This window comes from Sphingopyxis sp. LC81 (genome assembly GCF_000756375.1).
Classification (GTDB): Bacteria; Pseudomonadota; Alphaproteobacteria; order Sphingomonadales; family Sphingomonadaceae; genus Sphingopyxis.
In genome coordinates this window covers 115343-171718 of the sequence record NZ_JNFD01000030.1, presented here as the reverse complement: position 1 = coordinate 171718, position 56376 = coordinate 115343, and the positions used below count along the sequence as shown (strand labels likewise).

56 protein-coding genes (2 of these 56 only partly in view) are annotated in these 56376 nt (G+C 65.8%); 29 read left to right on the top strand and 27 right to left on the bottom strand.

From position 1 onward, the window contains the following. Both FG91_RS15400 and FG91_RS15395 read left to right on the top strand, forming a co-directional pair. On the top strand, positions 1-895 hold the 3' portion of the coding sequence (locus FG91_RS15400; protein ID WP_037516475.1) for an endo-1,4-beta-xylanase. It extends 236 nt beyond the left edge of the window; 895 of the gene's 1131 nt are visible here — the last part of the coding sequence; the start codon falls outside the window, past its left edge; the stop codon is at positions 893-895. Between the two features lie 115 nt (positions 896-1010). Next, positions 1011-3725, top strand: coding sequence for a TonB-dependent receptor (locus FG91_RS15395; RefSeq protein WP_235212060.1), 2715 nt, complete (start codon positions 1011-1013; stop codon positions 3723-3725). Positions 3726-3770: 45 nt separating this feature from the next. Here the strand turns inward: FG91_RS15395 and FG91_RS15390 are convergent, their stop codons facing one another. Continuing rightward, complete coding sequence (locus FG91_RS15390) at positions 3771-4502, bottom strand: FadR/GntR family transcriptional regulator (protein ID WP_037516471.1); 732 nt, start codon at positions 4500-4502, stop codon at positions 3771-3773. A 213-nt stretch (positions 4503-4715) separates the two neighbouring features. On the opposite strand from FG91_RS15390, the gene FG91_RS15385 reads away from it, so the two are divergent. From FG91_RS15385 to FG91_RS15365, 5 genes are all read left to right on the top strand, one after another. After that, complete coding sequence (locus FG91_RS15385; protein ID WP_037516545.1) at positions 4716-6299, top strand: sodium/sugar symporter; 1584 nt, start codon at positions 4716-4718, stop codon at positions 6297-6299. A gap of 13 nt (positions 6300-6312) precedes the next feature. Next, positions 6313-7185: a 2-dehydro-3-deoxygalactonokinase gene (locus tag FG91_RS15380; RefSeq protein WP_037516468.1), complete on the top strand. Its 873-nt coding sequence runs from the start codon at positions 6313-6315 to the stop codon at positions 7183-7185. After that, positions 7185-7799, top strand: a complete 615-nt coding sequence (locus FG91_RS15375; protein ID WP_037516466.1) for a 2-dehydro-3-deoxy-6-phosphogalactonate aldolase — start codon at positions 7185-7187, stop codon at positions 7797-7799. The genes FG91_RS15380 and FG91_RS15375 overlap by 1 nt, the downstream gene beginning before the upstream one ends. Positions 7800-8048: 249 nt before the next feature. After that, positions 8049-10394 (top strand): glycosyltransferase family 4 protein, encoded by a 2346-nt coding sequence (locus tag FG91_RS15370; RefSeq protein ID WP_052187706.1) that lies wholly within the window; start codon positions 8049-8051, stop codon positions 10392-10394. After that, positions 10348-11655 (top strand): glycoside hydrolase family 130 protein, encoded by a 1308-nt coding sequence (locus tag FG91_RS15365; protein ID WP_052187705.1) that lies wholly within the window; start codon positions 10348-10350, stop codon positions 11653-11655. The genes FG91_RS15370 and FG91_RS15365 overlap by 47 nt, the downstream gene beginning before the upstream one ends. Here FG91_RS15365 and FG91_RS22135 read toward each other — a convergent pair. From FG91_RS22135 to FG91_RS15350, 3 genes are all read right to left on the bottom strand, one after another. After that, entirely contained in the window at positions 11635-11973 is a 339-nt protein-coding gene (locus FG91_RS22135; RefSeq protein WP_152568129.1) for a hypothetical protein, read from the bottom strand. The genes FG91_RS15365 and FG91_RS22135 overlap by 21 nt on opposite strands. Before the next feature lie 99 nt (positions 11974-12072). After that, positions 12073-13191, bottom strand: coding sequence for a glycosidase (locus tag FG91_RS15355; RefSeq protein WP_037516464.1), 1119 nt, complete (start codon positions 13189-13191; stop codon positions 12073-12075). Between the two features lie 19 nt (positions 13192-13210). Further along, positions 13211-13480, bottom strand: coding sequence for a hypothetical protein (locus tag FG91_RS15350; protein ID WP_152568128.1), 270 nt, complete (start codon positions 13478-13480; stop codon positions 13211-13213). Between the two features lie 218 nt (positions 13481-13698). Here FG91_RS15350 and FG91_RS15345 point away from each other — a divergent pair, with 218 nt between their 5' ends. Then, complete coding sequence (locus tag FG91_RS15345) at positions 13699-13974, top strand: hypothetical protein (protein ID WP_037516460.1); 276 nt, start codon at positions 13699-13701, stop codon at positions 13972-13974. Between the two features lie 86 nt (positions 13975-14060). Further along, a complete protein-coding gene (locus FG91_RS15340) occupies positions 14061-14666 on the top strand; it encodes a cytochrome b (protein WP_052187703.1) in 606 nt (201 codons plus the stop codon). 253 nt (positions 14667-14919) lie between these two features. On the opposite strand, the gene FG91_RS15335 is transcribed toward FG91_RS15340, so the two are convergent. Then, complete coding sequence (locus tag FG91_RS15335) at positions 14920-15186, bottom strand: response regulator transcription factor (protein WP_052187702.1); 267 nt, start codon at positions 15184-15186, stop codon at positions 14920-14922. Between the two features lie 358 nt (positions 15187-15544). On the opposite strand from FG91_RS15335, the gene FG91_RS15330 reads away from it, so the two are divergent. Next, positions 15545-16225 (top strand): helix-turn-helix domain-containing protein, encoded by a 681-nt coding sequence (locus FG91_RS15330; protein WP_052187695.1) that lies wholly within the window; start codon positions 15545-15547, stop codon positions 16223-16225. After that, on the top strand, positions 16222-17658 hold the full coding sequence (locus tag FG91_RS15325) for a hypothetical protein (RefSeq protein ID WP_200878472.1): 1437 nt from the start codon (positions 16222-16224) through the stop codon (positions 17656-17658). The genes FG91_RS15330 and FG91_RS15325 overlap by 4 nt, the downstream gene beginning before the upstream one ends. 108 nt (positions 17659-17766) lie before the next feature. Here the strand turns inward: FG91_RS15325 and FG91_RS15320 are convergent, their stop codons facing one another. From FG91_RS15320 to hutI, 10 genes are all read right to left on the bottom strand, one after another. Beyond that, a complete protein-coding gene (locus tag FG91_RS15320; RefSeq protein WP_037516458.1) occupies positions 17767-18333 on the bottom strand; it encodes a hypothetical protein in 567 nt (188 codons plus the stop codon). Positions 18334-18341: 8 nt separating this feature from the next. Beyond that, on the bottom strand, positions 18342-19076 hold the full coding sequence (locus FG91_RS15315; protein ID WP_081940625.1) for a C39 family peptidase: 735 nt from the start codon (positions 19074-19076) through the stop codon (positions 18342-18344). Positions 19077-19082: 6 nt separating this feature from the next. Further along, the gene (locus FG91_RS15310; protein WP_037516457.1) at positions 19083-19490 is read right to left on the bottom strand and encodes a hypothetical protein; all 408 of its coding nucleotides are present in this window, start codon (positions 19488-19490) and stop codon (positions 19083-19085) included. Positions 19491-19571: 81 nt separating this feature from the next. Then, on the bottom strand, positions 19572-20102 hold the full coding sequence (locus FG91_RS15305; protein ID WP_037516455.1) for a hypothetical protein: 531 nt from the start codon (positions 20100-20102) through the stop codon (positions 19572-19574). A 201-nt stretch (positions 20103-20303) separates the two neighbouring features. Beyond that, positions 20304-21140: an FAS1-like dehydratase domain-containing protein gene (locus FG91_RS15300; protein ID WP_037516453.1), complete on the bottom strand. Its 837-nt coding sequence runs from the start codon at positions 21138-21140 to the stop codon at positions 20304-20306. Beyond that, positions 21140-22303 (bottom strand): acyl-CoA dehydrogenase family protein, encoded by a 1164-nt coding sequence (locus FG91_RS15295; RefSeq protein WP_037516451.1) that lies wholly within the window; start codon positions 22301-22303, stop codon positions 21140-21142. Before FG91_RS15295 ends, FG91_RS15300 begins: the two co-directional genes overlap by 1 nt. Positions 22304-22377: 74 nt before the next feature. Next, a complete protein-coding gene (gene hutU, locus FG91_RS15290; RefSeq protein WP_037516449.1) occupies positions 22378-24039 on the bottom strand; it encodes a urocanate hydratase in 1662 nt (553 codons plus the stop codon). 2 nt (positions 24040-24041) lie between these two features. Beyond that, positions 24042-24839 carry an N-formylglutamate deformylase gene (hutG, locus tag FG91_RS15285; protein ID WP_037516447.1) on the bottom strand — a complete coding sequence of 266 codons (798 nt, stop codon included), beginning with the start codon at positions 24837-24839 and terminating at the stop codon, positions 24042-24044. Beyond that, positions 24839-26359, bottom strand: coding sequence for a histidine ammonia-lyase (gene hutH, locus FG91_RS15280; RefSeq protein ID WP_037516446.1), 1521 nt, complete (start codon positions 26357-26359; stop codon positions 24839-24841). The genes hutG and hutH overlap by 1 nt, the downstream gene beginning before the upstream one ends. Further along, the gene (gene hutI, locus FG91_RS15275; RefSeq protein ID WP_037516444.1) at positions 26356-27567 is read right to left on the bottom strand and encodes an imidazolonepropionase; all 1212 of its coding nucleotides are present in this window, start codon (positions 27565-27567) and stop codon (positions 26356-26358) included. The genes hutH and hutI overlap by 4 nt, the downstream gene beginning before the upstream one ends. A gap of 33 nt (positions 27568-27600) precedes the next feature. On the opposite strand from hutI, the gene FG91_RS15270 reads away from it, so the two are divergent. Together FG91_RS15270 and FG91_RS15265 are read left to right on the top strand one after the other, a co-directional pair. Next, complete coding sequence (locus tag FG91_RS15270; protein WP_037516442.1) at positions 27601-28947, top strand: formimidoylglutamate deiminase; 1347 nt, start codon at positions 27601-27603, stop codon at positions 28945-28947. Further along, positions 28944-29624 carry a UTRA domain-containing protein gene (locus tag FG91_RS15265; RefSeq protein ID WP_037516439.1) on the top strand — a complete coding sequence of 227 codons (681 nt, stop codon included), beginning with the start codon at positions 28944-28946 and terminating at the stop codon, positions 29622-29624. The genes FG91_RS15270 and FG91_RS15265 overlap by 4 nt, the downstream gene beginning before the upstream one ends. A gap of 6 nt (positions 29625-29630) precedes the next feature. On the opposite strand, the gene lysA is transcribed toward FG91_RS15265, so the two are convergent. From lysA to FG91_RS22070, 5 genes are all read right to left on the bottom strand, one after another. Next, the gene (lysA, locus tag FG91_RS15260) at positions 29631-30914 is read right to left on the bottom strand and encodes a diaminopimelate decarboxylase (RefSeq protein ID WP_037516437.1); all 1284 of its coding nucleotides are present in this window, start codon (positions 30912-30914) and stop codon (positions 29631-29633) included. 26 nt (positions 30915-30940) lie between these two features. Then, complete coding sequence (locus FG91_RS15255) at positions 30941-31195, bottom strand: hypothetical protein (RefSeq protein WP_037516435.1); 255 nt, start codon at positions 31193-31195, stop codon at positions 30941-30943. Continuing rightward, positions 31192-31704 carry a hypothetical protein gene (locus FG91_RS15250; protein WP_052187693.1) on the bottom strand — a complete coding sequence of 171 codons (513 nt, stop codon included), beginning with the start codon at positions 31702-31704 and terminating at the stop codon, positions 31192-31194. Before FG91_RS15250 ends, FG91_RS15255 begins: the two co-directional genes overlap by 4 nt. 11 nt (positions 31705-31715) lie before the next feature. Beyond that, positions 31716-31982, bottom strand: coding sequence for a hypothetical protein (locus FG91_RS15245; RefSeq protein WP_037516434.1), 267 nt, complete (start codon positions 31980-31982; stop codon positions 31716-31718). A gap of 258 nt (positions 31983-32240) precedes the next feature. Further along, a complete protein-coding gene (locus tag FG91_RS22070) occupies positions 32241-32405 on the bottom strand; it encodes a hypothetical protein (RefSeq protein WP_161785668.1) in 165 nt (54 codons plus the stop codon). 425 nt (positions 32406-32830) lie between these two features. On the opposite strand from FG91_RS22070, the gene kdpF reads away from it, so the two are divergent. The 10 genes from kdpF to FG91_RS15200 all read left to right on the top strand — a co-directional run bounded on the left by kdpF (position 32831) and on the right by FG91_RS15200 (position 43884). Continuing rightward, positions 32831-32920 (top strand): K(+)-transporting ATPase subunit F, encoded by a 90-nt coding sequence (gene kdpF / locus FG91_RS15240; RefSeq protein ID WP_037516526.1) that lies wholly within the window; start codon positions 32831-32833, stop codon positions 32918-32920. A 13-nt stretch (positions 32921-32933) separates the two neighbouring features. Continuing rightward, positions 32934-34637 carry a potassium-transporting ATPase subunit KdpA gene (gene kdpA / locus FG91_RS15235; RefSeq protein ID WP_037516433.1) on the top strand — a complete coding sequence of 568 codons (1704 nt, stop codon included), beginning with the start codon at positions 32934-32936 and terminating at the stop codon, positions 34635-34637. A gap of 12 nt (positions 34638-34649) precedes the next feature. Continuing rightward, on the top strand, positions 34650-36686 hold the full coding sequence (gene kdpB / locus FG91_RS15230; protein ID WP_037516431.1) for a potassium-transporting ATPase subunit KdpB: 2037 nt from the start codon (positions 34650-34652) through the stop codon (positions 36684-36686). 10 nt (positions 36687-36696) lie between these two features. Continuing rightward, positions 36697-37287, top strand: coding sequence for a potassium-transporting ATPase subunit KdpC (kdpC, locus tag FG91_RS15225; protein ID WP_037516429.1), 591 nt, complete (start codon positions 36697-36699; stop codon positions 37285-37287). Next, the gene (locus FG91_RS15220) at positions 37284-39953 is read left to right on the top strand and encodes a sensor histidine kinase (protein WP_037516427.1); all 2670 of its coding nucleotides are present in this window, start codon (positions 37284-37286) and stop codon (positions 39951-39953) included. The genes kdpC and FG91_RS15220 overlap by 4 nt, the downstream gene beginning before the upstream one ends. Then, positions 39950-40675 carry a response regulator gene (locus FG91_RS15215; protein ID WP_037516425.1) on the top strand — a complete coding sequence of 242 codons (726 nt, stop codon included), beginning with the start codon at positions 39950-39952 and terminating at the stop codon, positions 40673-40675. Before FG91_RS15220 ends, FG91_RS15215 begins: the two co-directional genes overlap by 4 nt. An 84-nt stretch (positions 40676-40759) precedes the next feature. After that, positions 40760-40918, top strand: a complete 159-nt coding sequence (locus FG91_RS22065; protein WP_161785667.1) for a hypothetical protein — start codon at positions 40760-40762, stop codon at positions 40916-40918. A gap of 122 nt (positions 40919-41040) precedes the next feature. After that, positions 41041-41385, top strand: coding sequence for a hypothetical protein (locus tag FG91_RS15210; RefSeq protein ID WP_052187689.1), 345 nt, complete (start codon positions 41041-41043; stop codon positions 41383-41385). Positions 41386-41501: 116 nt separating this feature from the next. Then, positions 41502-42320: a TorF family putative porin gene (locus tag FG91_RS15205; RefSeq protein WP_052187687.1), complete on the top strand. Its 819-nt coding sequence runs from the start codon at positions 41502-41504 to the stop codon at positions 42318-42320. Positions 42321-42495: 175 nt separating this feature from the next. Continuing rightward, positions 42496-43884, top strand: coding sequence for an exopolysaccharide biosynthesis polyprenyl glycosylphosphotransferase (locus tag FG91_RS15200; protein ID WP_037516423.1), 1389 nt, complete (start codon positions 42496-42498; stop codon positions 43882-43884). Between the two features lie 21 nt (positions 43885-43905). Here FG91_RS15200 and FG91_RS15195 read toward each other — a convergent pair whose 3' ends face one another. From FG91_RS15195 to FG91_RS15185, 3 genes are read right to left on the bottom strand one after another with little or no spacing between them, the layout of a single operon-like run. Next, the gene (locus tag FG91_RS15195; protein ID WP_052187685.1) at positions 43906-44904 is read right to left on the bottom strand and encodes a polysaccharide pyruvyl transferase family protein; all 999 of its coding nucleotides are present in this window, start codon (positions 44902-44904) and stop codon (positions 43906-43908) included. Further along, a complete protein-coding gene (locus FG91_RS15190; protein ID WP_037516421.1) occupies positions 44901-46382 on the bottom strand; it encodes a lipopolysaccharide biosynthesis protein in 1482 nt (493 codons plus the stop codon). The genes FG91_RS15195 and FG91_RS15190 overlap by 4 nt, the downstream gene beginning before the upstream one ends. After that, positions 46372-47133 carry a glycosyltransferase family 25 protein gene (locus FG91_RS15185; protein WP_081940624.1) on the bottom strand — a complete coding sequence of 254 codons (762 nt, stop codon included), beginning with the start codon at positions 47131-47133 and terminating at the stop codon, positions 46372-46374. The genes FG91_RS15190 and FG91_RS15185 overlap by 11 nt, the downstream gene beginning before the upstream one ends. A gap of 223 nt (positions 47134-47356) precedes the next feature. Here FG91_RS15185 and FG91_RS15180 point away from each other — a divergent pair, with 223 nt between their 5' ends. The 4 genes from FG91_RS15180 to FG91_RS15165 are packed head-to-tail and all read left to right on the top strand — an operon-like array spanning position 47357 to position 51400. Beyond that, the gene (locus FG91_RS15180; RefSeq protein ID WP_037516419.1) at positions 47357-48226 is read left to right on the top strand and encodes a glycosyltransferase; all 870 of its coding nucleotides are present in this window, start codon (positions 47357-47359) and stop codon (positions 48224-48226) included. Beyond that, positions 48226-49191, top strand: a complete 966-nt coding sequence (locus FG91_RS15175) for a glycosyltransferase family 2 protein (RefSeq protein WP_037516417.1) — start codon at positions 48226-48228, stop codon at positions 49189-49191. The genes FG91_RS15180 and FG91_RS15175 overlap by 1 nt, the downstream gene beginning before the upstream one ends. Beyond that, the gene (locus tag FG91_RS15170) at positions 49188-50105 is read left to right on the top strand and encodes an endonuclease/exonuclease/phosphatase family protein (protein WP_052187684.1); all 918 of its coding nucleotides are present in this window, start codon (positions 49188-49190) and stop codon (positions 50103-50105) included. Before FG91_RS15175 ends, FG91_RS15170 begins: the two co-directional genes overlap by 4 nt. Continuing rightward, a complete protein-coding gene (locus tag FG91_RS15165; RefSeq protein WP_037516415.1) occupies positions 50102-51400 on the top strand; it encodes an outer membrane beta-barrel protein in 1299 nt (432 codons plus the stop codon). Before FG91_RS15170 ends, FG91_RS15165 begins: the two co-directional genes overlap by 4 nt. A 116-nt stretch (positions 51401-51516) precedes the next feature. Here the strand turns inward: FG91_RS15165 and FG91_RS15160 are convergent, their stop codons facing one another. The 3 genes from FG91_RS15160 to FG91_RS15150 are packed head-to-tail and all read right to left on the bottom strand — an operon-like array spanning position 51517 to position 54013. Continuing rightward, positions 51517-52272 (bottom strand): serine acetyltransferase, encoded by a 756-nt coding sequence (locus FG91_RS15160; protein ID WP_081940623.1) that lies wholly within the window; start codon positions 52270-52272, stop codon positions 51517-51519. Further along, on the bottom strand, positions 52272-52835 hold the full coding sequence (locus FG91_RS15155; RefSeq protein ID WP_037516413.1) for a polysaccharide biosynthesis/export family protein: 564 nt from the start codon (positions 52833-52835) through the stop codon (positions 52272-52274). The genes FG91_RS15160 and FG91_RS15155 overlap by 1 nt, the downstream gene beginning before the upstream one ends. After that, positions 52832-54013 carry a glycosyltransferase gene (locus FG91_RS15150; protein ID WP_037516411.1) on the bottom strand — a complete coding sequence of 394 codons (1182 nt, stop codon included), beginning with the start codon at positions 54011-54013 and terminating at the stop codon, positions 52832-52834. Before FG91_RS15150 ends, FG91_RS15155 begins: the two co-directional genes overlap by 4 nt. A 186-nt stretch (positions 54014-54199) precedes the next feature. Between FG91_RS15150 and FG91_RS15145 the strand changes: the two genes are divergently transcribed. Then, positions 54200-55360, top strand: coding sequence for an acyltransferase family protein (locus tag FG91_RS15145; RefSeq protein ID WP_037516409.1), 1161 nt, complete (start codon positions 54200-54202; stop codon positions 55358-55360). Positions 55361-55375: 15 nt separating this feature from the next. Beyond that, positions 55376-55654: a hypothetical protein gene (locus FG91_RS15140; RefSeq protein WP_152568127.1), complete on the top strand. Its 279-nt coding sequence runs from the start codon at positions 55376-55378 to the stop codon at positions 55652-55654. On the opposite strand, the gene FG91_RS15135 is transcribed toward FG91_RS15140, so the two are convergent. Then, on the bottom strand, positions 55651-56376 hold the 3' portion of the coding sequence (locus tag FG91_RS15135; RefSeq protein ID WP_052187682.1) for a glycosyltransferase family 4 protein. Its footprint extends 465 nt past the window's final position; only the last 726 of its 1191 coding nucleotides appear in the window; its start codon lies off the right edge, out of view — the gene reads right to left on this strand; it ends in the stop codon at positions 55651-55653. The two genes, FG91_RS15140 and FG91_RS15135, sit on opposite strands and share 4 nt — an antisense overlap.

Genomic DNA, 56376 nt, shown 5'->3' with positions numbered 1-56376 from the left:
GAACACGATGCGCGTCTATCTGCACAATCTGCTCTGGGAGAACGACCCCGAGGGGCTGAAGCAGCGGATGGACCAGTTCCTCGCCATCGCGGCGAAGCACAAGATCAAACCGATGTTCGTGCTGTTCGACAGCTGCTGGGACCCGAATCCCGTTGCGGGCCCGCAGCATCCTCCGATCCCCGGCGTTCACAACAGCGGCTGGATGCAGGCGCCGGGCGCCGCGCGGCTTGCCGACAAATCGCAGCATGGCAAGCTGGAAGCCTATGTGAAGGATATCGTCGGCCATTTCGCGAACGACGACCGCGTCCTTGTCTGGGACGTCTGGAACGAGCCGAACAATGACGGCGGCGGCAATTACAAACCGACGCCGAACAAGAAGGCGATGGTTGCCGGCCTGCTCGGCCAGGTCTTCGACTGGGCGCGGAGCGCGAAGCCGAAACAGCCGCTGACCAGCGGGCTGTGGATCGGCGACGAATGGTCGGACGTGAACAAGCTCGATGCGGTCGAGAAGATTCAGGTCGCGCAGTCGGACGTCATTTCCTTCCACGACTATAATTGGCCCGAGACGTTCGAAGGCCGCGTCAAGCAGCTCCAGGTTTATGGGCGGCCGCTGCTGTGCACCGAATATATGGCGCGCGGCAATGGATCGACCTTCGACGGCTCGCTGCCGCTGGGCAAGAAATATGGCGTCGCGATGATCAACTGGGGCTTTGTCGACGGCAAGTCGCAGACGCGGCTGCCGTGGGACAGCTGGAAAAAGCCCTACACCGGCGATGAGCCGACGATCTGGTTCCACGAGGTTCTGCGCAGCGACGGCACGCCGTATCGGCAGGCGGAAGTCGACCTGATCAAGCGTCTGACCGCCGCGCCGAAGGGTGTCGTGCCCACAAAATAGCGCGCGTCCGATCTTTCAATTTTTTGTGCCTGAATAATTTATATTACAAATAAGATATTTAAAATCAACAAGATCGGGTGAAACATCACCTGGCAGCTCTATGGGGAGACGACCGATGAAGACCAGATTGTTCATGTTTACGAGTGCGTCGATGGCGGCCTTGCTCGCATCGGCGTCCGCCGCGGCGCAGACGTCGGACGAGCAAGTCGAGACCGGCAGCGTGGCCAGCGAAGGCACCGCCGCGACCGATCGCGAAATCGTCGTGACCGGCCAGCGGGCCAGCCTGCAGGCCGCACGCAACATCAAGCGCAATTCGGACCAGGTGGTCGAGGCCATCGTCGCCGACGACATCGGCAAATTCCCCGACTCCACCGTGGCGGCCGCGCTGCAACGCGTTCCCGGCATCCAGACCGTCAACGGCTTCAACAACGAGGTCGTCAGCCCGCTCGTGCGCGGCATCGGCGATATTTTGACGACGCTCGACGGGCGCGAGATCTTCACCGGTGTCGGCCGCGGCTTCGCCTTTCAGGATCTGCCCGCCGAAGCCCTGGCGGGGGCCGAAATTTACAAATCCAACTCGGCCAACCTACTCGAAGGCGGCGTCGCGGGGGTGATCAACCTCAAGCTGCAAAAGCCGTTCAATTTCAAGGAAGGCGTCAGCGTCGCGCTCAACGCGCGCGGCAGCTATGGCAAGGAAGTCGACAAGTTCAGCTATACGGTCGGCGGGCTGATCAGCGGCCACTGGAACGTCGGCGACGGCGAGTTCGGTGCGCTCCTCAACATTTCCTACTCGGATCAGAATTTCAACCGGCCGATCTCGTTCAACTGCGATCCGCGCTCAGGCTCCAACGGCCCTCCGGGCGCCGCGGGGATCGTGCTGCCGACGTGTGTCGGCGGGCTGACTGACACCGGCAGCTATAGCCGCCCGCAGGCGAATCTCGCGCTCCAGTGGAAACCGACCCCCGAACTCGAGCTTTATGTCGACGGACTCTACAGCGGCTATCGCTCGCGTTTCGCCACCAATTTCATCTTCTCCGACATTTTCGCGGCGCAGAGCATCACTAACGCCGTGGCGGGCGACGAATGTTTCACGGCGCAGGTCGACGGCGGGGGCTTCCCGACGCGCAACGGCGGCACAACGCAGAATCTGTGCCTCGGCGAAAGCGCGACCTTCAACAACGTCCCCGGCCTCACCAGCACGCAGGCCAAGCGCGACAAGACCGACCAATGGCTGATCGCGGGCGGCATGCGGTACGACAACGACCGCATCCATTTCGAAACCGATCTTTCCTATTTCGACACGACGTTCAAGGCGCGCAACATCATCGTCGATATCGGCAAGACGATCCCCGCGGTGAATGTCATCATCAACGACAACGGGCATGGGACGACCGTGATGACGGGCGATCCGCTCAGCGATCCCAATGATTTCCGCTTTGCGAACAGCCTGTTCCAAGACATCAACACCTCGAAAAGCTCGCTGAAGGCGTGGCGGACCGACTTCAGCTACGACGTCGAAAGCTTCATCGACCAGATTCAGCTCGGCTTTCGCTATGCGGACCGCAAGGCATCGTTCGAAGGCTTTGCCGGCGGCCCCGCCGCGCCCGGCGGCAACCGTGTCACGCAGGTCAATTCGGTCGGGCTGCCTTCCGATTTCCTGATCCTGTCGCCCGCGTCGATCCCGTTCATCAACAATGGGGCGAACTGGTACACCCCCGATCCCGACTTCCTGCGCGAAAACACCGACCTCCTGCGCCAGCTCTATGGCGCGCCGACGGGCGATCCTGCGCCCGATCCGTCGCGCAGCTACCGTGCGAACGAAAAGACGATGTCGGGCTATGTGCAGGTCAAATATGCCGCCGACCTTGGCGGCGACATGTTGGTCGACGGCCTTGTCGGGGTGCGCTGGGTAACGAACGACCGGGACCTGCAAGGAACGGGCCGGGTGAGCGGCGTGCTGACGCCTGTCCGGCGGTCGAGCACTGAAACCGACTTCCTGCCGAACGCCAGCGTCCGCCTGAAGCTGACGCCCGAACTGCAGCTCCGTGCGAGCTATGCCAAGACACTGTCGCGCCCGGCGTTTGGCGATCTCAATCCCGGCCTTTTCTATCAAGTGCCGAACAACGCCAATATCCGCCCCAACGGCAATGGCGGCAATCCGGATTTGCGGTCGCAGAAATCGGAAGCGTGGGATGCGACGGCGGAATATTATTTCGGCCCGTCGAGCTATGTGTCGGCCGCCGTCTATTATCGCGAGATCAAGGATCGCGTCGCGATCGGCGTCGAGCCTGAGGTCATCGACGGCATCACCTATAATATCTCGCGTCCGCGCAACCTGGGCGGTGCCCAGTTGAAGGGTGTGGAAGTCAGCGGACAGATGTTCTTCGATTTCCTGCCCGAAGGGCTCGACGGGCTCGGCATGTTCGGAAACTTCACCTTCGCCGACAGCAAGATCAAGACCCCGACCGATCCGCTCGTCGGCGAACCGCTGCTCGGCGTGTCGAAATATAGCTACAACATTGGCGGCCTGTACGAGAAATACGGCTTCACCGCGCGCGTCGTTTACACCTGGCGCGGCAAGTTCAACGAGGGCCTGTTCGGCGGCGGCCTGCTGGTGCCGGGCGACGGCGCGAAGTTCAACCGCGTCAAGGCGAACGGCCGGCTCGATTTCTCGGTCAGCTATGACATCAACGAGAATCTGGCGCTCAGCGTCGACGGCGTGAACGTCCTCAAGAGCAAATATTACAGCTATTTCCACACGCCGGGCTTCCCGCACGACATCCGCGTCGACGACAGCTTCTATGGGGCGAGCCTGCGCGCGCGCTTCTGAACCGGCGGGCCGGGCGTCGCGGCCATCGCGGCGCCCCGCCTCGCCTCAGCTCTCGGCCGGGTTGTCGCTCGTTTCAATGAGGTCGAGGACGTCGCCGATGATTTTCTTCATCGCCTTGCGCGCGCGGTCGGGATTGCGGCGAGCGATCGCCTCGCTGACCGCGGCATGATCGGGAACGCTCGCCGACCGGCCCTTGATACGGTTTGTAAAGCGGATCGAGCTGCGCAGCGCTGTCGTCACCACGTCGCGAAACTGGACGAAGAACGGGTTGCCCGACGCGCGCAAGATCGCAACGTGAAAGGCGATGTCGGCGTCGAGCGGATCGTCGAACCCGCGCTCGGCCGCTTCCATGCGCTTGAGGCCGGCAAAGATCGGTTCGAGATCGGCGTCGCTGGCATTGGCGGCGGCGAGCGCGGCGGCCTCGGGTTCGATCGCGACGCGCAGCTGATTGAATTGCTGCAACAGCTCGACCGAGAATTTGCGCTCGAGAAGCCAGCGCAGCACGTCGGTATCGAACAGGTTCCACGTCGTCGCGGGCTGGACGATCGTGCCCTGGCGCGGGCGCGCGCTGAGCAGGCCCTTGGCGGTCAGCATCTTCACCGCCTCGCGCGTCACCTGCCGGCTGACGCCATGCTGCTTCGCCAGTTCCGCCTCGGTGGGAAAGGGCTGGTCTTCGTAAGCGCCGATGACGATCGCGCGACCCAGCGCATCGAGGAGGCCATAGGTGAGGTTGCGTCCCAATCGGGTTCGCAGTTCCGCCGGATCGCCTGGTTGCACGCTTTTCCCTCTCTTGCCCGCACCGCCGGAAAAGGCGCTTCGCGGTATCCCGTCCCTCGCGGGCTCACTCGCACTTTGTATCGCCCGCAGCTAGGCTCTAGACAAGTGGCATAGATCATATAAATATAAAGTCCTATAAATCGTATAAATAGACGATCGCGTGTTTTTTCGGCGCGGCGTTTGCGGGACACCGCGGGAAAGGGGATGCCGAATATGACGCTGACGACGCTCGATGTGATGGTGATCGTCGCATATGCGATCGGGATCTTTGGGCTCGCGCAGTGGGTCAGCCGCGAAAAGAGCGGCAAGGCCAAGGACAGCGCCGACTATTTCCTCGCGTCGAAGAACCTGCCCTGGTGGGCGATCGGCGCGTCGCTGATCGCCGCCAATATTTCCGCCGAGCAGATCGTCGGCATGTCGGGATCGGGCTATGCGATCGGCCTCGCGATCGCCTCCTATGAATGGATGGCGGCGCTCACCTTGCTGATCGTCGGCAAATTTTTCCTGCCGATCTTCATCCGCAACGAGATTTTCACGATGCCGCAGTTCCTCGAACAGCGCTACGGCACCAACATCCGCACGTTGATGGCGATCTTCTGGCTCGCGCTCTACATCTTCGTGAACCTCACATCGATCGTGTGGCTCGGTTCGATCGCGGTCAACAAGGTGGCGGGGGTCGATCAGGATGTCGCGCTGTTCGCGCTCGGCGGCTTCGCGCTTCTCTATCAGCTTTACGGCGGGCTGAAGGCGGTCGCGCTCACCGACATCGTCCAGGTCACCTTGCTCGTTCTCGGCGGCCTGCTCATCTCGGGCATCACGCTCAGCGAAATCGGCGGTGACGCGGGGCTGATCGGCGGCTTCAGCCGCCTGACCAGCGAACTGCCGGGGCACTTCGACATGATCCTGACCTCCGACAATCCCTTCTACAAGGATTTGCCCGGCATTTCGGTACTGATCGGCGGCATGTGGATCGCGAACCTCTCCTATTGGGGGTTCAACCAATATATCATCCAGCGCGCGCTCGCCGCGAAAAGCCTGGCAGAGGCGCAAAAGGGCATCGTGTTCGCGGCCTTCCTCAAACTGCTGATGCCGGTGATCGTCGTGCTGCCGGGGATCGCCGCGGTGATGCTTGCGCCCGACCTCGCGAAACCCGACGAGGCCTATCCGACGATGATGCGGCTGCTGCCCGCGGGCATATTGGGCCTGGTCTTTGCGGCGTTGATGGCCGCGGTGGTCGCGTCGACCGCGTCGAAGATCAATTCGATCGCAACGATCTTCACGCTCGATCTCTACGCCAAATTCTCACCCGCGCATGCCGGCGAGCGGAGCGAGGCGGGCGAGAAGAAGCTGGTGCTCGTCGGGCGCATCGTCGCCGTGATCGCGACATTGCTCGCGCTGGTCACCGCGCGCCCCTTGCTCGGTGGTTCCGATCAGGCTTTCCAGTTCATCCAGGAATTTTCGGGCTTCTTCACCCCCGGCATCACGGTGATCTTCCTGCTCGGCCTGTTCTGGAAGCGCGCGAGCGAGGCGGGCGCGATCGCCGCGGCGGTGGCGTCGGTCGGTTTCTCCTATTTGTTCAAGGTGCTCGCGCCTTCGGTCCCGTTCATGGATCGCATGGGGATCGTGTTCCTGATCGCGCTCGCGCTGGCGATCGGCCTGTCGCTGCTGATGCCGGCCACCGCCGACAAGGACCGCATCACGGCCGAAGGCGTCAGCTTTAGCACCACGACCAGTTTCAACGTGGCAAGCGGCGCGGTGATCGCGATCCTGATCGCGCTCTATGCGACCTGGTGGTAGGTCGGACGGGCGCATGGACGGACATTTTCTCGCCATAGACTGGGGCACCACCAACCGCCGCGTGTACAGCATCGACGCGGGCGGCGCGGTGATCGAAACCGAGCGTGACGACCGCGGCGTGCTGGCGATTGCGCCGGGCGGTTTCGATGCCGAGGCGGCGGGCATCCGCGCGCGTTTTGGCGATGTCCCGATGCTGTGCGCCGGCATGGTCGGGTCGAAGCGCGGCTGGCACGAAATTCCCTATGTGCCGGCGCCCGCCGACTTCGCGGCCATCGCGCGCGGAACCCGGTGGATCGAGGGGCAGCGCGCAGCCATCGTCCCCGGCGTGTGCCGCCTCGATGACAGCCGCGCCGACGTGATGCGCGGCGAAGAGGTCCAGTTTCTCGGCGCGCTCGAGGCGGGGCTGGTGCCTGATGGCGCGATGCTCTGCCAGCCCGGCACCCATTGCAAATGGGCGCGGGTGGCGGGCGGCCGCCTTGTCGATTTCACCACGACGATGACCGGTGAATTATTCGCGCTGCTCAAGCAGCACAGCCTGCTCGCCGATCTGCTCGACGGCGATGTCGGGCCGAACGACGGGTTTCTGGCGGGCGTCCGTCAGGCGCAGGGGCAGGATCTGCTGTCGCTACTCTTCTCGGTTCGCGCGGCGCGCCTGCTCGGGTCGCTGCCGCTCGAGCAAAGCGCGTCCTTCACCAGCGGGTTGCTCATCGGCAGCGACGTCCGCGCGCGCCTGACAGATCCGGCGGAGCCGGTGCATGTGCTTGCCGACGCCCATCTTGGCGGGCTTTACCGCTGCGCGATCGAGGAGCTGGGCGGCTCGGCGATCCTTGTCGATAGCCATGCGGCCTTCGTCGCCGGCATCACCCGAATCTGGAGAGAATTGTGATGGATTTCGCCTCGGCGCTGGAACAATGCCCGCTTGTCGCCATTCTTCGGGGAATCCGGCCGGAAGAGGCGGCGGCGGCGGGCGAGGTGCTTGTCGATTCGGGGTTCACCTTGATCGAGGTCCCGCTGAATTCACCCGACCCGCTGCGCAGCATCAATATTCTGGCCGGCGCGGTCGGCGATCGGGCGGTCGTCGGCGCGGGGACGGTGTTGTCGTGCAGCCAGGTGACCGACGTCGCCGCGGCGGGCGGGCGGCTCATCGTGTCACCGAACACCGACGCCGCCGTCATCGCCGCGACCGTGGAAGCGGGCCTCGCGTCGATTCCGGGCTTCCTGACCCCGTCGGAAGCGTTCGCCGCGCATGCGGCCGGGGCGACGGCGCTGAAATATTTCCCGGCCGAAGCCTCGTCTCCGCCAATCTTGAAAGCGCTGAAAACGGTCTTGCCTTCCGATGTCCCCGTGATCGTCACAGGCGGCATCACCCCCGACAAATTGGCGCTTTGGCGCGCTTCGGGGGCGACGGGCTTCGGGCTGGGCGGCGCGCTCTATCGCCCCGGGATCGCGCTCGGCGATCTGAAACGGCATGCCGACGACTTCGTTCTGGCGAGCCGTTAAAGTCCATATCCATCGGACGGCTTCCGTCACCGGTAGAATCTGCGGCGCGAGGAAGAGGCTCGAAAAGCGGCGACGGGCGCGATCTTGTGGACCGAGCCGGAACGCCTTTTTCCCGCGGCGGCGCGGCGCAACTTGTGACGCGGTGCAGGCGTTGATGGGGTTGTGATGATGTGCCTGCCGCTTCTCCAGGCGATCGGGGCACCGAGTCCAAGTCGATCGATTGAGGGGGAAATCAAAAAAGGCGTCGCGATGAAATATGATCCGGAAGTCCTTTCTCTTTCAGACGTTTCAGGCGGCGATCTGCTCCACGGAATCTCCGCAAAATTGCCGCCGCAAGCGCGAAAGCGGATCGCGCTGATCGGTTGCTTCCGGCCGCGCCAGTGCGGGATCGCGACCTTCACCGCCGACGTTCATGACCATCTCATGGCGACCGGCGCGGGTCTCGCGGTCGATGTCTATGCGATGCGTTCCTTGCATGCGCAGGCCAGCGACGCGGCGATCACCTGCTCGATCGACGACGACAGCCCCGCCTCTTATCGAGCCGCCGCGACGGCGATCAACCGCAGCGCCCCGGCGGCGGTCTGGCTTCAGCATGAATTCGGCATTTTCGGCGGGCCTGCGGGCGACCTGATCCTCGAACTGGTCGATCGCATCGCCGCGCCGTTGATTGTCACGCTGCACACCGTGCTCGCCGAGCCGAGCGACGCGCAGCGACGCGTGATCGGGCGGCTCGTCGCGCGCGCGTCGCGGCTGGTGGTGATGAGCGACTTCGGGCGCCGGACGCTGGTTGACGTCTATGGCGCCGAACCCGCTTCGGTCGTCCTGATCGAACATGGGACGCCCGACCGGCCCTTCACCGTGTCGCCGCCGCTGCGTGCGGCGCTCGGGATCGCCGAGCGGCCCGTCCTTTCGACGTTCGGGCTCCTCGGTCCCGGCAAGGGGCTCGAAACCGCGATCCGCGCCTTGCCGGTCATTGCCGCGCAATATCCCGGCATCCTCTACCGCATCGTCGGCGCGACCCATCCCAACCTCCTCGCGTCGGAAGGCGAGGCGTACCGCGAGAGCCTCAAGACGCTCGCCGAAAGCCTGGGGGTGAAGGATAATATCGCCTGGGAGAACCGCTTCCTCGAAACCGGGGAACTGCTCGACCAGATCGAGCTGTGCGACATCTATCTCGCGCCCTATCCCAATCTCGCCCAGATCACCTCGGGCACGCTCGCCTATGCCGTCGCGCTCGGGCGCGCGGTCGTCTCGACACCCTTCGTTCACGCCCGCGAGCTTTTGGCGGACGATGTCGGCATTTTGGTGCCGCAGGGCGACAGCGACGCGATCGCGGAGGCGGTGCTCCTCCTTCTCTCGGCCCCTGAGGAGCGCCGCGCCCTCCAGCACCGGGCCTATAGGCGCGGACGGCGCACCGCCTGGCCCGAAATCGCCCGGCAATACACCGCGCTGCTCGGCCAGCTTACCCCGGCGGCGGCGATTAAGGAGGAGCGCGCACCGCCGTCGCTCGGCGCAATCCGCGCGATGAGCGACGGGGTGGGGATCCTCCAGCATGGCCTCGGTATCGTCCCCGATCGCGCCCACGGCTATTGCATCGATGACAATGCGCGCGCGCTGATGCTCCTCAACAGCCTCGGGCCCAAGGCTTTCGCCAAAAACGAAGCGCTCGCCATGCGCTATGCGAGCTTTGTCCAGCATGCGTGGAATCCCGCGAACGGCCGCTTCCGCAACTTCATGGGTTATGACCGCCAATGGCTCGAGGCGGAGGGGTCGGAGGACAGCAACGGGCGCGCCCTCTGGGCGCTTGGCCATTGTGCCGGCCGTGGGCCGCTTTCGGGGCTCGCCGACTGGGGGCTCGAGTGGTTCGGGCGCACCGCCGCGATGGCCCAGGATTTCCGGAGCCCGCGCGCGATCGCTTTCGCGATGCTCGGCGCCGACGAATTGCTTCAGCGTCACCCTGCGCATGCCGATGCGCGCGCGCTGATCGAGCGCGGCGGCGCGTTCCTCCACACGCTCTGGCAATCATCGCGCCGCCCCGGGTGGGACTGGTTCGAAGCCGGGCTTGCTTATGACAATGCCCGGCTCGCCGAGGCGCTGATGCGCGCGGGTCTCCGGCTGCGCTCGCTCCCCCTCGAAGAGGCGGGGCTTGCGGCGCTCGACTGGCTTTGCGACCGCCAGACGGGCGCGGGCGGATGGTTCCGCCCGGCGGGGTCCGAGGGTTTCGGTCTTGCCGGCGAAACCTTGCCCTTCGACCAGCAGCCGCTGGAGGCGTGGGCGACGATTGCCGCCTGCGGCGAGGCTTTCGCCTCGACCGGTCTGCCGCGCTGGAGCGCGCGCGCCGATATGGCCTGGCGCTGGTTCCACGGCGACAACGACCGGTCGCTCGCGCTCGCGAGCGCCGCGACCGGGCGCTGCTGCGACGGACTGACCCCGCGGGGCGTCAATACGAATGTCGGCGCCGAGTCGGTGCTGGCATTTCACCTTGCCTATCACGCGATGGACGACCTATTCTGGCAGGCGGGGATCAACGAAAAGGCGGGCCTTATCGATGCTGATCTGCAGACCCGACCAGTCGCCGCTGCACATACTCAATGAAAAGCTCAGCGCCGATCCCGCGCGGGTCGTCTTGCGACCCTTCCACCTCGCTTGGGCGTCGAATGTTTCCGAACCGCCGCGCGCCGCGCAACTCGTCGCCGACGTCGTCGCGCTCGACGAGGATCAGGCGGAGCTCGAGCTTGGGCTGATCTGGAAGGATTTTTCCGAGCGGCACTGGCAGATCGGCAAAATTTTCGACGAACGTTTCGCCGAGATCGCCGAGGATCTGGCGCTTGCCGTGAGCAGCGTCTCGCCGGTCAAGCGGCGCCTGATCGGTGCCTATTTCTGCCACGAATATAGTTATGCCGCGGCGGCGCTGATGAACCCGAGCGTCGTGCCGCATCCCGACCAGACGGGGCTCGCCGCGCAGCAGCAGCGCTTCCTGATGTCGATGCGCGCGGTCGGCGAGGGCCATATCAGCTCGGTGGCCTTTCGAGAGGGCATCATCGGCCCCGGCGGCGATTTCCATCTCTGGCCGCAATCGGGGCCGGCGATGGCTGCGGTCGCCGACGACCGCCATCATATCGGTCCCGACGAAGCCGTGACCGTCCACCGCCAGCCCGACAGCGCGATCTCGAACAGCGTCCTCTTTCCCGTGACCGAGGCGCAGCGTAACGGGCTCGAGGATCTCCGCCTCGTGCGCTTCGTTCACGACGATGGCAGCACCGAATATATCGGAACCTACACCGCCTATTCGGGGCAGGCGATCCGCTCCGAACTGCTGCGCACCCGCGACTTCACAAGCTTCAGTCTCGCGCCGCTCACCGGACGGGCCGCGCGGCACAAGGGCATGGCGCTGTTCCCGCGCAAGATCGACGGACGCTATCTGATGATCGGGCGGCAGGACGGCAAGAATATCACCCTGCTGACGTCCGACACGCTGACCTGCTGGGACGAGGAAGGGTCGATCCTGATGCGCCCCGAATTTCCCTGGGAATTCATCCAGATGGGAAATTGCGGAAGCCCGATCGAGTGCGATGCGGGTTGGATCCTTCTCACCCATGGCGTCGGGGCGATGCGCAAATACAGCCTGGGGGCGGCGCTCCTCGATCGCGACGACCCGTCGCGCGTCCTCGGGCGCACGTCCTGCCCGATCCTCGCCGCCGCGGAGAGCGATCGCGAAGGCTATGTGCCCAATGTCGTCTATACCTGCGGCGCGATGCGCGTCGGCGACGAGCTTTTCATTCCGTTCGGCATATCGGACAGCGCGATCGGCTTCGCGATCGCCTCGATCGACGACCTACTTCGCCACCTCGCCTGAGGGGCGGGGGTTCCCGGATCCGTAAGTTGCCGGCGGGTCGCTCGCCGGAAAGGACTCATCGATGGCCTGATCGATCGCCTCCCATGGCCGGCGGATCCCGTCGCGCATCGCGTCGGGGCCGGCCGATCGTGTCTGATCGAAATTTTCGGCATCGGTCTCACGGTCGCGAAAAGCGGCCGAATGGCGGTCGGCCTTCGCCGGTCCGGCCCGCCTGCGTATCGCGCGTGCCGCGAGCCAGGCGAGCGCGACGCCGCCGAGTATCCCGGCAAAACCCCGGAGCCGGGGTGCATCCGGATGCGATGCCGCCACCTTTGCCATATGTTTTTCCTCTCGAAGAAGGCAACGGCGCGACGCGGCGATGGTTGCAGCCCGGTGATGGTGTCCGGACTTTTTCGATGCCAGCCGGACTCTCGCATCTCAGGCGGCGAAAACCGACTTCGGGATATGGGTAATGCGGCAGGCGAGGTCGGCTTCACCCGACGCGACGACATAATGGTCGCCTCCGTCGGCGATCCCCGTCGTGAACACGACGTCGCGGACGTAGAGCCGGTCCTCCAGCGGGCGCGTGAGGCCGGCATTGGCTTCGATCAACGGCTGGTGGCCGGTTCGCAGGATCTTGGACGGATCGCGCCGGTCGAGCAGCGACCAATAGGTGCGGTAGATACCGACGATTTCCTTGGGTTCGACCCCGTGCCAGAGCGTCAGCCAGCCATCATCGGTCAGGATCGGCGGGGCGCCGCCGCCGATCCGCGCGGTCGCGAGCGTATCGGCATGCGGGCGGATGCCCGGCGCGAGATGCGGTTTCCAGTGAAGGGCGTCGGGCGAGGTCGCGAGGTTGATCGACGGCCCCGCGCGCCACTCCGAACCCGGCGGATAGGCGAAATAGAGATCGCCGAGCGGGCGCGTCTGTGCCCAGTAGCGCCCGTCGATGCGGCCTTCGAAAATGAGCATGTCCTTGTTCTGGTGATCGAGGACGATGTCCTCAAAGCGCCAGTCGATCCCGTTCGTTGAGCTGTAGAGCGTTGTTGAATGCCGTTCGGGGCTTACCGAGCAGGTCGTCATCAGCCAGCGCCCGTCGACCCGCGAAATACGGGCATCCTCGACGCCATAGCATTGGAAGCTGTCTTGCGGCGCCACCGCCTTGTCATAATGGATCGCGACGCGATCGAGCCCGTCGGGCGACAGTTCGATCGGGAGCAGCCAGGAGAGCGAGGTCAGCGCCATCACGCGCCACGCGCCGCCGCGCACCATGAATTTGCGCGGGTCGGCGGTATCGCAAAGATCGAGAGGCCAGGCGTCGAGCCGATAGCCGCCCTCGGTCCAGCGGATGGCGCGGACATGGCCATCGGCGATCGGCTCGCGCAGCGCTTCGGCGACGCGCACCATCATCAGCAGATTGCCGTTTTCGAGCCGGGTAAGGCCGGGGTTGAAGGCGCCGAGTACATAGGTTTCGGCATCGAACGCGCGGGCAAGCGGCGAACGTCCGAGATCGACGTCGTCGGGGCCGAAGATGAGGTGATCTACCGCGAAGTCCATATGGCGGCGCTCCGACCTGCTACACGGCGCGCTCCGGGCTCGGTGGCGCGCTGGCGGTGGTGACAATCTCGCGATGCTGCTGCGGCCGGATGACCCAATAGTTGCCCGCGCCCAGGTTTTCGCGCCCGAGCATGCAGATCGGCCGACCGTCGGCGCTGAGTTCCGCCCAGCGTCCCTCTGCCTCGCTTTGCGCGATCAACAGGGCCTGCGCCGGCGTATCGGCCTCGAATTCGATGCGCTTTTCGATACCGATCCCGTCGTCCTCGTAACGAAGCGCATAGGTAATCACGTCGAATCCTTTCGCGTCCCACTGTTCACGCAATGAGCAACGAATGGCGCGCCGCGAGGTTTCCGTAGCGGCGGGTGGGGCCGGCAATTTTTATCGGGAATCGTGTCCGTCGGCGGTTGCGGGCGATGGAACAAAGCGGCTTCGATTACGGACAGCGCCGACCTGCAACTCGGCGCCAATGCGGACGTTGAGTTCATGTCACGAAAAGGAGATCCATCATGTCGCACGGCAATCTCGACCATGCCGCGACCGCTCCCGTCGAGCGTGTCGCGCGCGCGCTCGCCGGTCATGCGCTGAGCAAAAATGCTGAAGGCGAATTAACGTCGGCGGGTCCGGCGGTCGATGCTCTATGGCCCGACTATACCGATGCCGCGCTTGCCGTGCTCCGCACGCTGCGCGAGCCGAGCGGACGGATGCTCGCGGTCGGCGACGCCGATGTCTGGGACCGGATGATCCGCGCAGCGATCGAGGATGAAACGATCTCGGAATTTTGATCGATAGCGCCGCGGGGCGCCAGTCCGTCCGGAAGATGGACTCACCCCTCGATGGATCGTTTGCATTTACGATGCGTTGAACCGAAATGGCGAGCGTCCCCGAAGCCACGCCGCAGGAACGGCTATTGCGCTATAATAATGGCGCGGTCCTCCTGCATTGGCTGATAGCGCTGATCATTGTGGCGCAGGTGGTCGTCGGCTTCACCTTTTCCGGCATGGACCGCGGCCCGGCGCGCGGCGACCTCTTCACCGTGCACAAGACGCTCGGGGCAACAATCCTCTTGCTTGCGTTTGTCCGCCTTGCCTGGCGCCTTGCGCATCCGCCGCCGCCCTTTCCGGTCGAACTGCCGCGCTGGGAACGTTTGGCGAGCGTCTGGACGCATCGGGCCTTTTACGTCCTTCTGATCGCGCTGCCGCTTACCGGCCTGATGGCCGTGTCGGGCGGTGCGAGCGCGGAGGGCAAATCGGTGACGCCGATGCTTGGCGGCGTACCGCTCCCGCTGATCCCCGGAATTTCCGAAGAAGCCGGCGAACGGCTTGGCGGCGTTCACGAACTCTTGGTGTTCGTCACGCTCGCGCTCCTCGTCTTGCATGTCGCGGCCGCGTTCAAGCACCAGATCGCGCGCCATCGAGCGGCGGGCCGGATGCCGCCCTTTCAAGCGGCGGGCGAACACCCCGTCGCTTTGCCCTGACAATTTTCTGTCGTGTCAGCGCGCGGGCGCGGCTTGCCTGACCGGTGCGGTCATCGCATACCGACGATTACGGCCGCGGCGTCTATGGCTATTATGGCGTGACTTATCCGTTTATTTGACAGCTGATCGGAATGAAGGCTGGGGCCGGGCGAAGCGCTTGTTCCCTGTCTTTCATCAGCATTCGCCAGCCTGATCGGCGGTCAGCATCTGCTTTCGCTATCGGTGCCCAGAAGCGTTCACGCCGGATGCACCATCATTTGAGTTCGAAGAGCGTCGGTTCGTCGGGCGACGGTGTTTCGATGACCAGCAGGCCCAGGTGCATGGCCTGGGTTATCAGATGCGCGCGGTTGCGCGCATTGAGTTTCAGCCGCACATTTTCGATGTGCCGTTCGACCGTTCGTGGAGCGATGTTGATCTCGATCGCGATCTGCTTGGCCGAGCAGCCGACGGCGACCAGTTCGAGTATCTGATGCTCGCGAAAGGTCAAATGCGGTTCGACGTTCAAAGCGTTTTGATGCACGGCGCAATCCCCTGACACCCAAGGCGTAGACACAGTGCGACCGACGAGCATCTTTTGCGCGGCAATTGCCGCAACCCACCTGCTCTGGCTTCGATGATATATGTTTGTGCGCTGTTTATCAATTAACCTAAGCTAATTAAGCATATAACGGCACGGCGCATGCCAATACAGCTATGCTACTGAAATTCAGCCTTAATCCATCCTGAAATGCTAAGGAAATTTACGTAAGTGATTTTCCTAGGCTGTTCATACACACGAATTCCTTGGTTTTTATGCGGATGGATTCAGCATCCGCAAAGGCAGATGAGACTCGCAAACGGGGTCGCCGCAAATACCAATTCCAGATTGGAGACGTGGCGTGCAAGGTCTGTCGGCAGAATATCAACGCGGGGCTATTCCGCAGGACACCATCCTAAAATTCCGGAAAGGCGAGATTATTTTCTCGCAGGGTGATCCCGGCGATTGCTGGTTCGAAGTCATCTCGGGCACCGTCAGAACTTGTCATTTCCATGCCGACGGGCACCGCCAGCTGACGGGATTTTTCTATCAGGGCGATGTGTTCGGCGTCGAATATGGCGCGCGCGACGCCGCCGCTGAAGCGGTCACCAACACGATCCTGACCCGCCGCCCGGCGCTGGGTGGCGATCCCGATTCGCTGGGGCAGAACCGCGCGCTCGAACGCGCGCTGGACAGCGCGAACCAATGCATATTCCTGCTCGGCCGCCGCAACGCCAACGAACGCGTCGCGGCGTTCCTGTTGATCGCGGCGAAACGGCTGTCGGCGCTCGGCAGTGTTCCCTTGCCGATGACGCGCGGCGATATTGCCGATCATCTCGGCCTGACGATCCATACCGTCAGCCGGACGATCTCGGGCTTTGTCCGCCAGGGCCTGATCGAGCTGGAGGGGCCGCAATTGTGCCGGCTGGTCGACCTCGACGGGCTGCGCGCCATTGCCGGCGAAGAAATGGGCGTCGCGATCGACAATATGCGCGCGATGCAGCCGCGGCAAACCTTCACCGGGCAGGGGGCAGGCGCATGACCAATCTGTCAGCGCCGCCCGTGCTGCGCCATATGGGTGTGGCAGCTGTTGGCCTGTCGGCCGTTTTTGCGCCCTCGCAGGCGAAGGCGTATGAAGCGTTGCCGCTCGAATGCCTGTGCGATGCGCTTCCCTTTCTCGATACCGCGCCGACGTGGAATGCAGCGGCCGGGGCGCCGGGCGCCGCCGCCGAAAGTCCGCCTGCCGCGAGCGTCGAGAGCGAAATCGACGCGCAGCGTCGGATCATCGCCGAGCAGCGCGCGCTGATCGACCAGCAGAATGTGATGCTCGCCGAGCAGCGGCAGCATATCGTGAAGATGCAGGGACAGCTTATCACCCAGCAGGCGCAGATCGACCGGCTATCGTCTTTCGCCCTCGCCGAGGCGCCGCTCGACATGTTCCGCGGGACCGGCATGGGGCAGGGCATTGCCGGCCCCGCGCTTCCGGGCCCCGGCAGCGACGCCGTCGCGCTGCCCGATGCGCCGGTTGGCGAGGCGCCGCCGCCGAGCGAGTCGACCGCCGAACGCGTCGCCGCGGTTCCCGAAGGACAGGGCGTGCTGACGCGCGCCGGCAACCTCATTTTTGAACCCTCGTTCGAATATACGCGTTCGTCGACCAACCGTCTCGTCTTTCGCGGGATCGAGCTGATCCCGGGGATCCAGATCGGGCTGATCGAGGCGACCGACGCCGACCGCGACACGCTCGTCGGCACGGCCTCGCTGCGCTACGGCATCAGCGACCGGCTCGAGGCCGAGGTGCGCATCCCCTATCTCTATCGCAACGACCGGATCGAGGTCGTCCAGCAGCGCGACGAGGGCATCGTCCGGTCGATCGCGCTGCGCGAGGACGGGGTCGGCGACGCCGAATTCTCGCTGCGCTATCAATTCAATCGCCCGGTCGGGCAAAAGCCGATCTTCGTCGGGACGCTGCGTGTGAAGTCGGACACGGGCAAGGGGCCGTTCGAGGTCGGCTACGACGAATTCGGCGTCGCGACGGGGCTCGCCACCGGGTCGGGTTTCTGGGCGGTGCAGCCGGGGCTCAATTTCCTGATGCCGTCGGATCCCGCCGTAATCTATGGCGGGGCGGCCTATCTCTATCATATCCCGCGCGACGTGAACAAACTGGTCGGCGAGGTGCTGATCGGGCGCGTCGATCCGGGCGATGCGGTCTCCGCCAATATCGGTTTCGGTTTCGCGCTCAACCCGCGCTTCTCCTTCTCGCTCGGTTACCGGCACAATTATATCTTCCCGACCAAGACCGAGATTGGCGATACGAACCAGAAATCCAACTATATCCACGTCGGTTCGCTCAATTTCGGCATGTCGTACCGCCTGACCGAGCGCGACGTTCTGAACATGGGTTTCGAAATCGGCGTGACCGAAGATGCGCCCGACGTGTCGATCACGCTGCGCATGCCGTTCGGCGGGAAACTATGATCCGGCTGGTCGGCCGAACCCAACCCCATAAGAACCCCATAAAGAAGCCCCGCCAAAAGAGGCGGGGCGAGGTGAACCGTCCCTGTCGAAACAGGGGCGGGGGGTCGTTCAGTTGCCGAGCGCGCCGACCGTCTGCGCGCCCATCACGGCGCCGATCGCGTCGCTCATCCGCGTCGACGCCAATGCGTCGCGGAAGCCTTCGTAGCCGCCGATGTCGAGTACGGCGTCGACCTGCTGGTTGAGCGAGACATTGCTGGCGGTGTTGATCAGAACATTCTGGATCGCGTCGGTGCGCTGGATCAGCGCGGTCTGGCCGTTGTTCGCGAGGAATACCGGTTCATCGCCGACGCGCATGGTGATGCCGCCGCTGGTCAAGATGCCGCCCTGGATCTGCGCCGCGTCGACCGCGGTCAGCGCGGGCGACACAAAGCGCTCGATCGAGGATCCCTGGGGGGTCCAGCTGACGATCGTGCGGAGCGCAAGTTCGTCGTTCACAAAGCTGCGAATATCGGCGCCGAACGCGATCACCATGCCCTGAAAGGCAAAACCGCCGCGCTGCGCCGCGAGCACTTCGTCCGATACCGTCTCGGCGTCCGCCAGCGGATCGTCGGCCGCGGGCTCGCTTGCCGCGAGGAGCACCGGCGCGAAGGCGAGCAGGAGGATGCGGGGGGACATGGTCGGCCTCATTTCACGGTGCCGACGCGGACATCGAGCAGGATCTGCGGCGTCAGCTGATATTGCGGAGGAAGGTTGGTCGTCAGATCGCTGATCGAAACGCGAAGCGCGCCCTCATCTTCGAGCGGCGCCTGCGACCAGGGACCCCAGTCGCCGGCAAGGTTGAAGGACGGGCGCTTTTGTCCGCCCTCGACGATCGCCAGCGCGATGCCGTTCCAATGCTTCTCGAAATCGCTGAGCGAATATTCGTTGAGGCCGAGGACCGAATCGCCGGTGAGCACGCGGTCGCCGCGGACGCCCTTGACGACCACGAAATGCTTGAAGCCCTTGAGGTCCAGCAGGACGATCGTCGGGCGCTTCACCTGCTTCAACTGCTCGGCGGTGATCCGGAAGCCCTCGGCGCGAAAGCCGCGCGAGGCGAGATAGTTTTTCATGTCGAGCATCGAGAAGCCGACCTTGCGGATCGCCTCGCGGTCGCCCGTTTTCCACATCGCGCGAAAAGGCATCGCCTCCGATGTCGGCGCGCCATAATGATAGGTGAGCAGGGTCGCGATCGCGGCGGAACCGCAGCTGAAATCATAGCGCTGGCGAACGACGGAGCGGAACGGGATATCCCACCAGGTCATCACCTGAAGCTGGTAATTGCCGCCCGTTTCGGGTCCGGTCAGCCGGACCTCGGCGGCGGCGGGCGTCGCCGCAAGGGCGCAGAACATGCCCGCGATCAAGGCTCGCATGGGCCGCATGGCAATTCAATCGCCGAGGTTGATGGTCAGGTTCACGCCGCTTTGGGCACTGACCTGCGCACCGGTGTTGATCAGCAGATTGCCGACACCATTGAAATTGGAAAGCGCGAAATCGCTCAGCGTGACGGCACCCGCGGTATAGTCGCCCTTGAGGACGTTGCCGCTGACGATCGAGTCCATCGTCTGATTGGTGATGACGAGCGACTGGCCGCCGCGCAGCGTGTCGAGCTCTTTGTCTTTCAGCATCGGCGATTTGCGTTCGGGCCGCACCGCGATCGCCGGGGCTGCATAGGCTTCGGCCGGGGCGGCCTCGACCACGCGCGGGGCCGCAGCTTCGGGCGGGGGCAGCTGCGCCGATACGGGCACGGACAGGCCTGCCAGGACCAGCAGGGCCGGGACGATCGGGGGTTTCATGACGCGGGCGCTCCTTGAAAGCGAAAATTTGGGAAATGGCCGGCCCTCCAGTGGGTCGGGCCGGCCATCCGGGGGACGCTGTTAGTCGCCGCCGGCGCCGCCGCCGGCACCACCGTTGCCGCCGCTGTCGCCGAAGCTGACAGTGCCGCTCGCCGCGATGTTGGTCGCTGCCTGGGTGTTGGCGTTGATGCCCGTGTTCCAGGCGGCGTTCAGAATGCCGGCATAGGCCGCGAAGGCGCTGCCGGTCACACTGTTGTTGCCGCTCTGATAGCCGACATTCGTGTCGCTGTCGTCTTCACCATCCATGTCGACGACTTCGTCGAGATTCTGGTTGGTGTTGGTCGCGCTCAATGACTGGGTCGCCACAACGAAGCTGTTGCCGTTGAACGAACCATTGCCGTCATTGTCCTGATCGTCATCCGAGAAGGTGTCGGCAGCATTGTCCTGGACGAACAGGTCGATCAGGTCGTTGACGACGACGGTGTCGCTGTTGTTGCCAGAGGCACCGGTCGTGGTGTTGTCATTGTCCTGGTCTTGACCTTGCGCGATCGCAGGTGCGGCCGAGACGGCAAGCGCCAGCGTCGACACCGCCAGCATGACTTTCTTGATCATGGCTACTCTCCTTACAAAAGGGGATGGCGCGCGATGCCGATCGGCATGGCTGATGCGGATCCTCCCCGACTCCGTCCGCATCGGTGCGAACAAGGCGATCATGATCCGCCGCGGCATGACCCGCTTTGCGAATTGGCAATGTCGGGGGCGGAGAAATACCCAGATGATCTCGGTGGGTGGATTTGCTTGGGGCCGGCTCCGCTATGCGACGTCGGCGCGCATCGTCGTTCGCCCCGCTGCATCGCGCGCCCACAATCGCGTCGCATCGCCATCGCGGGCGAGGCAGAGGTCGAAGGGGACGCCGTCGATCAGCGGTGCCTCGGCGCGGAAGCTGAAACGGCGGGGGAGCGCGCCGGGCGCGGTGCGCAAGAAGTGATCCATCAGCAAGGTCGCGATCAGCGGGCCGTGGACGACGAGCCCCGAATAGCCCTCGACACGCTGCGCATAGTCGCGGTCGTAGTGGATGCGGTGGGCGTTGAAGGTGAGCGCCGAATAGCGGAACAGGAGTACCGGATCGGGCGACAGGCGGCGCACCGCGTCGGCGGGCTCGGGTTCGATTGCTGCGGCTGGCACGGGCGCGGGCGCGGTTGTCGCGGGCGCGCGAAAGACGATGTCCTGCTCTTCGCGGATCGCGGCGACGCCGTCCGCCGCAATGTCGTGGCTCAGCGTCACGAACAGGAGGTCGCCGCTCGCGCCGCGCTTGGGTTTGATCGCGTCGATCGTGGTGACGCGGGTCAGCGCGGCGCCGACCGCGACCGGGGAAAGGAAGTCGATGCGGCTGCCCGCCCACATGCGGCGCGGGAGCGGGACGGGCGGGAGCAGGCCTGCGCCGTCGCGGCGCGGGTGGCCGTCCTCGCCGATCACCGACTGACGCGCGGTGGGCAGGAAATAGAGCCAGTGCGCCAGCGGCGGAACGGTGCCGGGCGCCCAGGGCGAAACGTCATGATCGAGCAGCGCGGCAAGGCCTGCGAGCGGCGCCGCGGTCGCGACATCCTCGCGCGTTTCGCTGCGGCCGACCCAGGCGGAATAATCGTCCATCAAAAGCTCTTGGGCAGGCCGAGCGCGTGGGTCGCGACATGGCTCAGGATCAAATTCGTGCTGATCGGCGCGACTTGATAGAGGCGCGTCTCGCGAAACTTGCGCTCGATGTCATATTCCTCGGCGAAGCCGAAGCCGCCGTGCGTCTGGATACACATGTCGGCGGCGTACCAGCTCGCTTCGGACGCGAGCATCTTGGCCATATTGGCTTCGGTCCCGCCATCCTGCCCGTCGTCGAACAGCCGTGCGGCCTTGTCGACCATCTCGGCGGCGGCGGCGATCTGGACATAGGCGCGCGCGATCGGGAACTGGATGCCCTGGTTCGTGCCAATCGCGCGGCCAAAGACCTCGCGGTCCTTCGCATAAGCGGTGGCGCGGTCGATGAAGAAGCGCCCGTCGCCGATACATTCGGACGCGATCAGGATGCGCTCGGCGTTCATGCCCGACAATATGTAGCGAAAACCCTTGCCCTCCTCGCCGATCAAATTCGCGGCGGGGACTTCGAGATCGTCGAAGAAGAGCTCGGTCGTCGCATGGTTGAGCATCGTGCGGACGGGGCGGATCGTCAGGCCCTTGCCCTGCGCCTCGCGCATGTCGACGAGCAGCACGCTCATCCCGTCGGAGGGCTTGGCGCACTCCTCGCGCGGGGTGGTGCGGCAGAGCAGGATCATCAGGTCCGAATGTTCGGCGCGGCTGATCCAGATTTTCTGGCCGTTGACGATATATTTGTCGCCGACCTTACGTGCGAAAGTGCGGATGCGCGTCGTGTCGGTGCCCGCTGTGGGTTCGGTGACGCCGAACGCCTGCAGGCGCAGCTCGCCGCTGGCGATCGCGGGCAGATAGGCCTGTTTCTGCGCCTCCGACCCGTGCTTGAGCAGGGTGCCCATCGTGTACATCTGCGCATGGCACGCGCCGCCGTTGCAACCCGACCGATGGATTTCCTCGAGCACCGCGGTCGCGGCACCGAGCCCGAGGCCCGAGCCGCCATATTGTTCGGGGATGAGGACCGAGAGGAAACCCGCTTCGGTGAGCGTGCGGACGAACTCGATCGGATAGATGCGGTCGCGGTCGAGGCGCTGCCAATATTCGCCGGGGAAATCGGCGCACAGGCGGCGCACCGCCTCGCGGATTTCAGGGTAGCTCGGCGGCTGCGCTTCGGACATCGGCTTCTGGCTCTCCCCTTGTCGTGGGGAGAGCCTTAGGATGCGAAGCTGTTTCGGTGCAACTGAAACAAGCGCTAGATGCTCGGCAGGTCGAGGCCCTTCTCGCGCGCGCAGTCGATCGCGATGTCATAACCCGCGTCGGCGTGGCGCATCACGCCGGTGCCGGGGTCGTTCCACAGCACGCGTTCGAGCCGCTTCGCCGCTTCGGGGGTGCCGTCGGCGACGATCACCATGCCGCTGTGTTGCGAATAGCCCATGCCGACCCCGCCGCCGTGGTGCAGCGACACCCAGGTCGCGCCCGATGCAGTATTGAGCAGCGCGTTGAGCAAAGGCCAGTCGGACACGGCGTCCGACCCGTCGCGCATCGCCTCGGTCTCACGATTGGGCGAGGCGACCGAGCCCGAGTCCAGATGGTCGCGGCCGATGACGATGGGGGCTTTCAATTCGCCCGATGCCACCATTTCGTTGAAGGCAAGGCCGAGCCGGTGACGGTCGCCGAGTCCAACCCAGCAGATGCGCGCGGGCAGGCCCTGAAACTGGATCTTCTCGCGCGCCATGTCGAGCCAGTTGTGGAGGTGCTTATTGTCCGGGAGCAGCTCCTTCACCTTGGCGTCGGTCTTGTAGATATCCTCAGGGTCGCCCGAGAGCGCGACCCAGCGAAAGGGGCCGATGCCGCGGCAGAAGAGCGGGCGGACATAGGCGGGGACGAAGCCCGGGAAGTCGAAGGCATTTTCGACGCCCTCGTCCTTCGCCACCTGACGGATATTATTGCCATAGTCGGTCGTCGGCACACCGGCCGCCTGCAGGTCGAGCATCGCCTGCACATGCACCGCCATCGACGCCTTCGCCGCCTTGGCGACCGCGGCGGGATCGCTCTCGCGCTTCGAGAACCACTCGTCGAGGGTCCAGCCCGCGGGGAGGTAGCCGTTGACCGGGTCATGCGCCGAAGTCTGGTCGGTGAGGAGGTCGGGGCGGATGCCGCGGCGCACCATTTCGGGCAGAATCTCGGCGGCGTTGCCGAGCAGGCCCACCGAGACGGGTTTGCCCTCGGCATGGCTTGCCTCGATCATCGCAATCGCCTCGTCGATGCTCGACGCCTGCTTGTCGAGATAGCCGGTGCGCAGGCGCATCTCGATGCGGCTCGGCTGGCATTCGATCGCGAGGCAGCTCGCGCCCGCCATCACCGCGGCGAGCGGCTGCGCGCCGCCCATGCCGCCGAGACCGGCGGTGAGCAGCCAGCGGCCCGCAAGGCTGCCGCCATAATGCTGGCGGCCCATTTCGACGAAGGTTTCGTAGGTGCCCTGAACGATGCCCTGGCTGCCGATATAGATCCAGCTGCCCGCCGTCATCTGGCCGTACATCATCAGGCCTTTTTTATCGAGCTCGTGGAAATGATCCCAATTCGCCCATTCGGGGACGAGGTTCGAATTGGCGAGCAGCACCCGCGGGGCATTTTCGTGCGTGCGGAAGACGCCGACGGGCTTGCCCGACTGGATCAGCAGGGTTTCGTCGCCCTCGAGCCGCTTCAGCGTCTCGACGATCCGGTCATAGCTGTCCCAGTCGCGCGCGGCGCGGCCGATGCCGCCATAGACGACCAGTTCGTGCGGCGCCTCGGCGACGTCGGGGTGAAGGTTGTTCATCAGCATCCGCATCGGCGCTTCGGTGAGCCAGCTTTTCGCGCTGAGCTCCGGGCCGGTAGCGGGGCGGATCACGCGGCTGTTGTCGAGGCGGGTCATTTCTATCCTTTCGCAAAATCGAGGGTCGCGGCGATCACTTGCTCCAGTATGGGCCGGATCGCGGGATTGGGGTCGAGGGGGGATGGCCAGTTGGTGTGGGTGATCTCGGCCGGCTCGGCCATATAGCCGCGCTGCGCCAGCTCCATCTGGATCGCGTGGATACCGTCGTCGGGACGGCCATAATGGCGCGTCGTCCAGCCGCCCTTGAAGCGGCCGTTGACGACATGGCTCTTACCGCTCGCGGCGCAGATGTTCGCGACGATGGTTTCGAGTTCGGGGGCTGAGGTCGCGCCGCCGTTGGTGCCGATGTTGAACTGCGGCAACTCACCGTCGAACAGGCGCGGGACGTGGCTGCGGATCGAATGCGCGTCGTAGAGGACGACTTTGCCGTGCGCGGCTTTCAGCCGGTCGAGTTCTTCGGTCAGTGCATCATGGTAGGGGCGATGATAGAGGTTCAGCCGCTGCATGATCTCTGCTTCGTCCGGCGTATCAAAGCGATAGATCGGATCACCATCGAAGGTCGTCGTCGGGCACAGCTCGGTCGTCGCCTGTCCCGGGTAGAGCGAGGCGCCCGACGGATCGCGGTTCATGTCGATCACGCTGCGTGAAATGCTGGTCGCTACGAACGTTGCGCCCCGATCGGCAGCGAAGGCGTACAGCTCGGCGATATACCAGTCGGTGTCGATCTGCGCATGCCAGGGCGAAACAAACTGCTCGTCGAGCCCCGCAAGTCCGGTGCCGCCATGCGGGAAGGCGATGACGAGCGGCGCGTCGCCGCGATGGACGCGCAGCCAGTCCATCAGCCGAGGCCCGGCAGGTTCGCCGGAACCGCGGCGACGAGGCTGCTCGAACGCACCAGCGCGGTCGCGGCCTCCATATCGGGATGGAAATGCCGGTCGTCTTCGAGCGTCGGCACTTCGGCACGCAAATGCCTGTGCGCCGCCTCGAGCGCGTCGCTCGATTTCAGCGGCGCGTGGAAGTCGATGCCCTGGCACGCCGCGAGCAGTTCGATCCCGATCACCGCGCTGACATTGTCGGCCATCTCGAGCAGGCGGCGCGCGCCGTGCGCGGCCATCGAGACATGATCCTCCTGATTGGCCGAGGTCGGGATCGAGTCGACGCTGGCGGGGTAGGCGCGCTGCTTATTCTCGCTGACCAGCGCGGCGGCGGTGACCTGCGGGATCATGAAGCCCGAGTTGAGGCCGGGGCGCGGGGTCAGGAAGGCGGGAAGGCCCGAGAGCGCGGGGTCGACGAGCATCGCGATGCGGCGTTCCGAAATCGAACCGATCTCGCACAAAGCCATCGCGATCATGTCGGCAGCGAAGGCGACGGGCTCGGCATGGAAATTGCCGCCCGACAGCGCCTCGTCGGTGTCGGCGAAGATCAGAGGATTGTCCGAGACGCCGTTCGCCTCGATGGCGAGCGTCGTTCCCGCCTGGCGCAGGAGGTCGAGCACCGCGCCCATCACCTGCGGCTGGCAGCGGAGGCAGTACGGGTCCTGCACGCGCGGATCGTCGACGGCGTGCGAGGCGCGGATCGCCGAGCCCGCCATCAGGGTACGCAGCGTGTCACCGACTTCGCGCTGCCCGGCATGGCCGCGCAAGGCGTGGATGCGCGCGTCGAAGGGGGCGTCGGAGCCTTTCGCGGCTTCGGTGGAGAGCGCGCCGGTGATCAGTGCCGAGCGGAAGACGGTCTCTGCACGGAACAGGCCCGTGAGCGCGTTGGCGGTGGAGAATTGGGTGCCGTTGAGGAGCGCGAGACCTTCCTTGGGGCCGAGGTCGAGCGGAGTCAGACCGGCCTCTGCGAGCGCCTCGGCGGCGGGCAGCGTCTTGCCGCCGACTTCGATCGCGCCGACGCCGATCATCGCCGCGGCCATGTGTGACAGTGGCGCAAGGTCGCCGCTCGCGCCGACCGAGCCCTGCGACGGGACGACGGGGGTCAGGCCTTTCGCGAGCATCGCCTCGAGCATCGCGACAGTCTCGCGCTTCACGCCCGAGGCGCCCATGCCGAAGCTGGCGAGCTTGAGCGCCATCATCAGCCGCACGATCGGGACGGGCGAAGGCGCGCCGGTGCCCGCGGCGTGACTGAGCACGATATTGCGCTGGAGGATCGAAAGCTCGTCGTCGGCGATGCGGACGCTCGCGAGCTTTCCGAAGCCGGTGTTGATGCCATAGACGGGCGCACCCTTGGCGACGATCCGCGCGACCGCAGCAGCGCTCGCGTCGATCGCGCTCCATGCATCGGCCCTCAGTTCAGCGCTCGCGCCCTCGTAAATTTCGCGCCAGTCGGCGAGCGTCATGGCGCCGGGGGTGATGATCATTGTCCGTCCTTGATGCGTTGGTGAAGCGGGTTGAAGCCGATGCGATAGACAAGCTCGGCGGGGTCGGTGACGTCCCAGATTGCAAGGTCGCACGCCTTGCCGGCTTCGAGCGTGCCGACTTCTTTGGACAGGCCGAGCGCGGCGGCGGCGTTCACCGTCACGCCGCGCAGCGCCTCGACGACGGTCAGCCCGAACAAAGTCGCGCCCATGTTGAGCATGAGCAGCAGCGAGGTTGTCGGCGAGGTGCCGGGATTATTGTCGGTCGCGAGCGCGATGCGGGTGCCATGGCGACGCATAGCCTCGACCGGCGGCAATTTCGTCTCGCGCATGAAATAATAGGCGCCGGGGAGCAGCACCGCGACCGTGCCCGCCGCGGCCATCGCGCGGACATCGTCGTCGGTCGCATGTTCGAGATGATCGGCCGACAGCGCGCCGTGCAGCGCGGCGAGCGCGCTGCCATGGAGCGCCGACAATTGCTCGGCGTGGAGCTTGACCGCGAGACCATGCGCCTTCGCGGTTTCGATTACGCGCTCGCATTGCGCGGTGGAGAAACCGATGCCTTCGCAAAAGGCGTCGACCGCGGTCGCGAGCGGCGCGGCGGCGGGGATCATCTCGCCCACGACGAGGTCGATATAGGCGTCGCTGTCGCCCTTATATTCGGGGGGCAGCGCGTGCGCTCCGAGGAAGGTTGGTTCGACGCGGATGTTGCGGCGCTCGCCCAGCGCGCGGGCGGCGCGCAGCATCTTGAGTTCGTCGCCGGTAGACAGGCCGTAGCCCGACTTGATCTCGATCGTCGTGACGCCCTCGGCGATAAGCGCGTCGAGGCGGGGGAGGGCGCTATCGACGAGATCGGCTTCGCTCGCCCCGCGCGTCGCGCGCATCGTCGAAACGATGCCGCCGCCCGCGCGCGCGATCTCTTCATAGCTCGCGCCCGCAAGCCGCATCGCCCATTCGTTCGCGCGGTTGCCGCCGTGGACGAGGTGCGTGTGGCAGTCGATCAGGCCGGGGGTGATCAGCCGACCTTCGCAATCGACGACCTTTTGGGCGGTCGCCGGGGCGCCCTTGGCGGGGCCGGCATAGACGATGCGGCCGTCCTTCGCCGCCACGACGCCATCGTCGATCAGGCCGAGTGCATCATCGGCCATCGTTGCGAGTCGGGCGTTCGTCCAGAGCTGCTCCATCTGGACAGTGTCGTTCGAATGCGCCATTATGTCTAGACATAATATTGAGGACGAACGACGATGGCTCTCTGGTTCGAACGCGCGTGGATCGACAGCGAATGGAAAAAGGACGTGCGCCTGCGCATCGCTGACGGCCGGATTTCGGCGGTCGAGGCCGGCGTCGAGGCGGCAGAGGGCGATGATCGTCACCGCGTCGGCTTGCCGGGGCTTTGCAACGTCCACAGCCACGGGTTCCAGCGCGGGATGGCGGGGCTTTCGGAGCGCCGCAGCCGCCCCGACGACAATTTCTGGAGCTGGCGCGAAATCATGTACCGCTTCCTCGACCGGCTCACGCCCGAGGATGTCGCGGTGATCACCGCGCAGGCCTATGCCGAGATGCTGGAGACGGGCTTTACGCGAGTCGGCGAGTTTCACTATCTGCATCACGATCCGGCGGGCGCCACCTATGCCGACCCGGCCGAGATGGCGGGGGCGATTGCGGAGGCGAGCGCCGCGACGGGCATCGGGCTGACCTTGCTTCCGGTTTTCTATGCGCACGGAAATTTCGACGCGGCGCCGCCGAGCCCCGGCCAACGGCGGTTCCTCAATGACATCGACGGCTTTGCCAAGCTTCTCGGGGCTTCGCGGTCGAAGCTGTCGGGCGACGCCAATATGGGGGTCGCGCCGCACTCGCTGCGCGCCGTGACGCCCGAAGAACTGGCCGCGTTGCTGGCGCTCTCGCCGACGGGGCCGGTGCATATCCACGCCGCCGAGCAAGTAAAGGAGGTCGCCGATTGCGTCGCGTGGAGCGGCGCAAGACCGGTCGAATGGTTGCTCGACAATGCCGGGGTCGACGAACGCTGGTGCCTGATCCACTCGACGCATCTTGATGCGAACGAGGTCCAGCGCCTCGCCGCGAGCGGCGCGGTCGCCGGGCTGTGCCCGATCACCGAGGGCAATCTGGGCGACGGCATTTTTCCGGCGGTCGATTACCTCGCCGCGGGCGGGCGCTTCGGGGTCGGCACCGACAGCAATATCCTGGTCGACGCGGCGCAGGAGCTCCGCGCGCTCGAATATTCGCAGCGCTTAGCGCAGCGTGCGCGGGCGTTGCTGGCGAGTGAGGTGGCGCCCTTCGTCGGCGCGAACCTGTTTGCGCGCGCGGTGCAGGGCGGCGCACAGGCGCTCGGTGTGCCTGCAGGGTTGGCCGTCGGTCATGCGGCGGACATCGTTTCGCTCGACCTTGATCACCCCGCCTTCGCGGGCACAGACGATGCGACGCTGCTCGACCGCTGGATTTTCGCGGCGCGCGCGGGTGCGATCGACAGCGTGTGGCGCGCTGGCGTCAAGCGCGTCGAGAAGGGACGCCATGCGGATGCCGACGCGATCGGCGGCGCCTATCGCGCGTGCGTCGCGCGGCTGCTCGCGTGAACCCCGCACGGCGCATCCGCGAAGAGATCGCCGCCTCGATCCAGTCGGGCGAGTGGCGCCCCGGCGACCGCGTGCCGACCGAACAGGAACTCGCGGCACGCTACGGCTGTGCGCGAGCGACGGTGAGCAAGGCGCTTGGCGAACTCGCCGCATCGGGACTGGTCGAACGCCGCCGCAAGGCGGGGACGTTTGTTGCGCATCCGCCGGTCCATTCGGCGGTGATGACTGTGCCCGACCTCGCCGAACTCATCGCGGCGCGGGGCGAAGCCTATCGCTGGGAGCTGGCGTCGATCGAAACCGCCGATGCGGGTGACGATCCGCTCTCGGGTCCGGCGCTGCGCATCGAGGGCGTGCATATGGCGGCGGGCGAACCCTTCGCGCTCGAGCGCCGCTTCATCGCGCTGGGCGAAGTGCCCGAGGCGGCGGACGCGGACTTTGCCAGGGAAGCGCCGGGAACGTGGCTGCTCGGCCATATCCCCTGGACGCAGGCGCGTCATGTGATCCGCGCGGTGAACCCGACGCGCAAGGAAGCGGCGCTGTTGACGATAGGGACGGGCGCCGCCTGCCTTGAGCTCGACCGCACGACGTGGCGCGCGGGGCGCGTCGTCACGCATGTGCGGCAGCTGTTTCGCGGCGACCGCTTCGACCTGGTGGCGGACTTCAACGCCGCGCCGTGACCGTCGTCAGGCGGCACGGATCGAGGGAGCGCCGTCGTCCATCCACGGGGCGAGCCGCTGCCGTCGGACCTGATGCGCGGAAACGCGCTCGCTGACCGTCGCATATCGATTGTCGTCGACCAGCACTTCGGGCGCGATCGCGCGGCAATTGTACGTCGATGCCATCGACGCGCCATAGGCGCCGGCCGCCTGGAAGATCGCAAGATCGCCCTCCTGCACCCGGTCGATCTCGCGCTCTCTTGCAAAGGTGTCGCCGGTTTCGCAGATCGGGCCGACGATATTGGCGACGAAGGTCTCGCCCGTCGGGCGGACCGCGGCGAATTCGTGCCACGCGTCATACATCGCGGGGCGCGCGAGGTCGTTCATCGCCGCATCGACGACGACGAAGGGGTGACGAGGCCCCGGTTTCACCCACAATACGCGCGTCAGGAGGATCCCGGCTTCGGCCGCGATGAAGCGTCCGGGTTCGAAGAGCAATGTCGCGTCCCAGTCGCGCGTGACCTCGGCGACCATCGCGCCATAGGCTTCGACATCGGCGCCGGGCAGGCCGGGGCGATAGGAGACGCCGAGCCCGCCGCCCAGATCGACATGATAGACGCGGTGGCCCTTCTGGCGCAGCGCGCGGATAAGGTCGCCGATCTTGCGATACGCCGCCTCAAGCGGGGCGAGGTCGATGATCTGGCTGCCGATATGCACGGCGAGGCCGTGGAGATCGAGGCCGGGAAGCGCCGCCAGCCGGTCGTACATGGCCAGCGCATCGTCGATCGGGATGCCGAACTTGCTGTCGAGGCGGCCGGTGGTGATCTTGGCATGCGTGCTGGCATCGACGTCGGGGTTGATGCGCAGCAGGGCGGGCGCCCGTCGTCCGCGCTGCGAAGCGAGCGCCGACAGCAACTGTCCCTCGCGTTCGAGTTCGAGGTTGAAGCGGCCGATCCCGGCATCGAGCGCCGCGATGAGTTCGAGCGCGGTCTTGCCGACGCCCGAATAGACGATGTGGTTCGCGGTAATCCCCGCGCTGAGCGCGCAATCGAGCTCGCCGCCCGATACGATGTCGGCGCCGAAGTTCTGATCGGCAAGCACGCGAAGCACCGCCGGCGAGGGGTTCGCCTTGACCGCGAACATCAGCTGCTTGCGCGGCACCTTGCCGAGCGCGGCGCGGAAGCGCTGCGCCGCGTGGCGCAGCGCGCCGGCCGAATAGACATAGGCGGGGGTGCCGACCGCTGCCGCGATCGAGGCGAGGGGAACCGCTTCGGCGTGCATTTCGCCGCCGAGCAAATGGAAAGAGGACATGAAACTAATCCTTGGATGGTGAGGGGTCAGGGTTCTTCCCGACGAGCCCGGCGCGAGGCGCGGATCGCGCCCGGTAGTTCGCGGTGGCGGCTCCGCTCGACGCGCAGCGCGAGCACGGCCTTCTTTCCCGCGAGCACGAGAAGCAGGCCGGCTGCCGCGACGAGGAGGCCGGTAATGCCGACAAGGTCGGCGCCGGCCTCGGTTGCGAGACGCGTCAGGACATAGCCCGCGCCGACGAGCGCGGCCCCGGCGGTGCGCCAGAAAAGGTCACGCTGGGTCATGATCCGCGCTCCGGTTTCGACTTGCGGTCCCACAGGACGGTGTCGGCCGCGGTCCGGGCCAGCGCCTTTAGCTCGCGTGCGTCGGTATCGGACGCCGGGCACAGCAGCAGGTCGGCCGGATATTCGGCCTCTTCGCGCAGGACCTTGTCCATGTCGTCCTGTTCGAAGACGAGGCCGATGGCGGGATCGCCGTGCCGGGCGGCCGCGCGGCGCGCGCTGGCGATCAGGTGCGGATCGGCGTCGATGCCGCGGCCTTCGATCGCGACGAAACCCATCTCACGCGCACGCCGGACGGCGTGCATCAGCAGCTCGCCGGCGCCGCAATCGGCATCGACGATGCGGATCGCGCGGCGCCCGCGTTTGCGCAGGCCCTTGAGCTTGCGAAGCATCGCGGGCCAGCGTCGGTCCTTCTCGGCACGGTCTTGCGCGCCTTGCACCAGCGTTCCCCACCCGCTTGTGGCGGGTGCCATCCAGACGATGCCGGCGGGGGCGATATAGGGATAATGCATGACGAGCCTCCTCAAGCCGCGCGGTCGATCGCGCATTCGTCGGGCCGCAAGGGCTCGAACGAGACGGCGGGGATCAGCGGCCGCAGCGCGGCGACGATCCGTGCCCCCGGAAGGCCGCGGCACTCGGCGCGGGCGAAAGCCCAGGCGGCGGCGTGCGAAATGAACCGGCCTTCGAGCTGTCCTTTGCAGCCTTGAACGAGCCAGTGGCCGGCCGCGTCGCGGCCGACGAATATAATCGACCCTTCTGGGTCGGGCTCCGCGGAAATCGCAGAAATCATGGTGAGATGCTCCTTGGCTACTCAAATCGATGCCCCGAAGATCGGGACTCGATGCGGGCAATCTATTGAGCCGCGCATAGGGATTCGAGATCGAGGAAGGGCGCCGCCCATTGTATTTTCATTTGTTTTCAACAACGGCCCGCTTCGCACTGGCGCTTGTCCTCCCCGGCCCTGGGCAAGGGTGGCCGGGGAGGTGGCGCGGCCGTCGACGGATCGACGGCGCGTGACGCGGATTTTCGGGGCTTGCGGGTGCGGACTTCAACCGCCGGTTCGTTTGGGCGCGGGCGCATCGATCGCCGCCCAGAAACTATCCAGCGACAATGTCCCCCTTATGCGTTTCGATTTGCCGGGCGATGGATTTTCGGCGGCGGGTGTCGGCTGCGATGGCCGGATGGCGCGGCGCTGCTTGCGCGGTTCGAACATTGGCTTTCCCTGAAGTGAAAGACTCTCCGGCCGAGAAGGGGAGACCGGAGAGTTGGGGGCGTTATGCGCCGGCGGCGCATATTTTCTCCAGAGCGGGCGGCCGGTCGCGGCGTTGAGATTTTCCTATGCGGTCGACGCTTGCGGCAGCCGATGGCGCGACGAACCGAGGCTCTGGCGCGCCGCAGTGCAAAAATCGGCAAAATCATATGAGAATACTATGCGGCGCATAGTTTCACTGTCTCGCAATCAAACGCGTGCCTCACCTATTTGGGAGTCCGCAGACGACTCGTGCCACCTCCCGTGGCCGGCGCCTTGCTGGAGCAAAACCCATGCAGGATCTAATCTGGGTCGGCATCATCCTCGCCCTGCTCGCCGCGAGCCTCGGCTACGCGCGCCTGTGCGACGACGCATAAGGACTGATGACCATGACTCTCGACCTCTGGCTCGCGGGAATCACCGCGCTCGGCCTTCTCATCTATCTCGTCGCCGTGCTCGCACGGCCCGAACGCTTCTAAGGGAGGCGAACCCATGACCTTTCAGGGATGGTTTCTCATCATCGCGTTCATCGCTATCCTGCTCTTGCTCTGCAAGCCGATGGGCCAGTGGCTCTTCGCGCTCTACGAAGGGCGGCGGACGCCGCTCCATCGCGTGCTCGGCCCGGTCGAAACGGGCTTTTATCGGCTGTCGGGTATCGACCCCAAGGAAGAGCAGGGATGGCGCCGTTACGCGGTCCACATGCTGATCTTCAACGCGACGCTCGCGCTCTTCACCTATGCGATCCTGCGCCTGCAGGGTGTGCTGCCGCTCAATCCGCTCGGTTATGACGGGACGAGCGCGGATCTCGCGTTCAACACGACGATCAGCTTCACCGCGAACACCAACTGGCAAAGCTATGGCGGCGAATCGACGATGTCGAACCTCAGCCAGATGCTCGGGCTGACGATCCACAACTTTCTGTCGGCTGCGACCGGCATTTCGCTCGCTTTCGCGCTGTTCCGCGGTTTCGCGCGGCGCGAGATGAAGACGATCGGCAATTTCTGGACCGACATGACGCGCGTGACGCTCTATCTGCTGCTGCCGCTCTGCGTCGCCATCGCGATCTTCTATATCGCGAGCGGTGTGCCGCAGACGCTGGCGGGTTCGGTCGATGTGACGACGCTCGAGGGCGTCAAGCAGACGCTGGCACTGGGTCCGGTTGCTTCGCAGGAAGCGATCAAGATGCTCGGCACCAACGGCGGCGGCTTCTTCAATGCCAATTCGGCGCATCCGTTCGAAAATCCGACCGCGCTCACCAACCTCGTCCAGATGCTTTCGATCTTCGCGATCGGCGTCGGGCTGACCTGGACCTTCGGCCGTGCGGTGGGCAACCAGCGCCAGGGCTGGGCGATCCTTGCCGCGATGATGACGCTGTTCGTCGCGGGCACCGCCATCACCTATTGGCAGGAAGCCGCGGGCAATCCGATCCTTCACAATCTTGGCGCCATGGGCGGCAATATGGAAGGCAAGGAGGTTCGCTTCGGCATCGCCCAGACGGCGCTGTTCGCGGTCGTCACCACCGCCGCGTCGTGCGGCGCGGTCAACGGCATGCACGACAGCTTCACCGCGCTCGGCGGGATGATTCCGCTGTTCAACATGCAGCTCGGCGAAGTCGTGATCGGCGGCGTCGGCGCGGGCATCTATGGTTTCCTGCTCTTCGCGATCCTCGCGATCTTCGTCGCCGGGCTGATGGTCGGACGTACCCCCGAATATGTCGGCAAGAAGATCGAGGCGCGCGAGGTCAAGCTCGCGGTGCTCGCGATCGCTGTCCTGCCGCTCATCATCCTCGGCTTCACCGCCATTGCGTCGGTCACCGAGGCGGGGCTGGCGGGGCCGCTCAACAAGGGGCCGCACGGTTTCTCGGAAATCCTCTACGCCTTCACCAGCGCCGTCGCGAACAACGGGTCGGCCTTTGCGGGCCTCACCGCCAACACGCCTTTCTATAACGGCATGCTGGGCGCCGCGATGTGGATCGGCCGTTTCTTCATCATCATCCCCATGCTGGCCATCGCGGGCGGCCTGGCGGCGAAGAAATATACGCCGGAATCGGCGGGCAGCTTCCCGACGACGGGGCCGCTGTGGACGGGCTTGCTCGTCGGCATCGTGCTGATCGTCGGCGGCCTGACCTTCCTGCCCAGCCTCGCGCTCGGTCCCATCGCCGATCATCTCGCGATGATCAACGGCCAGATTTTCTAAGGATTATCGCAAATGGCTCGGCCTCAAACCAAGTCCCTGTTCACGGCAGAGCTGATCGTTCCGGCGATCGGCGACGCCTTCCGCAAACTCAATCCCAAAGAACTGATCCGCAACCCGGTGATGTTCACCACGGCGGTCGTGGCGACCTTGCTGACGGTGCTGCTCGTCGTCGGTCAGGACAGCCTCGCGACGGGCTTCAAGCTCCAGCTCGTGATCTGGCTCTGGCTGACGGTGCTCTTCGGCACCTTCGCCGAAGCGCTCGCCGAAGGGCGCGGCAAGGCACAGGCCGCCTCGCTGCGCGCCACCAAGGCGGAACTGACCGCCAAGCGGCTGAAGGGCGAAGGGAAGGCATGGGACGCCGTGCCAGCAAGCGCGCTCAAGGTCGGCGATGTCGTGCTCGTCGAAACGGGTGACCTGATCCCGTCGGACGGCGAAGTCATCGGCGGCGTCGCGTCGGTCAACGAAGCGGCGATCACCGGCGAAAGCGCGCCGGTGATCCGCGAGGCGGGCGGCGACCGTTCGGCGGTCACCGCGGGCACGCGCGTCATCTCCGACGAAATCCGCGTCCAGGTGACGGTCAATCCGGGGCAGGGCTTCCTCGACCGGATGATTGCGCTCGTCGAAGGCGCCGAGCGGCAGAAGACGCCGAACGAAATCGCGCTGACGCTGCTGCTCGTCGGCCTCACGATCATCTTCCTGATCGCCGTCGGCACGATCCCCAGCTTTGCGAGCTATGCGGGCGGCAGCATCCCCGTCGCGATCCTCGCGGCGCTGCTGATCACGCTCATTCCGACGACGATCGCGGCCTTGCTGTCGGCTATCGGTATCGCAGGCATGGACCGCCTCGTGCGCTTCAACGTGCTGGCCAAGTCGGGACGCGCGGTCGAGGCGGCGGGCGACGTCGACGTCCTGCTGCTCGACAAGACCGGCACGATCACCGTCGGCGACCGGCAGGCGACCGAATTCCGTCCGGTGGGCGGCCAGTCGGTGGCGGTGCTTTCGGAGGCCGCGCTGCTGGCGAGCCTCGCCGACGAAACCCCCGAGGGCCGCTCGATCGTCGCGCTGGCGCGCGAGAAATTCGGCCAGACGATGACGGACTTACCCCAGGGCGCCGAGATCATTCCCTTTACCGCGCAGACCCGCATCTCAGGCATCAAGCTTGCGGGCAGCGTGATCCAGAAGGGCGCGGTGGACTCGGTGCTGAAGGCCAATCCGGGTGCGGAGGCGACCGCCGCCGCGACCGAACTCCGCCGTATCACCGACGAAATCGCGCGCGCAGGCGGCACGCCGCTCGCGGTCGCAAAGGACGGCCAGCTGCTCGGCGCGATCTTCCTGAAAGACATCGTCAAGGCAGGCATTCGCGAGCGATTTGGCGAACTGCGCGCGATGGGCATCCGCACGGTGATGATCACCGGCGACAATCCGCTCACCGCCGCGGCGATCGCCGCCGAGGCTGGGGTCGACGATTTCCTCGCGCAAGCAACGCCCGAGGACAAGCTCGAGCTGATCCGCAAGGAACAGCAGGGCGGGCGGCTCGTCGCGATGTGCGGCGACGGCACCAATGACGCTCCGGCGCTCGCGCAGGCCGACGTCGGCGTCGCGATGAACACCGGGACGCAGGCGGCGCGCGAGGCGGGCAATATGGTCGATCTCGACAGCGACCCGACCAAGCTGATCGAGGTGGTCGGCCTCGGCAAGCAGCTGTTGATGACGCGCGGGGCGCTGACGACCTTCTCGGTCGCCAACGACGTCGCCAAATATTTCGCGATCATCCCCGCGATGTTCATCGTGCTCTATCCGAGCCTCGGCGTGCTTAACGTGATGGGACTAACCAGCCCCGAGAGCGCGATCCTGTCGGCGATCATCTTCAACGCGCTGATCATCCCGATGCTCGTTCCGCTCGCATTGAAGGGCGTGACCTATCGCCCGATGGGCGCGGGGCCGCTGCTCGCACGCAATCTCGCCGTCTATGGCCTTGGCGGCCTTGTGGCACCTTTTGTCGGCATCAAGCTGATCGACCTCGCGGTCGGCGGCCTGGGTCTCGTCTGAGGATATTACAATGAACAAGGATCTCATCACCTCGTTGCGTCCGGCGCTCGTTATGACGCTGCTCTTCGCAGCTCTCCTCGGGCTCGCTTACCCGCTGGCGCTCACCGGCATCGGGCAGGCGCTGTTCCCGAACCAGGCGAACGGCAGCCTCGTCCGCGACAATGGCAAGGTCGTCGGCTCGACCGTCGTCGGGCAGGCTTTCGCGTCGGAACGCTATTTCAACACGCGTCCTTCGGCGGCGGGTGACGGCTATGACGGGCTTGCCTCGTCGGGGTCGAACCTCGGGCCGACGTCGCAGGCGCTCGTCGACCGGGTCAAGGGCGATGTCGAGAAATTGAAGACCGCCGAACCCGGCAAGGCCGTCCCGTCGGACATGGTGACCGCCTCGGGTTCGGGGCTCGACCCCGACATCACGCCCGAGGCCGCGCTCTATCAGGTCGACCGCGTTGCAAAGGCTCGCGGGCTCGATGCGGCGGCGGTTCGCGGGCTCGTCGAACAGAGCGTCGACAAGCCGCTGCTCGGCTTTCTTGGCGAGCCGCGCGTCAATGTGTTCAAGCTCAATCGACGGCTCGATGCTTTTGGGGCTAAACCCGCCGCGTGACAGGAAATGATCGACCATCTCCCGAAGCCTTTCTGCGCCAGGCGGCGCAGGAAGGCCGTGGCCGTCTGAAAGTGTTTCTCGGCGCCGCGCCCGGCGTCGGCAAGACGTGGGAAATGCTCACCGATGGCCGGCAACGGCGCGAGGCCGGGGTCGATGTCGTGGTCGGGGTCGTCGAGACGCACGGCCGGCGCGAGACCGAGGCGCTGGTTCACGGCCACGAGATCATCGCGCGCCGCGACGTCGATCATCAGGGCCATAGCCTGGGCGAAATGGACATCGACGCGATTCTCGAACGCCGCCCCGCGCTCGTCCTCGTCGACGAGCTTGCGCACACCAACGCGCCGGGCAGCCGGCATCCCAAGCGCTATCAGGATGTCGAGGAACTGCTCGATGCGGGCATCGACGTCTATTCGACGATCAATATCCAGCACGTCGAGAGCCTCAACGACGTCGTCGCCTCCTTCACCCGCGTCCGCGTCCGCGAAACGGTGCCCGACTCGATCCTCGAAAATGCCGAGATCGAGGTGGTCGACATCCCGCCCGACGAACTGATCGAGCGGCTGCGCGAGGGCAAGGTCTATATCCCGCAGGAAGCGACGCGCGCGCTCACCCACTTCTTCTCCAAATCGAACCTGACCGCGCTGCGCGAACTCGCGCTGCGCCGCGCCGCGCAGGCGGTCGATGCGCAGATGCTCGAACATGTGCGCAGCCATGCGCTCGCGGGCAGCTTTGCTGTTGGCGAGCGGATTGTCGTTGCGGTCAGCGAACTGCCAGTCGCCGCCGAACTTGTCCGCGCGGGCAAGCGGCTCGCCGATGCGCTGAGGGCGCCGTGGACCGCGGTCTATATCGAGACGCGGCGCAGCCAGCATATGACGGACGCCGATCGCCGGCAGCTCGCCGACACGCTTGCGCTGGCGTCGCGGCTCGGCGCCTCGACCGCGACCGTTCCGGCGGAGAGCGTGGTCAAAGGGCTGCGCAGCTTCGCCAGCGATGCGCGCGCGACGCAGATCGTCATCGGCAAGTCGAGCCGGCCGTGGTGGTTCGAAATGCGCCACGGGTCGGTCGTCGACCAGCTGGTGCGGACGATCGACGATGTCGCGGTGCATGTGCTGCCCGGCGAGCCCGGTGCGCAACTGACCCGGCGCGGCCGGCTGATGGTTCCGGGGCGCTGGGGCAAACCTTCGGACTATCTCTGGTCGCTGGCGATGGTCGCGGCGATGACGGCGCTCGGCCGTCTTCTGCTCGCCGTTATCGATCTCGGCAATATCGCGTTGCTCTATCTGCTCCCGGTCATGTTCGCCGCAGCGACCTTCGGGCTGCGCGCCGGCTTGTTTGCCGGGCTCGCTTCCAGCCTGGCCTATAATTTCTTCTTCCTGCCGCCGGTCGGGACGCTCAGCGTCAACAATCCCGAAAATGTCGTCAGCATCCTCGTGCTGCTCGGCGTCGCCGTGGTGACCAGCCAGTTTGCGGCGCGCGTGCGCGCGCAGGCCGATCTGGCGCAATGGAGCGCCCGCCAGAATGCGGCGCTCGCGAGCTTCTCGCGGCAGCTGACCGCGGCGCCCGATCAGGACACGCTGATGCACGCGATCTGCGCCGAGGTCGGACGGCTGCTCGATGTCCGCACCGCGCTGCTGCTGCCGTCGGCCGACGGCCCGATGCTGCGCGCCGCGGTTCCGCCCGAAGACCGGCTCGAGCAGATCGAGCGCGCGGCGGCGCAGTGGGCGATGGACAATGAACAGCCGGCCGGGCGCGGGTCGTCGACGCTCACCGCGTCGGACTGGCTGTTCCATCCCTTGCGCACGACGCGCGGCGTGCTCGGTGTGCTTGGCATGACGCGCGACGACGCGCGCGAGCCCGTCCGCTCGGATCAGGTGCCGCTGTTGATGAGCCTGCTCGATCAGGCGTCGATCGCGCTCGACCGCATGGAGCTTGAGGAAGAATCGCTTCGCACGCGGCAGGTCGACGAACGCGACCGGCTGCGCTCGGCGTTGCTGTCGTCGGTCAGCCACGACCTGCGAACCCCGCTCACCACGATCCTCTCGGCCGCGCAGGAAATCCGGCGCAATCCCTCGGCGCTGCTGGCCGAGACGATCGAGACCGAGGCGCTTCGCCTCAACCGTTTCGTGTCGAACCTGCTCGATATGGCGCGTGTCGAGGCGGGTGCGCTGCCGATGAAGGTCGAGGCGACCGACCTGTTCGATGCCGCCGCCAGCGCGGCGCACGATACGCGCGCGTCGCTGCTGGGGCATGAGGTCAAGGTCGATATTTCGCCCAATATTCCGCTGGTGCGCGTCGATCCGGTGCTGCTTCACCATTGCCTGATCAATCTGCTCGACAATGCCGGGCGCTACGCCGACCCCGGCACCCCCATCGTCATTCGGGCCCGCCGCGCCGCCGATGCCATATCGATGTCGATCATCGATCAGGGGCCGGGGATCGCGCCCGGGAACGAGAAGCGCGTCTTCGAAACCTTCACGCGGCTCGAGGGCAGCGATCGCGCGAAACACGGCACCGGCCTCGGGCTCGCCATCGTCAAGGGATTTGCCGAGGCGATGGGGCTGTCGGTCGAGGCGAGCAACAATGAAGATCCGCACGGCGCCTGCTTCACCATTCGCATCCCCGAGCGGCTGATCATCACGCATCTGGGCGACAAGGAACAACCATGAAAGTGCGTCACAAGGTCTTGGTCGTGGACGACGAGCTGCATATCCGCCGCCTGATCCATGCCGCGCTGGCGCGCGCCGACTATGCGATCGTCGAGGCCGAGAATGCCCGCGAAGCGCTCGAAATGCTTCGCGACGAGCGCCCCGATATCGTGCTGCTCGATCTGGGCCTGCCCGATCGCGACGGGCTGGAGCTCGTGCCGCTCGTCAAGCAGCAGTCGGACACGACATTGATCGTCGTCTCGGCGCGCGAGGCGACCGACCAGAAGGTTGCCGCGCTCGATCTTGGCGCCGACGACTATCTGACCAAACCCTTCGACACCGACGAATTGCTCGCGCGCGTGCGCGTTGCGCTCCGCAACCGCATGACCCGCGACGGCGGAATGCTGGCGGTGACCGCGGGTGAAGTGACGATCGACCTGATCGCGCGCACCGTCGTCAAGGCGGGCCGCGAGGTCCATCTGACGCCTAAGGAATATGCGGTGCTGGCGCAGCTCGCGCGGCACCCGGGGCGCGTCATCACGCACAACCAGATCATGGCGCAGGTCTGGCCGCACGAGGTCGAGCATCATGTCGAATATCTGCGCGTCCTCGTCCGCACCCTGCGCCAGAAGCTGGAGAGCGATCCGCAACAACCGCAGATCATCAGCAACGAACTCGGAATCGGCTATCGCCTGCGATCGGTCAGCGACGCGCCGGGCGACGAAGCCGGGCAGGGGCATTAAATCGCGCAGATTCTATGCCGATCATATGGAGTTCGGGCTGACCTGCTCTCGATTTAAAATGGCGCGAGCGCCTATCTAATCCCGATGACAGGCGACGATTTCAAGAACCATCCAGGTGCCGCGCGGCCGTCGCGGCACGACCGGGTCATCGACTGGCTGGGCGCGCAAGGGCCGTCGGCGCTCACGATCTATATGTGCGCCATGGTGGCTCTGGTCGCCTTTATTGTCGACAAGATGGGCTAAGGCGCAACTCTGCCCGCGAGCCGCTGAATTATACGCAATCTCAATGCGCCCTTCGGTTTCTCGATCTCGAATTTCTACGCGATGATGCGTAATTGGTCGGCCTCCCTGCTGGAGGTTGCACGATGAAGAAATGGCATGAAAACCGCGCCGCCGATATCGGCCTGCGCGCAGGGGGCGCCGCCCTGCTCGGTATCGGCTGGCTGCTTGCCCTGAGGCTCCATCACATGGCCCAGACGATCGGACCGCGCGATGCGAGTTCGCTGATGATCCTGTTGTCGGCGGTGACCTTCCTCTGCGCGAGCGCCGGAAGCGCCCTGCTGTTTGTCGGCGCGGGCCTTTGGGAGAGTGTTGAGGTTTCGGCGCGATGGAAACGCGTGCCTCCGCTCGCTTCCAACGCGTCGTTTGCCGTCGAACGCGATCCGGGGAATGATGTCGAGCCGGCAACGCACAGTCGATCGGTCGCATAACGAAAACACTATGCAATTGATCGCCCGCCACTCTCGATTTCCAATGCCGCGCTGATCTAGTTGGGCGTCCTCGCCAGCCTCCCCACTCCGGAAAGAGGCCAGTTCAAGAGGACAATATGAAGACCATTATCTCAGCCGCCGCGCTTCTCGCGGGACTTTCTCCGGCCGCCGCTTTCGCACAGGACGACGAGGCAAAATCCGTCACGATCACGGGGGCCGCGACCATCGCGTCCGATTACCGTTTCCGCGGTGTCTCGCAGTCCGACGAGGGAATGGCCGTTCAGGGCGGCCTGACGCTGACCCATCAAAGCGGCCTTTATGCGGGCGTTTGGGCGTCGAACCTCGCCGGATGGGGTACGTTCGGGGGCGCCAATATGGAACTCGATCTGATCGGCGGTTACAAATTGCCGCTGAGCGACAAGGCCGCGCTCGACGTCGGCCTCGTCTGGTACATGTACCCGGGCGGCGCCGATGAATCCGATTTCGCCGAACCCTATGTGAAGCTGACGGGAACCGTCGGACCCGCGGCCCTGACTGCGGGGGCCGCCTATGCGCCCAAGCAACATGCGCTCGCCAATGTGTCGAACGCGCCGAACAGCCGCGGGCAGAGCGACGATAACCTCTATCTGTGGGGCGACGGCGCGGTCGCCATTCCCGGCACCCCGTTCACGGCAAAGGCGCATGTCGGCCATTCGGACGGCAATCCCGGCCTCGGCCCCAACGGCACCAGCGTTGCCCCGACGGGCAGCTACTGGGACTGGTCGCTCGGTATGGACGCCAGCTGGCGCAACCTGACGCTGGGCGTGTCCTATATCGATACGAACATCAGCAAGGCCGAGGCGGCGCGCCTGCAACCCAATTTCAGCAAGGGTGGGGACGGGACCGGTTCGATTGCCGACGCCGCGGTGGTGGCCAGCCTGACCGCAGCCTTCTGATATGCGAACGGCTCGGGCGGCCGCGCTGCCCGAGCCGTTCGTCGCGGCTACCCGATGGCCGCCGCACGGATCATCCTGTATCCGGCACGTGCCCGCGCGGCCCGCTTGTATTCCCTGGCGCCCAAGACATGTTGCATTGCAACAATATAGCCAACCCCAGGGAGCTCCCCATCCCATGACCAAGATCGACTTGGCGCTCCAAGGCGCACCCATTCGAACGCCGCTCGCGAAGGCGGCGCGGCGCGATGCCAAGATATGGCTCTGTCTGGGACTGATCGCCTTGGACGCGGCGGCGCTCGCGGTGGGCTTCGCCGTGACGTTGATGATCGAGCAGCCCCGGATCATTTCGGAAGGATTGCTGACCGCGATGCTGGGCGCCTTGTTTGTCCATTTCGCGATCGCTTTCCAGAATCAGGCCTATAATCCGCGCTGCCTGACCCGTCCGGTCAAAAGCGTTCGTCAAACGCTGCTGTCGTTCGCGACGACCCTGTTCGTCTTCCTGCTGGTCGCCTTTTCGTTCCGGCTGACCGGCAAGATGCCGCGTCTGGCGGTCGGCATGGGCATGGTGACCGCGGTGACCTTGTTGGTAAGCCAACGGCTGTTACTGTGCCGGATCGTGCGCCGGGCTTTCGGCGACATGACTGCCGAGCTCGTAATCGTCGACGGCGCGAACCTGCCCACTGCCTATTTTGGCCGCGAGATTATCGACGCACGCGCGTCGGGGCTCCGCACCGATCTTGACGACCCCTATATGCTCGATCGCCTCGGCACCGTGCTGCAGGATTACGACCGGGTGACGATCGTTTGCGCGCCTGAATACAAGGTCGAGTGGGCGCGCGCGCTGAAGGGCGTGAACATCGTCGGCGAGATCGTGATGCCCGAGATCGCCGAACTGGGGCCGCTGACGACGCGCCAGCGCGGCGGGGTGACGACGCTGGTGGTGTCGTGGGGCCCGCTCAACCGGGCGAACCGGGTGAAGAAGCGCGCGCTCGACCTCGCGGTCACGATCCCGGCGCTGGTCCTGCTCTCGCCGCTGCTGTTGATCGTCGCGCTGGCGATCAAGCTCGATTCGCCCGGACCGGTCTTTTTCCGCCAGGAGCGGATGGGGCGCGGCAACCGCATCTTCCGGATCCTGAAATTCCGCAGCATGCGCGCCGAGACGACCGACGCCAACGGCGCGCGCTCGGCGAGCCGCGACGACGACCGGATCACGCGCGTCGGACGGTTCATCCGCGCGACGAGCATCGACGAGCTGCCGCAGCTGATCAACGTGCTGTCGGGTGAAATGAGCCTCGTCGGGCCGCGCCCGCATGCGCTGGGATCGACCGCCGGGAACGAGCTGTTCTGGCGGGTCGACCGGCAATATTGGCACCGCCATGCGCTCAAGCCGGGTATTACCGGCCTCGCCCAGATCCGCGGGTTTCGCGGGGCGACCAACACGAAACGCGATATTCTCGACCGGCTCGAGTCCGATCTGGAATATCAGCATGGCTGGTCGTTGCTGCGCGATGTTTCGATTTTGGCGCGCACCGCGCAGGTGCTCGTCCACCGCAACGCTTATTGAGCGGTGCCCCGTGGACGGCGCTTAGCCGTCCACGATTTGGGGCGCGCGACACGCCAGCGCGGTCTCGAAAGCTTCGGCGCGATTTGTCGCGCGCATCAGCCCCGCATAGTCGCCCGTCCATTGATCGGCGAAGCCCGCGACCTTGCCATAGCTGTTGTCGAGCAGCACGTGCGGGATGTCGAGCAGCAGCGAGAGGATGTGTGCGTGCAGCCGGTCGGTGACGACCAGCTCGCCGGTGGACAACATCGTAAGGCCGCGCTGGAACCGCCATTCGGCGAGACGCTGCTGCCGCGCGGCGCGTTGCACCATCGGATCGCGGGTGAGGAGGCGGCCGAGCCCCAGCGACAGGCGCAGGCGGCGTTTCTGGCCGGCATCCTCTTCGAGCCAGTCGTCGGCGACCACCCCCGCGGGCAGCGCGGCATCGCCGGCGGCGCGTTCATGATCGGTGCGGAGCAGCGCGAAGACCGGCGCGGTGGCGGGATCGCGGCGCTGGCGGCCGAGCATCAGCGCCGCGTCAGGGCAAAGCCGGATATCGCAATCGAAATGCTGCTCGGCAAAGGCGAGCGAGCGCGCGTCGCGGACGAGCAGGGTGAATTGCCCGTGCGCGCGGATCGCCTCGGCCATTTCGGCGGCGGCGGCGGGGTCGGCATAGTGGAGCGACTGCGGCATCTGGACGATCGGGTGGCCGCGATGCGTGCGAAGCAGGTGCAGGCGGAACGCTTCGTGCTTGGGCCAGAGCGTCCCCATATTGCCGCCGCCGTGGATCAGGATCGGCCCGTCGCCGATCGCCGCCCGGCACGCCGCGTCGTCGAAATCGGCGATCGCGGAATAATAAGCGGGAAGGCGGCCCGACTGGCGCAGATACGCCATCTCGCCGAGCCAGATCGCCGAATCGCCGACATTCGAGTGGTCGGGGAAGTCGACCAGCGCGAGCGGGCCCGCGGGGATCACCGCGTCGAGCACGCGCGTGAAACGCTGGGCGAGTTCGCCGACGAGCTGGTCGGCGGTCTTCTTGGTCATATCGGACTCTTTCTGAAGCGTTTGAACAGGAACAGGAAACGGCCGCGCCACGCGCCCGAGATGGCGAGCAGCGCGATTCCGTAGAAGAGCGCGCCGATCGCGGTGAGCAGCAGCAGCGACTGCCAGCCGGCCAGATGCATATCGAGCAGCCGCATCGCGATCGCGAGCGCGATGCCCATCACCGAGGAAGCGATGAGCGGCGCGCCGACCGCGCGCAAGCTGTCGACGGGGCGAATGCCCGAGGCGCGGCGGAGCAGCCAGATCTGCAGCGGCAGGGTGAGGTAGGCGCGCCCGACATACGAGACGGCGACGGCGAAGAGCCCGTACGGGAGCGCCGCGAGCGTCAGGATCACGCCGAGTGCCAACTGCGTCGTCGAGAGCGAGATCAGGCTGCGCGACGCGCCGAGCACGCTGAGCGAGGGCGAGGCGAAGAAGTTGAGCGTGAAGGGCACCGCCATGAAGGCGAAAATCTGCGCGAGCTGGCCGGCTTCGGACCATTTGGCGCCGAACACGGTGGGGATCGCGACCGGCGCGAGCGCACCGAACCCAACGAGCGCGGGAAAGGACAGCGCCGACGCGCGCGCAATCATCCAGCGATAGGCTTTGCGCAGCTCGGCGGGGTCGTCCTTGACGCGCGCGAGCGTCTGCACCGCGACCTGCGTGAAGGGCTGGATCGCGCCGCGACCGATCAGCTCGACGGTGCGCCACGCGGTGCGATAGACGCCCACCGCGGCGAGCCCGATCCCGGCGCCGATCGCCATCTCCTGCACGCGCACCGTCGCGAGGAAGGCGAGCTGGACATAGATCAGGCTGGCGTTGAGCATCAGATTACCGCGCAATATGACCCAGTCGAATTGCCAGCCGGGCTTCCAGTCATAGGAGGCGCGCGACAATATGACCCCGACGATTTCGGTCACGAGGCGCTGGATGACGAGGCTCCAGAGGCCGAGCCCGGCAAAGGCGGCGGCGACCGCGCAGGTGCCGCCGATCAGCCCGCCGACGACCGAGCGGAGCGCCGTGGTGCGATGCCCGAACTCGCGCAGGCGCAGCGCCATATGCGTGGCGCCGAAGGAGGAGATTGGCAGCGCGAGGCTCATCACCGCGAGCGGCAGCGCGATATCGGGCGCGCCCATCCAGTTCGCGATCGGCTGCGCCAGCGCCATGATCAAGATCGCCGAGAGGAAGGAGAAGGCCTGCTGCGACCGATAGATGGTGTCGAGGAAGGCCGGACTCAGCTCCTTCTTTCGCGCGATCGTCTGCACCAGACCCGCAGTCGCGATGATGCGGAACGCCTCGGCGGTCACCGCCATCACCGCGAAGGCGCCGATGTCGGCGCGCGTCAGCAGCCGCGCGAGGATCACGAAGACGACGAACGAGAAGATCTGGTCCGACAGGAAACGCGTGATCGTCCAGCCGATCGAGCTGCGGCTGCGCGCGCGTAACCCGTCGTCGAAGCGGGCGGGAAGGTCAGCGTTCAAGCAGGCGTCTCGCTTTCAGCATCCGCATGCGCGCGCGTTCGACCTGCCGCCACACCCTTTGCCGCATCGAATGATAGAGCGGATCGGTCTTGGGCCCGAAGCGCGAATTGCCGATGTCGGAGACGATCGCGGCTTCGAGGATCGGCGCCGGATAGAGCGCGAGATTGGGCAGGCCGTGCGCCCATGACCGGTCCATCTCGTCATCGATCGGGCGGCGGACGGTGCGGCAATGCCCTGCGAGCCGCCGCGCCCCTTCGAGCGTGATCGCATAGCCCTGCGTGCCATAGGCGAGCCCGACCAGCTCGACGATCGCGCGCGAATGCTGGAGGAAGTCGCGCCGCACCACGCGCTGCCAGGTCGGGCGTTTGGCGTAGAGCCGAAGATAGTCAATACCCTCGGCGTGAAGGTCGGTGCGCGCGAGCGGTTCGAGATACGCCCAGTCGACCACCGTATCATCCTCGAGGACGATCGCCTGCCGCACGCCGCGCGCGACCATGTCCTGCCAGATCGAGAAATGGCTGGCATAGCAGCCGATCTCGCCCTTGCTCATCGGCCGGCCCTTGTTGCTGCGGATCGCGGGCTCGTCGATCGTCATCCCCGGCGCCGGGCCGGTGCAGGCATCGAAGAAACGCCACACAAGCGACGTGTCCGCCGCGCGCGCGGCAAAGGCCGCCCGGCGGGCCGCGGCTGATTCGAGCGACACCACCAGAACTTCGGTGGTTTTGCCCGATTCGGGTAGGGAATCACCCACTTGGATCGCCTTTTTGCTTGCGGTTGCGCATGGCTGCGCGGTTCAGAACCAACGACGGGCCGACGCGATCCTTGGTAGCGGGCAATTATTTGAGAGCGAAGGCACCGGCGCTCCGGTCGTCCGGTCAACGGGGCAACTCGTCTTCGCAGGTGCAGCATATTGTTGACCGGCATGCCGTCGACAGCCGATTGGAACGGTGCGGGGGCACTGGACAGGCGTATCTATGTTTCAAGTCGCAGTCGTCATACCCGTGTGGAACGGCGAAAAGGTGCTCGGCCGTTGCCTCGACGCGCTCGCGCGCCAGACGCTTCCGCATGACGCCTATCAGATCATCGTCGTCGACAATGGATCGAGCGACGCAACGCGCGAGATTGCGCGCAGCTATCTGGGTGTCGAGCTGCTCGAAGAGCGCCGCCCGGGCTCTTATGCGGCGCGCAACTTCGCGATCGGGCGCGTCCGCGCGCCGATCATCGCGTTTACCGACGCCGATTGCGAACCCGCGCCCGACTGGCTCGAGCAGGTGCTGCGCGCGGCGGCGGCGAATCCGGGGTTCGGGGTGCTCGCGGGCGAGATCGAGCTGTTCGACGAGATCGCGCAGGAGCGTGAGGTGTTCGGCGATTACGAGCGGCTGTTCAGCTTTCCGCAGGCGCATGCCGCGCGCGGCAATTGCGCGACCGCCAATTGGGCGAGCGAGACGGCGTTGCTAAAGGCGCTCGGGGGGTTCGATGCGGCGCTGAAATCGGGCGGCGACCGGCAGATGGCGCTGCGCATTCGCGATAGCGGCCATCCGCTGATCTATGTGCCGGCGATGGTGGTGCGCCATCCGGTACGCGCGAGCCGCGCCGAACTGGTACGCAAGCGCCAGCGGCTGAGCGGCGGGCGCTGGGATCGCACCCGGCGGCGTCCGCGCCTGATCCATGTGCTCGGGATTACCGCGGTCGATACGATCCGGCGGCTGCGCCGCGCGGCGATCTCGCGCGAGTTATCGTTTCAGCGGCGGCTGGCCGTGATGTGGCTGACATTGGAACTCGCCGGGGTGGCGGTGAGCGAATATCTCAATCTCGCGGGGGGACGAAAGGCAGCACGCGACTGATGACTCCTCCCCATGACGCTCCCCGTTTTTCCGTGGTGATGCCGCTCTATAACAAAGCCGCGCATGTCCGTGCGGCGATCGAGAGCGTATTTGCCCAGACGTTTCCGCCGCACGAAATATTGGTGATCGATAATCGCTCGACCGATGGCGGGCGCGAGATCGTTGCCGCGATCGGCGACGCGCGGATCCAGCTGCTCGACCTGTCGACGCCGGGGCCGGGCGGCTATGCCGGGCGCAACATCGGCATCCGCGCGGCGCGCGGCGACTGGATCGCCTTTCTCGACGCCGACGATCTTTGGCAGCCCGATCATCTTGCAGTGCTGGCCGAAGGCATAAGCGCCGACCCGGATGTGCGCGCGGCGGCGACGCGGTTCGACCATGTGTTCGAGGATCGCTCTCAACCCCAGCGGATCGCGCCGGAACTGGAGCAGCCGCAAAGCTTGGACCTAGCTGGCTTTCTTGCCGCCTGGCTGGCGGTGCGCGAATGCCCGATGTGGACCGGCGCGATCGCGATCCGGCGCGATACTTTGTTCGAGGCGGGGCTGTTCCCCGAAGGCCGTGCGGTGCGCGGCGGCGACAAGGATCTGTGGCTGCGCGTGCTCGCCAAAGGCGCGCTGCGGTACGATCCGCGCGTCACCGCGGTCTTTCACCGCGACAGCGACAATAAGGTCAGCAAGTCGACGACAACGCTCGACGTGCCCTGCCTCGTTGCGACCGCGCGCGCGATGCTTGCCGGAGCGGGCGGGCGCGAGACGGCGTTGCTGCGGCGGCTCGTGAACCAGGAAATCGCGCATTATGCGCGTTATGCGATGAAATATCCGGGCCGCACGGCGATCCGGGTCGGCGATCTTTATCTGCCCGAGGGGGCGGGCACCGCGGCGCTGCTGCTCGCCGCGAAGCTGATCCCCGCATCGGTCCGGCAATCGAGCTATGCCCTGCGCAACCGGATTCGCGCGCGGGCGTGAAGCTGGCCCGCATCTTTGGCATCCTGCTCACCGGCGGGGCGTGCCTTGCTGCATGGCTTTCGCTCGCCGGCGGGCTGGTGCCAATGCTCGATGTGCTGGCGTCGTTCCTGCCGATATTTGGCGTGGCGGTGCTGGTCGGATTGCTCCTCGCCCGGCCGCGCCTGCGCTGGGCTGTCGTCGCAGCGCTGGTTGGCCTGACGCCGGTCGCGATTGGCGTGATGCCCGAGCTGACGCGCGCGATACCGACCGCGCAAAAGAGCACGACCCGGATCCGGCTGCTGACCCACAATGTCTGGCAGAGCAATCGCGACCCCGCCGATACCGCGCAGGCGATCATCGACGCCAAGCCCGATGTCGTGATGCTGCAGGAGGTCGACGGCAGTTTCCGCCCGATGCTCGCGGCGCTGGACCAGCATTTCGCCTTTGCCACCAAATGCCCGCCGGGCTGCGACCTCGCGATCTTCTCGCGCTGGCCGATCGCGGACAGCGACTATTTCCTGAAGGATCCCGGAGGCCGCAAATTCGGTCCCGCGATGCTCTGGGCGCGGGTTGCGGAGCCCGGCGGCGATCCGTTTACCGTGGTGACGCTCCACTATCTCCGCCCGACATCGCGCGATCAGGCGGTGCGCAGACACGATGTAGCGCGCGCGCTGGCACGGATCGAACGCGGCTCCTTGATCGTTGGAGGCGACATGAACCTGACCCCCTGGGCCGCGGCGATGCGTGAGCAGGACCGCGCCTTCGCACCGCTCACCCGCATGACGCGCGCGCTGCCTAGCTGGCCGCGCGCCTTTCCCGTGCTGCCGATCGACCAGCTTTATGCCGGGCCCGATTGGGGACTTGTGTCGGCACGGCGGTTTCCCGCCACCGGGTCGGACCATCTGCCGCTGCTCGTGACGCTGGCGCGCCGATGAAGCGCGCGATCACCTTTGCGCTGCTCGGCAGCTGCGGTTTTGCGGTGCCCGCGCTCGCCCAGCAATCGGATGCGACCGACGGGCTCGGATCGGTTTCGAGCGAGAATAGTTACGGGCGCGACCGCAATATCGGTGTGCTCGAACGCCGCCGGCCCGATTACACGCCCGAACCGATCCAGCTCGGCGTCCTCGAACTGATGCCGCGCATGGCGATCGGTGCGGGCTATGACGACAATCTCTATGCGCAGGAGAATGACCGGATCGGCGACGCCTATCTGCGCCTTCGCCCGCGCGTTTCGCTGGTGCGGCCTTCGCCAACGCTCAAACTGTCGCTCGATGGCGAACTCGACCTCTTGCGCTACGCCGACCGGGCAAGCGAGAATGCTACGCAATATTCGGTGAATGCGGGGGCGCTTTATACGATCAGCAAGTCGGACACGCTGAACCTGACGCTGCGCAACGGGCGCTACAGCCAGGAACGCGTCTCGCCCGATAGTCCGACGCAGGCGTCGCGGCCGGTGCGCTTCACGCTGAGCGGGGGGACGGCGACCTATACGCATGTCTTCAACCGGCTGCGCGTGCGCGGCGTCGTCGATGTCGAGAACCGCAATTACAGCGACAGCGTAACGCCGCTCGGCGATCCGATCGACCAGGATTTCCGCGACCACACGACCTACACCGGCACCGCGGTCGGCGAATATGCGCTAAGCCCGAGCATCGCGCTGTTCGTCGCGGGCTCGCTCAACAAGCGCGACTATCGTGAGCGCATCGGGCCGGTGCCGGCGCGCGATTCCAAAGGTTTCGAGCTTGCCGGCGGCGCGAGTTTCGAACTGGGCCGCAAGGCGCGCGGGGCGCTGCGGCTTGGCTATTTCCAGCAGGATTACCGGCCGGTCGAGTTCGAGGACGTCTCGGGCCTCCTCGTGCGCGGCGAGCTGGCCTATTTCCTCACCCCGCTGGTGACAATCACCGGAACGGTCGACCGCGGCATCAAGGAAACCGGCGTCAATGGCGCGACGGGCTATCTCGCGACCAATATGACGCTGCGTGCCGATTACGAGCTGCTGCGCAATCTGATCATCAGTGCGGGTGGCGAGCTGGAAAAGCGCGATTTCAACAATATCGACCGGCGCGACGACCGCTGGACCTGGCGCGGCAGCGCGTCGTACCTCGTGAGCAAGCGGTTGGCGCTGCGGCTCGACGTCCAGCGACGCACCCAGTCGAGCTGGGGCGCGACGGCGGGCCGCGAATTTACGGACAATCGGGTTTCGGTGGGGCTGACCTTCTCAGGCTTGTGAGGCGTTCACCTAGAGCTGTGTGTCCCCGCGAAGGCAGGGACCCATCTCCTGCGGGTTCAAAATGGCACCGGCCGGAGATGGGCTCCCGCCTTCGCGGGAGCACGCGGCTTTTTCAATTACAGATGGCTGTGCTCTGGGCGGATTTCGGTTTGAGACGCTCGGCGCGATCCGTAGAGCGCACCCTCGCACGCCGCGAGCAGTTCGGGCGGCGCAAGGCGGTTGATATAGCCGTCGGACCCCTGATCGGAGAGCAGCTTCGCCGGGATGCCGCCGACGACGCCGCGCTCGGGCACGTCCTTCGTCACCACGGCGTTGGCGCCGATCGCCGCCTCCGCGCCGACATGAATCCCGCCGATTACCTTCGCGCCCGACCCCAGGAAGGTGCGGTCGCCGATTACCGGCGCGCCGCGCCTGCCGCCGCGGTTCATATAGCCGAGCACGACGCCGTGCGTGATGTTGACGTTGCTGCCGAGCACCGTGTCGCCGTGAAAATAGAAGCCGCCGAAGCGATTGAGGAACAGGCCCGGCCCGATCTCCATATATTCGGGGATCGCGAAGCCATATTTATAGCGCGCGCGCAGCAGCAGCCATTTGGCAAAGGGATAGAGGCCGAACGCCTTGGCGGGCTTGAGTTTGAGCCAGCCCGTCGTGCGCATCAGCACCGTATATTTATACCCCGGGGTGAAGGCATAATGCTTGGCGAAGGCGCCGAAGCCGACGCGTCCCGCATAGCGGTAAAGGTCGGCGGCGAGCAGCGCCTTCAATTTGGCGAAGCTCACCGGGCAACCGCGCCGATGCGGCTTGCCCGCCTCGTCGGACACGGGTTCCTCGAACGCCGGAACGGGCGTCAGCGATGCGGTGGCCATATCCATCAGAAATAGCGCTCGCCGAAACGGATCGTGTCACCGGGAAGCACCGCGAAATCGGCGCTCATCGGATATTCCTGCTCGCCAGCTTCGCCCGCGCGTTTGAGGAAGACGCGCTTCTCGTTCGCGCGATAGGTGAAGCCGTCGGCTTTCGCGACCGCGCCGCGGATGGTGAGGCCCTGCGTATAAGGATATTCGCCGGGCTTGTTCACTTCGCCGAGGATGTAGACGGGGCGGAAATTGGCGACCTGGACCGAAACCTGCGGTTCGAGCAGATAGCCGTCGCCGAGTTTTGCCTCGATCGCTTTGGACAGCTCCTCAGTCTGGAGTCCCGCCGCCTTGACCTCGCCGATCAGCGGGAAGGCGATCGTGCCTGCGGGCGAAACCTCGAAATCGCCGGTGAGTTTCTCTTCGCCATAGGTCGCGACCTTGATCTTGTCGCCCGGCGAAAGGACGAAAGCCGTGGCGGGGGGCGGCGCGGCGCCGCTGCCCGCGGGCGGGGGTTGGCCGGCGCCCCCGCCGAGCGCCATCAGCGCCCCCGCCAGTGCGATCTGCATGTGCCATTTCATGAACTTACTCCCGGACGATAGGCTGATATATCTTCGATTTCGGACGTGGCGGACGGCGCGCGCAGCGCCGCCTCGATCCGCGCCCAGTAATTTGCGGCCGCCTGTTCGACGCCATAAGCCAGCGAGCGATCGCGCGCCCGCGCGCCGCAAGCGCTGCGGCGCGGCTCGGCGAGCACATCGACGAGTGCTGCGGCAAAGGCTTCAACGTCATCGGTCGGCACCAACGCACCGGCATCGACATCGATCCTGCCGCTGATCGTATCGCGCGACCGGCCGGCCAGAATTTCGGACGGACCCGACGCGCAATTGGTCGCGACGACGGGGACGCCGCACGCCATCGCCTCGACCAGTCCGTTGGGGAAGCCCTCCGCATTGGAGGGCATCGCGTAAGCTTGCGCGCGCGCGACCACCGCGAAGGGATTGGCGACGAAGCCCGGCATGTCGACCCGGTCGGCGATTCCAAGCGAGGCGGTGAGTGCTTGAAGCGCGCCGCGCTCCGGTCCTTCGCCAAGGATGACGAGGCGTTCGTGCGGCGAGGCCTGCGCATAGGCGCGCAGCAAGAGCGGAAAATTCTTGTTCGGCATGAGCCGTCCGGCCGAGACGATATAGCGATCGGCAGGCACGAAGGCGGGCGGTTCGGCAGCCAGTTCGGCGATGCGCCGATGGTCGACCGGATTGGCGATCGCCGACATGCGCGCGCGCGCGACGCCGAAATTGGCGGCAAGATCGTCGACCACGCCTTCGGACACCGCGATGACATGCGCGGCGCGCGGATAGACGATGCGGACCATCGCCTTGGCGGCGCGCGCATTGCCCAGATGGGCGCTGGTGTTGACCCGCTCGCTGATCAGCCAGGGCCGGCCGCGCCCCGCCATCGCCCAGGCATTGGCGATATTAGCGCGGGTCAGGAAGCTGAGCGTCGCATCGGGCGACACGCGCCCGACGAGCGCGCGAAGCTGGGTCAGGCTCGGCAGCAATTTGTGCCGGGCATCGAGCTGATGAACCTCGACCCATTCGGGTACGTCATAGGCGCGCGGCTCGTCGTCGAGCAGCGCGAGATGGATATCGTAGCGCGCGCGCCAAGGCACGGATCCTGCCAGCAGGGTGGCGAGGACGCGCTCGGCGCCGCCCCCCGCGAGCGAGTTGATCGCGAATAAAATCCGCTTTCGGTGCAGCATGGTTCCTCGCTGGAGTTTCGGGCGGAATTCGCCTCTGGAGAACTCCTACCACGGGCATTTGTTGCAGTGCACACAGCGGCGCCCGCTTCATCGTCTCGGCGGGGCATCTGGCCGATTTCAAAGGGTTTCGCGCCGCGATACGTCTATCAGGGCGGACATCGACGAACGATTTTGCGGAGGTATTTAATGGACATTCGGCGAGTCGAGTGTCTGGATGGCCTGCGCGGCGTCGCGGCCCTCTGGGTGCTCATCGGGCATATGATGATTCTGACCGGTTTCCGCTTGCCGCTGATCGGCAAGCCCGACCTCGGCGTCGACCTGTTCATCCTGCTCTCGGGCTTCCTGATGATGTACCAGTACCGGCTGCGTGCGGGCAGCGAAGACTGGGACGCGCCCGGCACCTGGGCGGCTTTCTGGACGCGCCGCTTTTTCCGGCTGGCGCCGCTTTTTTATGTGACGCTCGCCGCGGCGTTGATCGCGGGGCCGTCGATCTATGCCGACCGCGTCGCGATCGACAGCTTCCTCGGCCAGGCGCTCCAGCCGGCCGAGCGCTATACCGATGCGAGCCTCACCAATATCGTGATGCATCTGACCTTCCTGTTCGGACTGCTGCCCGATTATGCCTTTCGCACGCCGCTGCCCGACTGGAGCCTCGGGCTCGAAATGCAATTCTATCTGCTCTTTCCTTTCCTGATCCTGCTCGGACGGCGGATCGGCTGGATTCCCGCGGCGCTGGTCGCGGCGGGCGGCGGTGTGGCCATCGCCTTGCTCGCCGGAGCGGCGGGGCTCGACTATCCGATGCCGTCCTTCCTGCCATTGAAGCTCCAGCTTTTCCTCGCCGGCATGCTGATCGCCGCCGGTCCGGGGGAGAGCCTTGCGTGGCTATGGGTGCGCCTTGGCGCCGCGATGCTGCTCGCCGCGATCCCGATCGGGGGCGATCAGGACCTGCTCCATTTCGCGGTGCGCGAACTGCTCGTGTTCGGCTTTTTCGCGCTGGTCCATTGGCGCTCGCTCGGGGCGATCGGCTGGGTTTCGCGCCTGCTCGGCAGCCGGCCCTTTTATTGGCTGGGCGAGCTTTCTTACGGGACGTACCTCATCCATTTGCTGATCCTGCAGCCGGTCGCGGCGGCGGTGATCGGACAGTTCGGCACCGGGCTCGGCGCCGCGGGGCGGTTCGTCCTGACCGGGGCGATCGTGGTGCCGGTGACCTACGCCCTTGCTTTTGTGACCTATAAGCTCGTCGAGCTGCCCGGGCAGCGGCTGGGCAAGGCGATGATCAAGCGTGTGGCCGGGGGCAGCACGCCGCGCGCGCTTCAGACGGTGCCCGAAAAGATCGCGGCGCCCTAGCCACAGGATATGGAAATGGATCGACGAACGCTTCTGACTTCGATGGCCGCCGCGGCCGCCGGCAGCGCCTGCACCGCAAAGGACGCCGGTTCCGGGTCCGACAAGACCGGACGGCCGACGCTGGCGATCGAGTCCGACGGGCCGGGGCGCTGGCGAGTTCGCAGCTGGGCGTGGCGGGAAAATGCGTGGCACCCGCGGATCGCGCGCGCGGCGCGGACCGGTGCGGGTATCGAAGTCAGTGGGCCGATCGATGCGGCGGACCGGGCGAAAGTCGTCGCCCGGCTCGGCGCCTAGGCTTCCACCGCGTCGGAATAATTGGGCGTGCGCGGGGCGGTCCGGCCCGGCGCGAGCGTGGCGCGATAGACGTCGAGCGTGTCCTCCGCCGCCTTGTCCCAGCTGAAGCGCGCGCGCACGGCGTCGCGGTCGACCTGAAAATCGGCGCAATCGGCGTTCAGCCGCTCGGCGAGCGCCGTGACATCGCCGACCGGAAAATAGTTCGGCGCGTCGAGCCCGATGTCGAGGTTGGCCGGGATGTCGCTCAGCAGCATCCGCGCGCCGCAGCTCGCCGCCTCGAGCGCCGCGATCGGCAGGCCTTCGTGATAGGAGGGCATCACGAACAGCGCGCAATGTTCATAGAGGCACTTCAGCGTCGCGCGCGACTGGACGCCGGCAAAGGTCACGCGGTCGCTCGCGCGTTCGAGAAGCTCGCGGGCATATTCGCTTTCGTGATCGGCCGAACCCGCGATGACCAGCTTCGCCGTGCAATTCGACCGCTCATAGGCGTCGATCAGGTCGTGCAGGCCCTTCTCGGGAACGAGCCGCGCGACGGCGAGGAGGAAGTTGCCGTCCTCGAGGCCCAGCCGTTCGAGCACGAGCGCCGGGTCGGCATCGCCGGGCAGGTCCGATGTGCCGTTGGGAATATAGGCGATCGCGTGCGCGCGTTTCGGGAAGCTTTGCCGCAGCTGCGCCGCCAGCGAGGGTGAGACGGCAATGACGCGATTGGCGAAGCTGAGCGC

Bases quoted from the DNA above. Each gene is read 5' to 3' on its own strand.
- FG91_RS15395 (WP_235212060.1), top strand. From the start codon at position 1,011: ATGAAGACCAGATTGTTCATGTTTACGAGTGCGTCGATGGCGGCCTTG.
- FG91_RS15385 (WP_037516545.1), top strand. From the start codon at position 4,716: ATGACGCTGACGACGCTCGATGTGATGGTGATCGTCGCATATGCGATC.
- FG91_RS15380 (WP_037516468.1), top strand. From the start codon at position 6,313: ATGGACGGACATTTTCTCGCCATAGACTGGGGCACCACCAACCGCCGC.
- FG91_RS15375 (WP_037516466.1), top strand. From the start codon at position 7,185: ATGGATTTCGCCTCGGCGCTGGAACAATGCCCGCTTGTCGCCATTCTT.
- FG91_RS15370 (WP_052187706.1), top strand. From the start codon at position 8,049: ATGAAATATGATCCGGAAGTCCTTTCTCTTTCAGACGTTTCAGGCGGC.
- FG91_RS15365 (WP_052187705.1), top strand. From the start codon at position 10,348: ATGCTGATCTGCAGACCCGACCAGTCGCCGCTGCACATACTCAATGAA.
- FG91_RS22135 (WP_152568129.1), bottom strand. From the start codon at position 11,973: ATGGCAAAGGTGGCGGCATCGCATCCGGATGCACCCCGGCTCCGGGGT.
- FG91_RS15355 (WP_037516464.1), bottom strand. From the start codon at position 13,191: ATGGACTTCGCGGTAGATCACCTCATCTTCGGCCCCGACGACGTCGAT.
- FG91_RS15345 (WP_037516460.1), top strand. From the start codon at position 13,699: ATGTCGCACGGCAATCTCGACCATGCCGCGACCGCTCCCGTCGAGCGT.
- FG91_RS15340 (WP_052187703.1), top strand. From the start codon at position 14,061: ATGGCGAGCGTCCCCGAAGCCACGCCGCAGGAACGGCTATTGCGCTAT.
- FG91_RS15325 (WP_200878472.1), top strand. From the start codon at position 16,222: ATGACCAATCTGTCAGCGCCGCCCGTGCTGCGCCATATGGGTGTGGCA.
- FG91_RS15320 (WP_037516458.1), bottom strand. From the start codon at position 18,333: ATGTCCCCCCGCATCCTCCTGCTCGCCTTCGCGCCGGTGCTCCTCGCG.
- FG91_RS15315 (WP_081940625.1), bottom strand. From the start codon at position 19,076: ATGCGGCCCATGCGAGCCTTGATCGCGGGCATGTTCTGCGCCCTTGCG.
- FG91_RS15310 (WP_037516457.1), bottom strand. From the start codon at position 19,490: ATGAAACCCCCGATCGTCCCGGCCCTGCTGGTCCTGGCAGGCCTGTCC.
- FG91_RS15305 (WP_037516455.1), bottom strand. From the start codon at position 20,102: ATGATCAAGAAAGTCATGCTGGCGGTGTCGACGCTGGCGCTTGCCGTC.
- FG91_RS15300 (WP_037516453.1), bottom strand. From the start codon at position 21,140: ATGGACGATTATTCCGCCTGGGTCGGCCGCAGCGAAACGCGCGAGGAT.
- FG91_RS15295 (WP_037516451.1), bottom strand. From the start codon at position 22,303: ATGTCCGAAGCGCAGCCGCCGAGCTACCCTGAAATCCGCGAGGCGGTG.
- hutU (WP_037516449.1), bottom strand. From the start codon at position 24,039: ATGACCCGCCTCGACAACAGCCGCGTGATCCGCCCCGCTACCGGCCCG.
- hutG (WP_037516447.1), bottom strand. From the start codon at position 24,839: ATGGACTGGCTGCGCGTCCATCGCGGCGACGCGCCGCTCGTCATCGCC.
- hutH (WP_037516446.1), bottom strand. From the start codon at position 26,359: ATGATCATCACCCCCGGCGCCATGACGCTCGCCGACTGGCGCGAAATT.
- hutI (WP_037516444.1), bottom strand. From the start codon at position 27,567: ATGGCGCATTCGAACGACACTGTCCAGATGGAGCAGCTCTGGACGAAC.
- FG91_RS15270 (WP_037516442.1), top strand. From the start codon at position 27,601: ATGGCTCTCTGGTTCGAACGCGCGTGGATCGACAGCGAATGGAAAAAG.
- lysA (WP_037516437.1), bottom strand. From the start codon at position 30,914: ATGTCCTCTTTCCATTTGCTCGGCGGCGAAATGCACGCCGAAGCGGTT.
- FG91_RS15255 (WP_037516435.1), bottom strand. From the start codon at position 31,195: ATGACCCAGCGTGACCTTTTCTGGCGCACCGCCGGGGCCGCGCTCGTC.
- FG91_RS15250 (WP_052187693.1), bottom strand. From the start codon at position 31,704: ATGCATTATCCCTATATCGCCCCCGCCGGCATCGTCTGGATGGCACCC.
- FG91_RS15245 (WP_037516434.1), bottom strand. From the start codon at position 31,982: ATGATTTCTGCGATTTCCGCGGAGCCCGACCCAGAAGGGTCGATTATA.
- FG91_RS22070 (WP_161785668.1), bottom strand. From the start codon at position 32,405: ATGTTCGAACCGCGCAAGCAGCGCCGCGCCATCCGGCCATCGCAGCCG.
- kdpF (WP_037516526.1), top strand. From the start codon at position 32,831: ATGACTCTCGACCTCTGGCTCGCGGGAATCACCGCGCTCGGCCTTCTC.
- kdpA (WP_037516433.1), top strand. From the start codon at position 32,934: ATGACCTTTCAGGGATGGTTTCTCATCATCGCGTTCATCGCTATCCTG.
- kdpB (WP_037516431.1), top strand. From the start codon at position 34,650: ATGGCTCGGCCTCAAACCAAGTCCCTGTTCACGGCAGAGCTGATCGTT.
- kdpC (WP_037516429.1), top strand. From the start codon at position 36,697: ATGAACAAGGATCTCATCACCTCGTTGCGTCCGGCGCTCGTTATGACG.
- FG91_RS15215 (WP_037516425.1), top strand. From the start codon at position 39,950: ATGAAAGTGCGTCACAAGGTCTTGGTCGTGGACGACGAGCTGCATATC.
- FG91_RS22065 (WP_161785667.1), top strand. From the start codon at position 40,760: ATGACAGGCGACGATTTCAAGAACCATCCAGGTGCCGCGCGGCCGTCG.
- FG91_RS15210 (WP_052187689.1), top strand. From the start codon at position 41,041: ATGAAGAAATGGCATGAAAACCGCGCCGCCGATATCGGCCTGCGCGCA.
- FG91_RS15205 (WP_052187687.1), top strand. From the start codon at position 41,502: ATGAAGACCATTATCTCAGCCGCCGCGCTTCTCGCGGGACTTTCTCCG.
- FG91_RS15200 (WP_037516423.1), top strand. From the start codon at position 42,496: ATGACCAAGATCGACTTGGCGCTCCAAGGCGCACCCATTCGAACGCCG.
- FG91_RS15195 (WP_052187685.1), bottom strand. From the start codon at position 44,904: ATGACCAAGAAGACCGCCGACCAGCTCGTCGGCGAACTCGCCCAGCGT.
- FG91_RS15180 (WP_037516419.1), top strand. From the start codon at position 47,357: ATGTTTCAAGTCGCAGTCGTCATACCCGTGTGGAACGGCGAAAAGGTG.
- FG91_RS15175 (WP_037516417.1), top strand. From the start codon at position 48,226: ATGACTCCTCCCCATGACGCTCCCCGTTTTTCCGTGGTGATGCCGCTC.
- FG91_RS15165 (WP_037516415.1), top strand. From the start codon at position 50,102: ATGAAGCGCGCGATCACCTTTGCGCTGCTCGGCAGCTGCGGTTTTGCG.
- FG91_RS15160 (WP_081940623.1), bottom strand. From the start codon at position 52,272: ATGGATATGGCCACCGCATCGCTGACGCCCGTTCCGGCGTTCGAGGAA.
- FG91_RS15155 (WP_037516413.1), bottom strand. From the start codon at position 52,835: ATGAAATGGCACATGCAGATCGCACTGGCGGGGGCGCTGATGGCGCTC.
- FG91_RS15150 (WP_037516411.1), bottom strand. From the start codon at position 54,013: ATGCTGCACCGAAAGCGGATTTTATTCGCGATCAACTCGCTCGCGGGG.
- FG91_RS15145 (WP_037516409.1), top strand. From the start codon at position 54,200: ATGGACATTCGGCGAGTCGAGTGTCTGGATGGCCTGCGCGGCGTCGCG.
- FG91_RS15140 (WP_152568127.1), top strand. From the start codon at position 55,376: ATGGATCGACGAACGCTTCTGACTTCGATGGCCGCCGCGGCCGCCGGC.